Source organism: Massilia suwonensis, from assembly GCF_042655665.1.
Classification (GTDB): Bacteria; Pseudomonadota; Gammaproteobacteria; order Burkholderiales; family Burkholderiaceae_D; genus Telluria; species Telluria suwonensis.
The window spans coordinates 55917-113587 of sequence record NZ_JBHSMR010000008.1 but is presented as its reverse complement, the minus strand read 5'-3'; the positions used below and the strand labels follow the sequence as shown (position 1 = coordinate 113587).

The following is a 57671-nucleotide window of genomic DNA, read 5'->3' as shown; positions in this document are numbered from 1 at the left end:
ATGTCGTGGTTCTCGTCGTCGCGCGCGCGCTTTTTGCCGGGCGCGAGCCGTTCCAGGGCGCCGATGCCGAAGAAGACGTTCGCCTGCAGGTCGCGATGGCGGTCGCCGTAGACCTCGAGCCGCTTGAACATCACGCCGCTGTCGTACCACAGCGAAGGGCTGCCGAGGATGTAGTACTCGAAGCTGCGCGGCTTGTCGAACAGGATCTGCAGGCCGAGCAGGCTGCCGTACGAATGCCCGACGAAGAACTTGCGCTTCATGTCGGCGCGGTAGTGCTTCGCGACCAGCGGCAGCACCTGGTCGGTCAGGAAGCGCGCGTAGGCGGGCGCTTCGCCGAGTGCGAGCGGGCGGCCCGGCATGTCGGAGCGGTAGCTGTGCTGGCGCGGCACGGTCGGCGTGTAGTCGCGCCGGCGGCTGTACACGCCCGTGTCCCCTTTCGCATACGACAGGCCGACCACGATCGTCTCTTCCATGCCCGCGTGCTTGGTCAGCCGTTGGGTGATGCTGCGCACCAGCGGAAAGGCATAGTTCGCATCCGTCACGAACAGCACCGGATAGCTGCGCGTGCCCTCGCGGTAGGAATCGGGCAGGGCCACGAACACCTGGTAGTCGCGTTTCAGGGCGGCGGCGCGCAGCTCGCGTACTTCGGTGTTCTCGAGCGTGTAGGAAGGCGGGGTTTGCGCCATGGCGGCGCCCGTCAAGAAGACGAGGGCAAGGACGGTCGTTTTCAAATGGTCGCTCCGACGATAGGCAAGCATTGTAATCTGTTGATTTTACGGCAATTCACATCCGGCGCATGCACGAATCCGCCCTCCGGCCGCACGCTGTCCACCCATCTTTGTATCAGATTTGTTTCAGCCGCCGACGCGACAATAAGCCTGCTATGATCTCCGGCGCACCTGTCGGCGGCGATCCCGCGGGCAGCCTTTTCGAGTTCGTGAGAGAGACCATGACACGCCCACAAATGCTCATCATCGCAGCCAGCCTGGCTTTTGCCGGTACCGCCTTTGCAGCCCAGCCCGCACCAGGCGCCGTGCTGGACGCCTCTAACCCCTTCGCCAAGCCGAGCGCGCTGCCGTTCAATTACCCGGCCTTCGACAAGATCAAGGACGAGCACTTCCTACCGGCCTATGCCGCCGGCATGCGCGAACAGCTGCGCGAAGTGGCCGGCATCGCCAACAACCCGAAGGCGCCGACCTTCGACAACACGATCGTCGCGATGGAGCGCTCGGGCCAGCTGCTCTCGCGCGTGTCCGCCGTGTTCTCGAACCTGCAGACCGCGAATACGAACGACCGTCTGGACGCCGTCGACCGCGAGATGTCGCCGAAACTGGCCGCCCACAACGATGCGATCTACCTGAACCCGAAACTGTTCAAGCGCGTCGAAACCCTGCACGCCAAACGCGACAAACTGGGCCTGGATGCGGAAGCGACCTTCCTGCTCGAGCGCTACTACAAGGAATTCGTGCGCGCCGGCGCCAAGCTGTCGAACGCGGACAAGGAAAAGCTGAAAGCCTACAACGGCGAGATCGCCTCGCTGCAATCGGAATTCTCGCAGCGCGTGCTGAAGGAAGCGAACGCCTCGGCGCTGGTGCTGAACACCCGCGAAGAGCTGGCCGGCCTGTCGGACGCCGAAATCACGGCCGCTGCCGCCGAAGCGAAAAAGCGCGGCCTGGACGGCAAGTACGTGATCACGATCGCCAACACCACCATCCAGGCGCCGCTGGCCAGCCTGACGAACCGCTCGGTGCGCGAGCGCCTGCAGGCGGCCTCGATGAACCGCGGTTCGCGCGGCGGCGAATTCGACACGCGCGAGCTGGTGCTGAAACTGGCGAAGCTGCGCGCCGAACGCGCGACCCTGCTCGGCTACCCGAACTACGCGGCCTATTCGCAGGAACTGGAAACGGCCAAGAATCCGGCCGCCGTGAACAAGCTGCTGGCGGAACTGGCCAAGCCGGCCGTGAACAATGCTCGACGCGAAGCGGGCGAGATCCAGAAGATCATCGACGCCCAGAAGGGCGGCTTCCAGGTCGCGGCCCACGACTGGGCCTTCTACACGGATAAAGTGCGCGCCGCCCAGTACAACTTCGACGAGAACCAGCTGCGTCCTTACTTTGAGCTGAACAACGTGCTGGTCAACGGCGTGTTCTTCGCCGCCACCAAGGAATTCGGCATCACCTTCAAGGAACGCAAGGACCTGCCGGTGTACGACCCGGACGTGCGCACCTTCGACGTGATCGACGCCGACGGCAAGCAGCTGGCGATCTTCATCTTCGACCCGTATGCGCGCGCCAACAAGCAGGGCGGCGCCTGGATGAACGAATACGTGTCGCAGTCGCACCTGCTGGGCCGCCATCCGGTGGTCGGCAACCACCTGAACATCCCGAAGCCGCCCGCAGGCGAGCCGACCCTGATGACCTACGACGAAGTGCGCACCGCCTTCCACGAATTCGGCCACGCCCTGCATGGCATGTTCTCGAACGTGAAATACCCGCACTTCTCGGGCACGAATGTCCCGCGCGACTTCGTCGAGTATCCGTCGCAGGTCAACGAGATGTGGGCGATCTGGCCGGAAGTGCTGGCCAACTACGCCAAGCACTACAAGACCGGCGAAGCGATGCCGAAGGCGCTGCTGGACAAGGTCGTCGCCTCGAAAAAATTCAACATGGGCTTCGTCACCACCGAGTACCTGGCCGCTTCGCTGCTGGACCAGCGCTGGCACCAGCTGACCCCGGCGCAAATCCCGACCGACGTGCTGGCCTTCGAGGCCAAGTCGCTGAAGGATGCCGGCGTCGACTTCGCGCCTGTGCCGCCGCGCTACCGTTCGACCTATTTCTCGCACTCGATGAACGGCGGCTACTCGGCCGGCTACTACGCCTACCTGTGGAGCGAAAAGCTCGACGCCGACACGGTCGAGTGGTTCAAGGAAAACGGCGGTTTGTCGCGCAAGAACGGCGACCACTTCCGCAAGACCCTGCTCTCGCGCGGCGGGACCACCGAGGCGATGAACCTGTTCCGCGATTTCCGCGGCCGCGATCCGATCATCGAGCCGCTGCTCGAGCGCCGCGGCCTGACGGCGAATTGATTGACGGCGCGGGCTGCGGTCCGCGCCAACCATGATCGTCGTTCAGGCGGGCATGCCCGCCCTACGAATAGCGGTGTACCGTAGGGCGGGCATGCCCGCGCGGAAGCATGCACCCTGTTTGCCCATTCAATACCATTACATAGAGACACCATGAACCGTTCCCACATCCTGCTGGCTGCCGTCAGCCTCGCCGTCGCCAGCCTGGCCTCGGCCCAGACCGCGCCTGCCGCGCCAGCCATCCACGCCCAGTCGGCCACGGTCTTCGACGCATCGAACCCGTTCGCCAAGCCGAGCACGCTGCCGTTCAACTACCCGGCCTGGGACAAGATCAGGAACGAGCACTTCGCACCGGCCTTTGCCGAAGGCATGCGCCAGGAAGCGCGCGAAGTCGAGGCGATCGCCAACAACAAGGCCGCACCGACCTTCGACAACACCATCGTCGCCATGGAGCGCTCGGGCCAGCTGCTCAACCGCGTGCAGGCCGCGTTCGGCACCCTGACCGGTTCGTACACGAACGACACCCTGCAGGCGCTGCAGAAGGAACTGTCGCCTCAACTGGCTGCGCACAACGACGCGATCCGCCTGAACCCGAAGCTGTACGCACGCATCAAGGCCCTGTACGACAAGCGCAGCAAGCTGAAACTCGATGCCGAGTCGAGCTACTTGCTCGAGCGCTACCACACCGATTTCGTGCGGGCCGGCGCCAAGCTCTCGAACGCCGACAAGGAAAAACTGAAAGCGTATAACAGCCAGCTCGCGGCCCTGCAGACCCAGTTCGCGCAGAACGTGCTGAAGGAAGCGAATGCTTCGGCCCTGATCGTCGACAGCGCTGCTGAACTGGCCGGCATGTCCGACAAACAGATCGCCGTCGCCGCAGCGGAAGCGAAAAAGCGCGGCCTGGACGGCAAGTTCGTGGTCCCGGTCGTGAACACCACCCAGCAGGCGGGCCTGTCGGTGCTGACCAACCGCGCCACCCGCGAAAAGCTGCTGGCTGCCTCGCTGGCGCGCGGCTCGCGCGGCGGCGAGTTCGACAACCGCGACGTCGTCCTGAAAATCGCCAAGCTGCGCGCCGAACGCGCCGTGCTGCTGGGCTACCCGAACTATGCGGCCTACAACCTGGAAGAGCAGACCGCGAAGACGACCAAGGCAGTCAACAGCCTGCTGGCCGAATTCGCCAAGCCGGCCGTAAACAACGCGAAGAAGGAAGCGGCCGAGATCCAGGCGGTGATCGATGCCGAGAAGGGCGGCTTCCAGGCCGCCGCCTATGACTGGGCCTTCTATAGCGACAAGGTGCGCGCCCAGCGCTATGCCTTCGACGCATCGCAGCTGCGTCCCTACTTCGAGCTGAACCGCGTGCTGATCGACGGCGTGTTCTTCGCGGCCAACAAGGAATTCGGCATCAGCTTCAAGGAACGCACCGATCTGCCGACCTACGACGCCGACGTGCGTACCTTCGACGTGTTCGATGCCGACGGCACGCAGCTCGCGATCTTCACCCTCGACCCGTATGCGCGTTCGACCAAGCGTGGCGGCGCCTGGGCCAATGCCTGGGTCGCGCAGAGCAAGCTGCTGGGTACGAAACCGGTCATCGCCAACAACCTGAACATCGCCAAGCCGGCCGCGGGCGAGCCGACCCTGCTGACCTACGACGAAGTACGCACGACCTTCCACGAATTCGGCCACGCGCTGCACAGCATGTTCTCGGAAGTGAAATACCCACGCCTGGCCCGCGTTCCGCGCGACTACGTCGAGTTCCCGTCGCAGGTCAACGAGATGTGGATGGCCTGGCCGGAAGTGCTGGCGAATTATGCCAAGCACTACCAGACCGGCGCGCCGATGCCGAAAGAGCTGCTGGACAAGGTGCAGGCCTCGCAGCAGTTCAACGAAGGCTTCCGCACCACCGAGTTTCTGGCCGCGTCGCTGCTGGACCAGGCCTGGCACCAGCTGGCGCCGAACCAGATCCCGACCGACGTGCTGGCCTTCGAGGCTGACGCGCTCAAGAAGGCGGGCGTCGACTTCGCCCTGGTGCCGCCGCGCTACCGCACGACCTACTTCTCGCACACCTTCTCGGGCGGTTACTCGGCCGGCTACTACGGCTACCTGTGGGCCGAGAAGCTCGATGCGGACACCGTGAACTGGTTCAAGGAACACGGCGGCCTGACCCGCAAGAACGGCGACCACTTCCGCAAGACCCTGCTGTCGCGCGGCGGTACGCTGGATGCGATGCAGATGTACCGCAATTTCAGTGGGCGTGATGCGCAGGTGCAGCCGCTGCTGGAGCGTCGTGGGTTGACGGGGCAGTAATATTGTTCAGCGACGGTGGCGGATGATTGCCGCCGTCGCGGATGAATTGATGTTGTAACCGCGTGGAGTCGGGACTCCACCCTACGGTAGGGTGGAGTCCCGACTCCACGCGTTTTTCGTGCCCGCGCACACCCCCAACGTGGTGTATAAATCCACTGAATCCAACCACAGAAAAGCACCACCAGCGATGAGTGTTCAATCCCTCCACGGTATTACCTTAGAATCCCTGTTAACCCGCCTCGTCGAGCACTATGGCTGGGAGGGGCTCGGCCGCCGGATCGATATCAACTGTTTCCAGAAAGACCCGAGCATCAAGTCGAGCCTGAAGTTTTTACGCCGCACCCCGTGGGCGCGCGAGCAGGTCGAGGCCCTGTACCTCGAGACCCGCTTCACGAACTAAGAGAGAACCGACATGCTGAACGAGAACGATTCGAACCTGAAGGCGCACCTGAAAACCCTGCACCGCAGCCTGGCCGAAACGGGCGAGGTCGACGAAGAGCTGCAGATGCTGCTGCGCCAGCTCGACGGCGACATCAAGCAGGTACTGGAACGCCGCGCCGACGCCGACCTCGACGCCAACACCTATGGCCTCGGTTCGCGTACCCAGGAACTGAGCGCACGTTTCGATTCACGGCATCCGAACGTATCGGCGGCCTTGCGTCAGCTTGGAAATATTCTCTCAAGCATGGGCATTTAGCACCTCATAAAGTCCCCATGGCTGCGTTGCACCGTCTCGCCGTACTAGCGTACTGTCTTCGACGGCGCGCCTTGCCCTGGGAACTTTATGAGGCGCTAAAAGTCGCTACTCAGCCACAAGTCATTGAAATGTAAGCAATTTCTGGAAGGGGCAGCAGCCGGATAAGCCGTTTTCCGGTAAAATGCCGGCCAATGACCCCAACCAATCTCTTCGCGAGCGTCCCAAAGCGCTCCAGCCGCGCACCTGCCGCGCCTTTCCTCCCGATGACCCGCGCCGAAATGGACGCGCTGGGCTGGGATTCGTGCGATGTGATCCTCGTCACCGGCGACGCCTACATCGACCATCCGAGCTTCGGCATGGCGCTGGTCGGCCGTCTGCTGGAAGCGCAGGGTTACAAGGTCGGCATCATCAGCCAGCCGGACTGGCAGTCGGCGGAACCCTTCCGCGCGCTGGGCAAGCCGAATTTGTATTGGGGCATCACCGCCGGCAACATGGACTCGATGGTCAACCGCTACACGGCCGACCGCAAGATCCGCTCCGACGACGCCTATACGCCGAACGCCGAGCCAAATAAACGGCCGGACCGCGCGGTGACCGTCTACGCCCAGCGCGTGCGCGAAGCCTATCCGGGCGTGCCGGTGGTGATTGGTTCGATCGAAGCCTCGCTGCGCCGCATTGCCCACTACGATTACTGGTCCGATAAAGTGCGCCGCTCGGTGCTGTTCGAATCGAAAGCCGACCTGCTGATCTTCGGTAACGCCGAACGGGCGCTGGTCGACGTCACGCGCCGCATCGCCGCCGGCGAGAACATCAAGAGCATCCGGGATATTCGCGGCACCGCCTTCCTGGTGCCGCAGGGCTGGCTGCCGGACGAAGAGTGGTCGACCCACAATTCCACTCGCGTGGACGTGCCGGGCCGCATCGACGCGCATCCGAACCCGTACGCGATGGCGCAGGAAGACACCAAGGCCTGCGCCACCGAAAACGCGAAACCGGAGCCGGAAGTCAAACCGGTGGTCATCATGACGCGCGAAGAGCGGCAAGCCGCTGCCCGCGAAAAAGCGCGCAAGACGGTGGTGCGTCTGCCGAGCTTTGAAACCGTCAGCGAAGACCCGGTGATGTACGCGCACGCCTCGCGCGTGTTCCACCTCGAATCGAATCCGGGCAATGCGCGCGCGCTGGTGCAGGCGCATGGCGACCGCGACGTCTGGCTGAACGCGCCGCCGCTGCCGCTGGCCATGGACGAGATGGACAACGTGTATGACCTGCCGTACGCGCGCAATCCGCACCCGAGCTACGGCAAGGCCCATATTCCGGCCTGGGAAATGATCCGTTATTCGGTCAACATCATGCGCGGCTGCTTCGGCGGTTGCACCTTCTGCTCGATTACCGAGCACGAGGGACGGATCATCCAGAGCCGCTCGGAGCCCTCGATCCTGCGCGAGATCGAGCTGATCCGCGACACGACGAAGAATTTCGGCGGTACGATTACCGACCTCGGCGGCCCGACGGCCAACATGTACCGCCTCGCTTGCAAAGAGAAGAGCATCGAGGAATCCTGCCGCCGCCTGTCCTGCGTGTACCCGACCATCTGCAGCAACCTGGGCACCGACCACAGCAAGCTGATCCAGCTGTACCGCAAGGCGCGTGCGATCCCGGGTATCAAGAAGATCCTGATCGGTTCCGGCCTGCGCTACGACCTGGCCGTGCGCTCGCCCGAGTACGTCAAGGAACTAGTGACGCACCACGTGGGTGGCTTGCTGAAAATTGCGCCGGAACACACGGAGCAGGGCACCTTGTCGAAGATGATGAAGCCGGGCATCGGCGCCTACGACGAGTTCAAGCGCATGTTCGAGAAGTATTCGATCGAGGCCGGCAAGAAGCAGTACCTGATCCCGTACTTCATCGCCGCGCACCCGGGCTCGACCGACGAGGACATGCTGAACCTGGCCCTCTGGCTGAAGAAAAATAATTTTAAACTCGACCAGGTCCAGACCTTCACGCCGACCCCGATGGCGATGGCGACGACCATGTACCACACGCGCAAGAATCCGCTGAAAAAGGTGACGGAGGATTCGGAAGTCGTGGAAACGGCGCGTAGCGGCAAGATGCGTAAAGCTCATAAAGCCTTCCTGCGCTACCACCATCCGGAGAACTGGCCGATCCTGCGCGAGACGCTCACCAAAATGGGTCGTGGCGACCTGATCGGCAATGGCGAGCGCCACCTGGTGCCGGCCTGGCATCCGTCGGAAGAGAACGGCACCGCCATCGCAGGCGACCGCAAGCGCCAGGGCGGCATGCCGTCGCCGGCGCCGCACCAGATCGCGGCGCATGCCAAGCGCAAGCCGGAGCAGCGTACGCCGGTAGCTGCGGGCCGTGCACCGGCTGCCGCGCCGGAACGTTCACGTCCGTCGATCCTGTCGACCATCAAGACCAAGCCGAAGGGCGCACGCAAATAAGGCGTGAAGTCATCAAGTTCGGCAAAAAAGCCGGCTCTTGCAGCGATGCACGGGCCGGCTTTTTCATTTTATTGATGAATTGTTGTGCCTTGACCACGTAACATTATCCGCTATGCATCATCCCGTCACTTTGATGCCGAGTCCGCCTACTAAACATATCAAGCGTGCGAACACGGCCATAAAAAGCCGGTAGAATAATTCCTTTGGGAAATAGTTGTTAGCTGAAAAATAATACCCTGGCTGAGTCCACAATTGCGGATACGTGCCAGGCGGCAGCCACAGCTCCCACAAGGAATCCGCAGTGATCGATCATTACCTTTATATTTTAGGGATCGCCATCGGCAACGTCGCGTTCGGCGTGCTGATGTTGCCCTATGTGCGCAGCAACAGCGTCACGCCCGGCCTGACGGTCTGGATGTGGGCACGCATGGCCTTTGGCGCGACGCAGCTGCTGGCCTGGCTGCGCCCGGAGACGGGCTGGCCCCTGCTGGCGATCCTGGAGTCGGCAGGCTGGATCGCCGGCATGACGCTGGAGGCGGCCGCCTATTTCATGTTCTTCGGTTATGCCCGGCTGCGCCGCTACCTGGCGCCGGTCGCAGGGCTCAGCCTGGTCCTGGCCTGCGCGGCCTCGCTGAACGGTTTGCCGCACCGCGAGCTGGTCGTGTACGTGTCGCTGGTCATGGGCATGGGCGCGTTTACGACGGGGGCGATCCTGATGCGCCTGCGCCAGTCCGATACCACCGCGCTGCAGCGCCTGATCGGCGTGTCCGACATGGGTTCGGGCGCCGCCATGGTTTTCTGGGCGCTGGTCTTCCTCGCCGGCCTGCCTGTGCCGGGCTGGGGCGAAGCGATGGCTTATGTTGCCGGCTACCTGCTCCTGATCGTCAACGGTTTCGGCTTCATCCTGATGAGCAAGCAGCGCGACGACGCCCGCATGGCACGCCTGGCCACGACCGACGACCTGACGGGCCTGCTGAACCGGCGCGCCTTCTTCGAGCGTGCCGAGGCGGCGCGCCTGCTGGCCCTGCGCCAGCAGCAGCCGATCACGCTGCTGATGCTCGACATCGACCATTTCAAGCAGCTCAACGACCGCTTCGGCCATGCGACCGGCGACGAGGCGCTGGTGCAATTCGCCACGAGCTGCAACGCGGCGCTGCGCGAGCACGACATCCTGGGCCGCCTCGGCGGCGAGGAATTCGCGCTGGCGCTGCCGGGCACGGATCTCGAAGGCGCGCTGCACGCCGCCGAGCGCCTGCGCCAGGGCGTGCTCGACATCCGCCTCCTCACCTGCGGCAACAGCTACACGATGACGGTCAGCATTGGCGCTGTCCTGATCGACCCGCAAGAAGAGTTACCCGCGGCGCTCGCCCGCGCCGACCACGCGCTGTACGAAGCCAAGGGGAATGGGCGTAATCGGGTTGAAGCCGGCCTGCCCGGACGCCGCCGCGCCTGACCAAGCCCTTGAATCAGGCCAGGCTGGCCAGCAATTCCTGCACTGCCGCCAGCTGCGCCGGCTTCGTCAAATGATGATCGAAGCCCGCCTCGCTCGAGCGCAGGCGGTCGCTTTCCGTGCCCCATCCGGTCAGGGCGACCAGGGTGATCCCTTCCAGTCCCGGCATGCGGCGCATGGCGCTGGCCGTCTCGTAGCCGTTCAGCCCCGGCATGCCGATGTCCAGGAAGGCGACCTGCGGCGCGAATCCGGCGGCCGCTTCCAGGGCCGCGACGCCGTCGTGTGCCACCTGGGTAATGTGGCCGCCGGCTTCCAGGATCATCGACAGGGTGATGGCCGCATCGACATTGTCGTCGACCACCAGGATGCGCAGGCCCGGGCTGCCGGCCGCACCGTGCGCGGCAGGGGCGCCGGATGCGGACATGGCCGCATCCGCGGCCAGCGGCAGGCGGACCTCGAAGCGGCTGCCCTGGCCGGCGCCGCCGCTGGCCGCCGTGACCGTGCCGCCATGCATCTCGACCAGGCGCCGCACCAGCGACAGCCCGATGCCCAGTCCGCCCTGGGCGCGTTCCATGTGGCGCTCGACCTGCTTGAACATGTCGAACACGCTGCTCAAGGCATCGGCCGGGATGCCGACGCCCGTATCGGTCACGGCGATGACGGCCATGCCGGCGTCGGCGCGCAGCGACAGGCCGATGCGTCCGCCGGACGGGGTGTACTTGGCTGCGTTGTTGAGCAAGTTGGCCACGACCTGGGCGATCCGGGTAACGTCGCCGTCGACCACCAGGTCGGCAGCGGGCAGGTCGAGGTCGAGGCGATGGTGCGCGGCGTCGATCAGCGGCGCGCTCGTTTCCACCGCGCTGGCCAGGATCGCTTTCAGGCCCGCGCGCTCGCGCTTGAGTTCGAGCTTGCCGCCGCTGATGCGGGCCACGTCGAGCAGGTCGTCGATCAGGTGCACCATGTGGCCCACTTGCCGCTCCATCATCTCGCGTACCTTGAGCAGGGCGGCCGGGTTGTCGCCCGACAGGCGCATGACGCCCAGGCCGCTGCGGATCGGCGCCAGCGGATTGCGCAGCTCATGGGCCAGCGTGGCCAGGAATTCGGTCTTGCGGCGGTCGGCATTGGACAGGTCGGCCGCCAGCTGGCGCAGTTGCTCTTCGGAGTGCTTGCGCGCCGAGATGTCGGAAAACAGCAGCGCCACCTTGTGGCTGTGTTCGCCGCCGATGCGGGTGGCGTAGACGTCGAACCAGCGTCCCATGGCCGGCGCGCCGTTTTCGAAGCGCACCGCCTCGCCGCTCAGGGCGACCCGGCCATAGGTGTCGAACCAGAAGCGGTCGAGGCCAGGCACCAGGTCACGCGCGGTCTTGCCGGTGGCGTCCACCAGGCCGGTATGCTGCGCGAACATCGCGTTCATCTCGAGGAAGCGGTAATCGGCCGGCTCGCCGTCGGCGTCGAACAGCATGTCGATGATGGCGAAGCCCTGGTCCATCGACTCGAACAGGGTGCGGTAGCGTTCCTCGCTGGCGCGCAGTTTTTCCGCCGCCTGCCGGCTTTCCGTCGTGTCGAGCACGATCGCTACCAGGCCCAGCAATTCCCCGGCCGGACCGCGCAGCGCGTTCACGCTGCTGGTGGCGGGCAGCAGCGTGCCGTCCTTGCGCAGGTAGTGCTTGTCGATCACGAAGCCGCGCCCGCCCGCGGTCAGGCTGTTGACCTTGGCCAGGGTCTCGGGCAGCGAGTCGGGCGCCGTGACCTCGGCCACGCTCATGCCGACCAGCTCGTCTTCCGTGTAACCGAGCATGTCGCAGTACTTCTGGTTGACGAGGGTGATGCGGCCTTGCGCATCTATCTCGACCACGCCGGTAGCGGCCTGGCCGACGATCTTGGCGAAGCGTTCGCGGCTTTCGAACAGCTTCAGTTCGGCCAGCTTGCGCTCGGTCTGGTCGACGCCATGGGCGAGCAAGCCCGTGATCCGGCCATCGGCGTCGCGCAGCGCCATGTAGACCAGGTCGACGAAACGCTGTTCCAGCGCCGCACCGGGATGGCGCTGCAGCATGACCGGCATGTCGGTCCCGAAGAAAGGCTGGCCGGTCCGGTACACCCCGTCGAGCAGTTCGAAGAAGCCCTGGCCGGCGATTTCCGGCAGCGCCTGGCGCACCGGCTGGCCGACCAGGTCGCGGTTGCCGACCAGTTGCAAATAGCGTTCGTTGATCAGCTCGAAGACGTGGTCCGGACCGTTCAGGACGCACATGAAGGCCGGCGCCTGGCGGAAGATGTCGGCCATGCGCGCGTTGGCGGCCTGCAGTTCCTTGAGCAGGCGTTCGCGTTCGAGCTCGGCTTCGTGGGCCGCCGTCACGTCGCGCGAGACGGCCAGCAGGTTCTGCAAGTTCCCGCCTTCGCCGCGCACCGGCGTGACCAGCACTTCCCACCAGCGCGGCGTGCCGAGGGCGGTGGGGCAATATGCCTTGAACTGCCCGGTGCCGCCGGCGCGCGCCAGCGCCAGCGCCGCATCGACCTCGGCCTGGCTTTCCTGCGGCCAGAAGCTCTTCCACAGCGCACCGGCAAAGCGCTGGAAGTCGTCGATTTCCATGGCGCAGATGCCGTTCCGGTTCATCGCCAGGATATGGCCGTCGTTGCTGAGCAGTTTCAGGCAGTCGGGGCTGCTTTCGAACAGTTGCAGGCCGAGGGCGTTGGTGTCGATGAGGGAAGCTTGCTGCATGAGGCGAGGGTCCAGTGTTCGTTTGCCGGAAGGGCAGAAAGATGCTGCGAAGGCTTACCTATAGCATGAGCTGCAATAGGCTGCTGTTCGTTCGGTAACGTCGGGGAACAATGGACGCGAAAAAAGAAAAAGGTCCGACGAATCGGACCTTTTTCTCTGATGCTGGCGGAGCGGACGGGGCTCGAACCCGCGACCCCCGGCGTGACAGGCCGGTATTCTAACCAACTGAACTACCGCTCCGTTTTTACTGATCGGTTCTTCGTGTTGAACAGAGATCTGGTGGGCGCTGAGAGGCTCGAACTCCCGACCTAATCCTTGTAAGGGATCCGCTCTACCAACTGAGCTAAGCGCCCCGCTCACTGCTTTCTGTTCGTCTGACGTTTGTCATCACGTCTGAAGAGGCCCGAATCATAGCGTATGGCTTCGCGATTGCGCAAGAGCTTTTCGAAAAAACTTGAAAACGGCTTTTCGATACCTCTTCGGCCGAGCGCATGTTTTTGTGCCAATATCGTCGGCATACCAAAAAAAGGAGCCTCCATGCACGCCGCCGATTCGCGCCCATTCCTGTTGCACCTGTTCGACGCCGCACTTGGCGCCGTCGATGCCGGCACCCTGCTGGCGCAGCACCTGCCGCCACCGCCGCGCGGACGCACGGTCGTGATCGGCGCCGGCAAGGCGGCCGCGCGCATGGCCGAAGGGGTGGAGCGGCACTGGCAGGGCGCCTTGTCCGGCCTGGTCGTCACGCGCTATGCGCACGGCGCGCCGACCAGGCTCATCGAGGTGGTCGAGGCCGGCCACCCGGTGCCGGACGCGGCCGGCGTGGAAGCGGCCGAACGCATATTGAGACTGGTCGAGGGACTCACCGAAGACGATCTCGTGCTGTGCCTGATGTCGGGCGGCGGTTCGGCTTTATTGTCGCTGCCGGCGCCCGGCATCACGGCCCAGGAAAAGCGAGACATTAACCGCGCCCTGCTGCGCAGCGGCGCGCCGATCGGCGAGATGAATTGCGTGCGCCGCCACCTGTCGAGCATCAAGGGCGGACGGCTGGCGCTGGCGTGTTACCCGGCGCGCGTGGTCACGCTGGTAGTGTCGGACGTGCCGGGCGACGATCCGGCCGTGGTCGCATCCGGCCCGACCGTGCCCGACGGCAGCACGGCGCTCGACGCGCTGGCCATCCTCGAGCGCTATGCGATTCCCGTGTCCGACGCGGTGCGCGACTTGCTGCGCGATCCGGGGCGGGCCGCGCCGAAGCCCGACGATCCGCGCCTGGCGCGCAACGAGACGATCGTGATCGCCACCGCCCAGGGCGCGCTCGAGGCGGCGGCGCAGGCGGCGCGCGCGGCCGGGATCACGCCCTTGATCCTGTCGAACAGCATCGAAGGAGAAGCGCGCGACGTCGCCAGCGTGCACGCGGCGATCGCGCGCCAGGTGCTGGAACACGGCCAGCCCTGCGCCGCACCCTGCGTCATCCTGTCCGGCGGCGAGACTTCGGTCACCGTGCGCGGCCAGGGCAGGGGAGGACGCAATGCCGAATTCCTGCTGGCCCTTGCGCTGGCTCTGAATGGACAGGCCGGCGTGCACGCGCTCGCCAGCGATACCGACGGCATCGACGGCACCGAGGACAATGCCGGCGCCGTGCTCGCTCCCGATACCCTGGCGCGCGCCGCGGCCCAGGGCCTGGACGCCCGCGCCATGCTCGGCAATAACGACGGGTACAGCCTGTTCGCGGCGCTCGGCGACCTGGTCGTCACCGGTCCGACCCGCACCAACGTCAATGATTTTCGGGCGCTATTGATTACGCCTTGAAGTGTTGTTATTCGGTCTGTGCATATCCTCATGCGCTTGCCTTGCCAGCCTGCTATCGCCAACAATAGCGCCTTAAAACAACGGCAAGCTTAAGACATCGACAAGGTGCGCTGCCGTGGCGGGCAAACCGCTGGCCGCCTGGCGGCGCATGGAGGAAGTAGTGCATCAGGTTTTTTTCTCACTTCAAGGAACAACATGATCAAGATGTCCAAGATGCACAAGCGCGTCGTACTGGCGCTGAGCGCAGCGTTGCCGCTGGGTTCGGCCTTCGCCCAGGAAGCGCCTCAGGCTGCGCCCGCCGCCAACACGGGCGAGCTGCAGACCGTGACCGTCACGGCCCAGCGCCGCAGCGAAAACATCCGCGACGTGCCGGTGGCCGTGACTGCCCTGCGCGGCGAGAAGCTCGACGTGCTGGTTTCCGGTGGCGAGGACATCCGCCTGTTGGCCGGCAAGATGCCGAGCCTGAACGTGGAATCGTCGAACGGCCGTACCTTCCCGCGCTTCTACATCCGCGGCTACGGCAATACCGACTTCAACACGTTTGCTTCGCAGCCGGTCTCCCTGATCTATGACGACGTAGTGCAGGAAAACCCGATCCTGAAAGGCTTCCCGATCTTCGACCTGCAAAACGTCGAAGTGCTGCGCGGCCCGCAAGGCACCCTGTTCGGCCGCAACACCCCGGCCGGCGTCGTGAAGTTCGAATCCGAGAAGCCGAACCTGAAACGCGTCGAGGGCTACTACAACGCCTCGGTCGCGACCCACAACACGATCAACGTCGACGGCGCCGTCAACGTGCCGCTGTCGGACGAGTGGGCGATGCGCTTCTCGACCCTGCGTCAGCACCGCGACGACTACGTCGACAACTACGCCGATCTCGCGCAGACCCAGCTGCGCAACCAGCTCGACGGCTACAACGAACACGCCGAACGCATCCAGCTGCTGTACAAGCCGGCCAGCGGCCCGTTCAGCGCCCTGTTCAACGTGCACCAGCGCACCACCAGCGGCAGCGCCCGCCTGTTCCGCGCGAACCTGATCAAGAAGGGCACGAACGACATCGCCGACGGCCTTGACCTCGATCGCATCGTCACCAACGCCCAGAACTACCAGGACCTGAAAACCCGCGGCGGCAGCGTGCGCCTGTCCTGGGACCTGGGCGACTATAAACTGTATTCGGTCACCGGCTACGAGCAGATCGCCGACTACAACAGCCGCGGCGACATCGACGGCGGCATCCCGGCCGGCCCTGGCTTCATTCCCTTCCAGGTCGAGACTGCCAGCAAGATCGAAGACCTGAAGCAGTACAGCCAGGAAGTGCGCATCGAGTCCGAATACAACGCGCCGCTGAACTGGCAGGCCGGCGTGTACTGGTTCGACGAATCGGCCACCGGCGGCAGCGACAATTTCAACAGCACCAGCGGCGCCCGTACCTCGCGCCTGTTCAGCCGCCAGGACAACACGGCCTGGGCGCTGTTCGGTTCGGCTACCTATAAAGTCTCGAGCGTGTTCGACGTGCGCGGCGGCGTGCGCTACACGAAAGATAAAAAGGACTTCGCGACCGTCGTCAACGAGAACGTCGTGCAGATCGGCGACACCGCGGTCAGCACCAGCAAGGCGAAAGTCAGCTGGGACTTGTCCGGTACCTATAAACTGACCCCGGACGTGAACGTGTACGGCCGCATCGCGACCGGCTTCCGCGCGCCGAGTATCGCGGCGGCGTCGGCCTCGGTGCCGATCACGGTGGCCGATGCCGAGACCATCACCTCGGTCGAAGCCGGCGTGAAAGCCGACCTGTTCGACCGCCGCGGCCGCGTCGCCTTCTCGGTCTACGACTACACGGTCAAGGACCAGCAGCTGACGGTGGTGGGCGGTAATTCGAACGTCAACCGCCTGATCAACGCCGATAAAACCAAGGGCCGCGGCGTCGAGCTCGACATCGAAGCGGCGGTCAGCCCCTCGCTGCGCCTGACCGGCAGCACCAGCTACAACTTCACGGAAATTCGCGATCCTAGCCTGTCGGTGAACCGCTGCGGTTCCTGCACCATTACCGACCCGATCAACGCCGCCAACCGCGTCGTCATCGACGGCAACATGCTGCCGCAGGCGCCGCGCTGGATCGTCAACGCTACCGCGCGCTGGAGCATGCCGGTCGCCGATGGCGAAGTGTTCGTGTTCACCGACTGGTCGTACCGCAGCAAGATCAATTTCTTCCTGTACGAAGCGGCCGAGTTCATGGGCAAGCCGCTGACCGAAGGCGGCCTGCGCCTGGGCTACACCTGGGCCAATGGCAAGTATGAAGCAGCCGTGTTCGGCCGCAACATTCTCGACGAGCGCCGCATCACGGGCGCCATCGACTTCAACAACCTGACCGGTTTCACCAACGAGCCGCGTACCTGGGGCGTGCAATTCAAGGGTAACTTTTAATTACATGAAGCTGACAACGCACAGGTAAACGTTAAATCGGCCTGTGCAATGTTAAAAAGCCGCGCATTGCGCGGCTTTTTTTATGCCTGAGTCATAGAGAGATGTCTTGCCCTTTTTGCAAAGTAATGCTTGTTGTGGCGATGATAAGGAAATCGGGCCGTATGTTATTTGGCGTACATACAAAAGCTGCAAATAAACGATGTTTTTGTTAAATCAGCCGTTCAAAGTGTTGCGAATTGGCCTCACTCGATTCGAAATTCCCGACATGCATCTTTACTCCGCAGTACATTTCTTGAGCCGCCAGTTCGAGGGCACATCGGTTACTCGCCGATGACCATAAACCAAGGCAATCACGCCTTGACGGAAAACTACACATCGAAGGACTCAACATGAAGTCGACGCAATCGCTTTGCCCGAGTTTGCTGAAAGTCGCTGTAGCTGTCTCCATTGCCACCGGTTCGCTGGGCTCCGCCTCCGCAATCGCCGCCGGCGCCGCTCCTGAAGCCCAGGGTGCGGGTTCCTCGCACACCATCCTCGATACCGACCGCCTGATCGTCAAGTACAAGGACGCCAATGTCGCCGGTGCCCGCGTGGCGACCGCCATGACCACTGCGCGCCAGGCGATCGCCGAGCGTGCCGGCCAGCAGATCGGCGTGCGCCTGCAGGCGCTGCGCGCCACCGCCACCGGCGCCCACGTCTTCAAGATCGACCGCAAGGTCTCGGTCAAGGAAGCCGCCGCGCTGGCCAAGGACATGATGGAACGCGACGCGACGATCGAGTACGCCGAGCCTGACCTGATCATGCGCAAGATGGCGACGCCGACCGATCCGATGTACACCCAGCAGTGGCACTACTACGAGACCACCGGCGGCCTGCGCCTGCCGGCAGCCTGGGACAGCTCGACCGGCACCGGCGTCAAGGTGGCGGTCATCGACACGGGTATCCGTCCGCACGCCGATCTCTCCGGCCAGTACGTAGGCGGCTACGACTTCATTTCCGACGCAGCGATCGGCAACGACGGCAACGGCCGCGACGCCGACCCATCCGATCCGGGCGACTGGACCGCCGCCAACGAGTGCGCCGCCGGCGAACCGGCATCGAGCTCGAGCTGGCACGGCACCCACGTGGCCGGCACCATCGCCGCCAAGACGAATAACGGCGTCGGCGTGTCCGGCGTGGCCTACAACGCCCGCGTCGTGCCGGTGCGCGTGCTCGGCAAGTGCGGCGGCTACACCTCCGACATCGCCGACGCGATCATCTGGGCTTCGGGCGGCACCGTCAGCGGCGTGCCGGCGAATGCCAACGTTGCCAAGGTCATCAACATGTCGCTGGGCGGCGGCGGTGCTTGCGGCACCACCACCCAGAACGCGATCAACAGCGCCCGTTCGCGCGGCACCGTGGTCATCGTCGCAGCTGGTAACGAGAACATGAACGCCAGCAACTCGAATCCGGCCAATTGCGCCGGCGTCGTGACTGTCGCTGCGACCAACCGCAACGGCGCCCGTGCTCCGTACTCGAACTACGGCACCGTGGTCGACGTCGCGGCACCGGGCGGCGATGCCAACGGCTACATCCTGTCGACGCTGAACGCCGGCACCAGCTCGCCTGGCGCGGACAACTACGCCGGCTACCAGGGCACCTCGATGGCGACCCCGCACGTCGCCGGCGTGGCTGCGCTGATGCTCGCGAAGAACAGCGCGCTGACGCCTGACGACATCGAAGCCAAGCTGAAGTCGACCGCACGTGCCTTCCCGGGCACCTGCTCGCAGTGCGGCACCGGTATCGTCGATGCGGCAGCAGCCGTCGCCGCCGCCAGCGGCGTGACGCCGCCGCCAACGACGACGATGTCGGAAACCGAGTCGAACAACACGATCGCAACCGCGAACACGATCAGCACCTCGGGCACCACCGTCAACGGCACCATGAGCGCCTCGACCGACTCGGACTACTTCCGCGTCCAGCTGCCGGCAGGTAAGACGCTGACGGCGACGATGACCCCGGGCCTGTCGACCGCCGACTACGACCTGTACATCTACAACAGTGCAGGCACGCAGCTGACCTACAGCGAGAACGGCGCCGGCGCAGCCGACACCGGCTCGGTGGTGAATAACGGCACCACCACCGCATCGGTCTATGTGCGCGTCAAGTACTACAGCGGCGGCACCGGTTCGACCAACGGCAAGTACACGCTGAAGGCGACCTGGTAATTTCACTCGCTGAGTAGTTAGCACCGAAGACGCGCGGCTTGCCGCGCGTCTTTTTTTGCCTGGAGCGCCGCCGCCTGCGCCTCTTGCACGGAATCCCAATTGACGAGATACTGTACAGAATTACAGTAGTCGGCTCCGGCCGCCGCCAGAGTGAACGCCCCCGCACGTAAAATCATCCATTGCGATTGCGACTGCTTTTATGCCTCGGTCGAGATGCGCGACGATCCGTCCCTGCGCGGGCGGCCGCTCGCCGTCGGCGGCCGTCCGGACCAGCGCGGGGTGGTGGCGACCTGTAACTACGAGGCGCGCCGCTATGGCATCCACTCGGCCATGGCCACTGCGCAAGCCATGAAACTCTGTCCGGAGCTGCTGGTCATCCCGCCGGCGATGGAAAAATACCGGATTGCCTCGCGCCAGATCATGGAGATCTACAGCGACTACACGGACCTCGTCGAACCGCTGTCGCTCGACGAAGCCTACCTCGACGTTTCCAATTCTCCGCACTGCAAGGGCAGCGCCACCCTGATCGCCCAGGAAATCCGCCAGCGCATCTTCGAGACCGTCGGCATCACAGCTTCGGCCGGCGTGGCGCCAAACAAATTCGTGGCGAAAATCGCCAGCGACTGGAACAAGCCGGATGGCCTGTTCCTGGTGCGCCCGGAAGAGGTCGACGCCTTCGTGGCGGCGCTGCCCGTGAAAAAGCTGCATGGCGTCGGCAAGGTGACGGCGGCGAAATTGAACAAGCTGGGCGCGCAGACTTGCGCCGACCTGCGCAGCTGGACCTTGCAGGAGCTGCAGCACCACTTCGGCAGTTTCGGCGCGCGGCTGCACAACCTGTGCCGCGGCATCGATTTCCGCGAAGTCAGCCCGGAGCGCGAGCGCAAATCGGTCAGCACCGAGGAAACCTATACCAATGATGTGCCGGACCTGCCGGCCTGCCTGGAACTGCTGCCCGATTTATATGAACACCTGCTGGGACGCATCAAACGTGCCGGTGCGGAAAAATTCATCAACAAGCTGTTTGTAAAAATCAAATTCGCGGACTTCCAGCAGACCACCGTCGAGTGCGTCGCCTATGCGCCACACCTGCCCACCTTCGCCCGCCTGATGGAAACCGGCTGGCTGCGCGCCAGCCGCCCCGTACGCCTGCTGGGCGTGGGCGTGCGCCTGGGCGACACCGAACATGTCGAACAGCTGAGCCTGTTTGACGAACACGCAACACATTAAAACGTTGTTGTTGCCGCGTGAAAATGTGGCGACTCCAGCGTGTAGAATGTCGTTCCCCTGAAATACTGAGACAACAGAAAGCAACTATGTGGTTCAAGAATCTTCAGATTTACCGCCTGCCCGCACCCTGGGCCTTTACGCCTGAACAGATGGAACAGGCGCTGGCGTCGCAAGCCTTCACGCCGGCGAACAGCAACGAACTGCTGCGCCAGGGCTGGGATGCGCCGCGTCCGAACGGCGGCCTGGTCCACGTCGTCAACAAGCAGATGCTGATGATGCTGGGCACCGAAAAGAAGCTGCTGCCGAGCTCGGTCATCAACCAGGTCGCCAAGGCCAAGGCCGCCGAACTGGAAGAACAGCAGGGCTTCCCGCCAGGTAAGAAGGCGATGAAGGAACTGAAGGAACGCGTGGCCGACGAACTGCTGCCGCGCGCGTTCACGATCCGCAGCAATACCTGGACCTGGATCGACCCGGTCAACGGCTGGTTGGTCGTCGATGCCGCCAGCCCGGCCAAGGCCGACGACGTCGTGAAACTGCTGCTCAAAGCCGTGGACCGCATGCCGCTCGAATCGCTGCGCGTGCAGAAATCTCCAGTCGCCGTCATGACCGGCTGGCTGGAAGCCGACGAGGCGCCGTACAACTTCACGATCGACCAGGACACGGAACTGCGCGCCACCGGCGAAAGCCGCGCCGCCGTGCGTTACGTCAAACACTCGCTCGATCCGGACGACATCCGCCGCCACATCGCGGCAGGCAAACAGTGCACGCGCCTGGCGATGACCTGGAACAGCCGCATCAGTTTTGTCCTGACCGAATCGCTGGCGATCAAGGGCGTCAAGCCGCTGGACGTCATCAACGAGGGACAAGCCGTCACGCACAGCGACGACGAGCGTTTCGATAACGACATCATGCTGATGACCGGCGAGCTGGCGAAGATGCTGGCTGATGTGGTCGAAGCGCTGGGCGGCGAAGCGAAGGCGTAACCGCCCACAATGTTGGTAGGGTGGGCGCCCTGTGCCCACCGGAGCATGCGCCGCGTTAACGCATCGTAATGGTGGGCACGGGGCGCCCACCCTACGCCCTACGCTACAGAGTCGGAAAAAACGGACCCGCACGGGTCCGTTTTGCTTTGCGGCTTACTTCGCGCTCGCCACCTCGTCGCTGGTCGCCGGCTCCTCGCTCCTGCCATCGGTATAAGTCGCACCCTGGCGATTCTCGTGCGGCATCGGCTTACCGGGCAGCGGCGGCAGCGCCTTCGCTTTCTCGAGGTCGATGCCGGCCACTTCCGCCACGCGGCGCCCATAATCCTCGTCGCAATGCCACAGGTGCCACACCATGCGCAACTGTACGACTTCGGGGCATTGCTTCAGGTCGCCGCCGACATTGTTCACCAGTTCGTCGCGCTCCCAGTCCTCGAACGTACGGTAGCGGTCGCCTGCCTGCTTGTAGTCGCTGCGCGTATTCGTCGTCTGGTAGCGGCCCAGGTGGCCTTCCACATACTGGTGATAATCGCGCGCCGGCCTCAAGGCTTCCTGCGTGCCGCCCAGCAAGCTCGGCTCGTAGTTGATGTGCTTGTTTTCTCCGCTGTCGTCGACGACATAGGTCATCTGGCCATCGCGCTGGTTGGTGCGGGCGCGTGCCTTTTCTTGCGGCGCATTGATCGGCAGCTGCAGGTAGTTCGGACCGACGCGGTAGCGCTGGGTGTCGGAGTAGGACAGGGTACGGCCCTGCAGCATCTTGTCGTCCGAAAAGTCGATGCCGTCGACCAGCACGCCGGTACCGAAGGCGGATTGCTCCGTTTCGGCGAAGACATTGTCCGGGTTGCGGTCGAGCACCATGCGGCCGACCGGCAGCAGCGGGAACCGGTCTTCCGGCCAGCGCTTGGTGTCGTCCAGCGGATCGAAGTCGAGCTCGGGATGCTCGCCGTCGGCCATGATCTGCACGCAGAATTCCCACTCCGGATAATCGCCGCGTTCGATCGCATCATATAGGTCGCGGGTGGCGTGGCTGGTGTCGTGGGCCTGGATCTCGGCCGCCTGCGCCGCGGTGAGGTTGCGCACGCCCTGCCGCGGCTGCCAGTGGAATTTCACGAGGTGGGCCACGCCCTCGTCGTTCACCAGTTTATAGGTGTTGACGCCCGAGCCTTCCATCTCGCGGTAATTGGCCGGGATGCCCCACGGGCTCTTTACCCAGGTCACCATGTGCAGCGCTTCCGGAGAGTTGGCGACGAAATCGTAGAAGCGCCAGGCTTCCTGCTGGTTCGTTACCGGGTCCGGTTTAAACGCATGGATCATGTCCGGAAATTTAATCGCATCCCGAATGAAGAACACCTTCAGATTGTTGCCGACCAGGTCCCAGTTGCCCTCGACGGTTTTCAGTTTCACCGCAAAGCCGCGCGGATCGCGTGCCGTTTCTGGCGAGTCCTTGCCGCCGATAACGGTCGAGAAACGTACGAAGACGGGCGTCTGCACGCCGGTTTCATTTAATACGCGCGCACGCGTGTATTTGCTGGCCGGCTCGCCGCCGATCGTGCCATAGGCTTCGAAAAAGCCGTGGGCGCCGGTGCCGCGTGCATGGACGACGCGCTCGGGAATGCGCTCGCGGTCGAAATGGGTGATCTTCTCGATGAACTGGTAGTTTTCGAGCGTGGCCGGACCGCGCTCGCCGACGGATCGCAGCGACTGGTTGTCGCGCACGGGGTGGCCCTGGCGCGTGGTCAGGATGGGACGGTCAGACATAAAAACTCTCCTCTCGGTTCTTGGGAGAGAAAAGTATAGGAAGTTCACGGACAGGACAGCGCTCCGCTGCCCTGTAGTAACTTTATTTGATGCTATTGAGTATTTTTGCTGTTTAAAGCGGTTCGAACACGCCTGCAGCGCGGTTCTTGGTCACATTGTTCCACGCAAAAACTTGCCCATTCATGGCCACGTAGACCCCGGGCGCCAGGGTTTGCGCGACGCCGCAGGCGAAGCCGAGGTTGAACAGGGCGTCGGAGTTGGCGATCTCGTAGGGAATCATGGCGCCGGTGAGCACCACCGTCTTGCCGAGATTGGCAGCGCCCAATATGGCGGCGGTTTGCGGCATGGTATCGGTGCCGTGGACGATCACGATCGCCTTTTCGCCGGCCGCCTGGCAGGAGGCGAGCACGCGCTGGCGATCCGCATCCTGCATGTCGAGCGAATCGAGCAGGGGCAGCACTTCCAGCTCGACCGGAATCGTCAGGCGCGCGCGCTTGATTACCTCTGGCATGTGGCTTTCGGAAAAGCCGAGCACGCCGTTCAGTTCGTTGTAGTGTTTGTCGAAAGTGCCGCCGGTGGCGATGAGTCGCAAAGTCATATCGGTTTATACACGCAGTAAAAAAAGGTGGAACATCATAGCGCCAAACGGTGTGTATCCAGATGTGACTGCGCTAGAATCGTCTGGATCGGATGAGTAGACTGATCTTTTACCAAGGGCAAGTCCCAAGACTCATGAAAGCCGTTGCTCCAGGAACTGTTATTTTCCACCGTCATCGCGGGTATGGCGTGATCACCCACGTCAACCTGCTGACGGGCTGGATTTCCGCGCGCTTCGGCAACGAAGCGCGCACGCTCGACCTCAATTTGTCGAGCGACGAAGTCCAGCACGCCGATGGCGAACCGATCCTGTTCCGGCGCGCGCCGCCCGACCGCATGCCGCATGCGCGCCTGATGGCGGTCGTGCGCGAACTGCACCAGGCCGGTTACCAGAAACTGTATCTGTACTCGTGGCCCAAGCCTTCCGGCCTGCACTGGCGCTGGCACCTGTTCACCGGCCAGCGCAACTGGATGCAGCGTTCCTGGCGCGAAGGCTGGTACGGATCGGGCGCCGAGTACAACAACAACCCGGTCATGGGATGGGGCGACTCGCCCGGCGCCAGCACCGAGGAACTCATCCACGCGCTGGCGAAGTTCGACCCGCAGGGACTGGCGCAAGCCCTGGGCCGCGACGAAGACCACACGGCCTGGTTCGCCGCCACCTGCGATGCGCTGCTGCCGGGCTATATGTACAGCCTGAACATCGAGCGTCCGCCAGGCGGCGGCCTGATCGAAGCGCCGCCGGTGCCGATCGTCGCGGTGCGTGCCGGCTTGCCGGCGTACTCCGGTCCCGACATCGGCTGGCCGCCGGGCTGGGCCGGATTGTGGACGCGTTCGCACGTGATGCCGGCGCGGCGCACCAATCTCACCGGCGAACCTGAACTGCGCTGACGTGTTTCGTAGGGTGGGCGCCCCGTGCCCACCGGACACGGATTGAACCAACGCTGCTCATCGTTTTGGTGGGCACGGGGCGCCCACCCTACAACACCTCAGGATTCAGAATGTTCGTCGGCTTGCCGGCCGCGAAGTTGGCGATGTTCTCAAACGCCGCCCTGAAATACAGCTCATAACTATCCTGCTCGACATATCCCAGGTGCGGGGTCGCCAGCAGCGTCGGAATGCGCAGCAGCGGCGAATCGGGCGGCAGCGGTTCGTCCGTGAACACGTCGAGCGCCGCCATCCCCGGCCGGCCCGCGTGCAGCGCCTCTTCCAGCGCCCCCGCTTCGACCAGTTCCGCCCGGCTCGTGTTGACCAATAAAGCGTCCGGCTTCATGCGCGCCAGGTCGCTTGCCGTGACGATGCCGCGCGTGGCGTCGGCCAGGCGCAGGTGCAAACTCAGCACGTCGGCCTGTTCGAAGAAGGCTTCGCGCGACGCGGCCGCCTCGAAACCGTCGGCCATGGCCGCCTGCCGGCTCTGCTCGCCGCCCCAGACCAGTACTCGCATCCCGAAGGCTTTACCGTAGCCGGCCACCAGCTTGCCGATCTTGCCGTAACTCCAGATCGCCAGCGTACGCCCACGCAGCGTCCGCCCCAGGCCGTTCAGTTGCGGGTTGGTCGACACCGTCTGCCAGATTCCGTCTTTTAAATTGTTCGCATAGGGGACGATGCGGCGGCTGGCCGCCATGATCAGCGCCCAGGTCAGCTCGGCCGGCGCCACCGGCGAACCCACGCCTTCGGCAATCGCGATGCCGCGTGCCGTCGCGGCAGCCACGTCGACATGACCGCTTACCTTGCCGGTCTGCGAAATCAGTTTTAAATTCGGCAGCTTGTCCAGCAGGGTGGCGGACAGGCTCGTCCGTTCGCGGATCAGGACCAGCGCATCGTAGGGCGCGAGCCGGATCGCGAGCTGGCCCAGGCCGCGCGCGGAATTATTGAACACTTTGACCTCATGGCCGTCCAATATTTTGTAACAGTCGAGGGCCGGTACGGCGTTCTGGTAGTCGTCGAGAATGGCGATTTTCATCGGAGTTGAGCGAAGTTATTGATGAGCACGTAAAGGAATAACGGGTTCTCCGGGATTCGAAGTAGCCTACTATATTAGTCAACTATATTTCCTACATTTTTCGATTCGAAGAGCTTGAATCGTCGTTTGAGGGGTGTACAATCGGCCGAATATTAAGGGTTTGACAGCATCAAAGTGTATATCAGACCAGGCTTCACCGTTCCACGCTTCGCCCGCCGAGGCCTCGACACGACCGCCGTACCGCCGCTCTGCCAGAGCCAGGGATTCGCAGCAGTCCCAGCCACCTACGACGCTCCTGCCGTGCCGGGACCACACAGAATTCTTAATTGTTGGAGGTACCAATGAACCAGCCCGTGATGAGCGGTGTCGCCGCCCTGAACGTCCCAGACCACGTCAAACACCAGAAGCTCATCAATTGGGTGGCGGACATCGCCGCCCTGACGAAGCCCGACGCCATCTACTGGTGCGACGGCTCGGAAGAAGAGTACGACCGCCTGTGCGGCCTGATGGTCGATGCCGGCACGATGATTCGCCTGAATCCCGCAAAACGTCCGAATTCCTACCTGGCCCATTCCGATCCGTCGGACGTGGCGCGCGTCGAAGACCGCACCTTCATTTGCTCGGCAACGAAAGAGCAGGCCGGCCCGACGAATAACTGGACCGACCCGGCCGAGATGCGCACGACCCTGAACGGCCTGTTCGACGGCTGCATGGCCGGCCGCACGATGTACGTCGTGCCGTTCTCGATGGGCCCGCTGGGTTCGCCGATCGCCCACATCGGCGTCGAGCTGTCGGATTCGCCGTATGTGGCGGTCAACATGCGCATCATGACGCGCATGGGCAAGGCCGTGTACGACGTGCTGGGCGCCGATGGCGAATTCGTGCCTTGCGTGCACAGCGTCGGCATGCCGCTGCAGCCGGGCCAGCAGGACGTGCGCTGGCCGTGCAACAACACCAAGTACATCGTCCACTATCCGGAAACCCGCGAAATCTGGTCCTTCGGCTCGGGCTACGGCGGCAACGCGCTGCTCGGTAAAAAATGCTTCGCGCTGCGTATCGCCTCGAACATGGGCTACCAGGAAGCCCAGCAGGGCGGCACCGGCTGGCTGGCCGAACACATGCTGATCCTCGGCGTCGAATCGCCGCAGGGCGACAAGAAATACGTCGCCGCCGCTTTCCCTTCGGCCTGCGGCAAGACCAACTTCGCCATGCTGATCCCGCCGACCTCGTTCAATGGCTGGAAAGTCACCACCATCGGCGACGACATCGCCTGGATCAAGCCGGGTGCCGACGGCAAGCTGTACGCAATCAACCCGGAAGCCGGCTACTTCGGCGTGGCGCCGGGCACCAACGACAAGACCAACTCGAACTGCATGTCCTCGCTGCGCGAGAACGTCATCTTCACCAACGTCGCGCTGACCGACGACGGCGACGTCTGGTGGGAAGGCATGACGAAAGAGGCCCCGGCGCACCTGATCGACTGGCAGGGTAAGGACTGGACCCCGGCATCGGGCACCAAGGCCGCCCACCCGAACGCGCGCTTCACCGTGTCGGCCACCCAGAACCCGGTGATCGACCAGGCCTGGGACGATCCGGCCGGCGTGCCGATCTCGGCCTTCATTTTCGGCGGCCGCCGCTCGACCACCGTGCCGCTGGTCACCGAAGCGAAGAACTGGGTCGAAGGCGTCTACATGGCCGCGACCATGGGCTCGGAAACGACCGCCGCCGCCGCCGGCCAGATGGGCGTCGTGCGCCGCGATCCGTTCGCGATGCTGCCTTTCATCGGCTACAACATGAGCGACTACTTCCAGCATTGGCTCGATCTTGGAAAGAAAGTCGAAGCCAAGGGCAACGGCACGCTGCCGAAGATCTTCTGCGTCAACTGGTTCCGTACCGACGAGTCGGGCAACTTCGTGTGGCCGGGCTACGGCGACAACATGCGCGTGCTGAGCTGGATCCTCGACCGCACTGCCGGCAAGGCTGGCGGCAGCGAGCACATGTTCGGCACCTCGCCGAACTATGGCGACCTGAACTGGGACGGCGTCGAGTTCACCCAGGAACAGTTCACGCAGATCACCTCGATCGACAAGGACGCCTGGCGCGAAGAGCTGAAATTGCACACCGAGCTGTTCGAGAAGCTGTCCTACCACCTGCCGCAAGAGCTGGTGGCAACCAAGCAGCAACTGGAAAGCCGCCTGGCCGACTAAGTGCAGTACAAACCGGGCGAGCGCCTGGTGACGAGGTAGTGAGGAGACGACGGTTGCAACAAGCAGCCGCATAAACGGGAAAAGGGACAGGCCAGCGCCTGTCCCTTTTTCATTGACGGCGGGCGCCTGCGTTGCGCTCTCTGCCGCACATTCGGCGCGTTCCGCTGTCTAAGACATGTGGTCTGCCCCGGCATGGGCATCGATATCGCTTCCTGAACCGTCTGAACTGCCATGATGTACCAGAACTTCGACCTGGAAATCATCAGTCCGAAAGGGAGTGACCGGCTGTGCGCGCGGGTGCTGGAATCGCCCCAGGGCGATTGTCCCTTCATCGACGTAAAATGGCCGTTCGATGCGGAACAGGAAAACGTCCTGCTCTCGGAGATCTACGGCGGACTTCGCCAGCGCCATGGCCGCTCGAGCAAGGCGAACACGATCCAGGACTTCGGCGGCAAGCTGTTCGAAGCCGTGTTTGCAGGCGACATCGAACACCTGTTCCGGTCCTCGCTGGATTCGTCCTTCCGCTGCGGAAAAGGTTTGCGGGTGCGCCTGCGCTTGCCCGAGGACAGCGAACTCCATGAGCGGCCCTGGGAATTCCTGTTCGACACCGAAAGCAGGGAATTCCTGGCCGTGCGCGAGCATACGCCCCTGGTGCGCTACCTGCCGGTGGCGCAACCGATTCCGCCGATTACGGTCGAGGGACCCTTGCGCGTGCTGGTGGCCCTGTCCTCGCCGACGGATCACCCGCGGCTCGACATTGCACGCGAGTGGGACATCCTGCGCAGCGCGCTGGAGCCCTCGATCAGCGCCGGCCAGCTGGAATTGCGCCGCGTCCCGGGCCGCTGCACCTTCGACAACCTGCGCGATTCGCTGCGCCATTTCGGCGCGCACATCTTTCACTTCGTCGGACACGGCATCCCGGGGGCCCTGGTGCTCGAGCAGGAGTCGGGCAAGGGCCTGGAAATGGAAGCGACCCATTTACGGTCCGCCTTTCCCAGCGGGGCATTGCCGAGATTGATCGTCCTGAATGCCTGTTCCGGCGCGATCACCCAGGACGTGCCTTTCTCCGGCCTGGCCCAGGGATTCCTGCGTCAGGGCGTGCCGGCCGTGGTGGCGATGCAAGCCTCGATCACGGATGATGCCGCGCTGATCTTTACCCGCTATTTTTATCGCGACCTGGTCGAGATCGGCGCTGTCGATACCTCGCTCACCGAAGCCAGGTTGCGCATGCAGGGCAACGGCCATCCCATCGAATGGGGCACGCCGGTCCTCTACATGCGGGCACTCAGCGGCCAGCTGTTCCAGCCCGCTCCGAACCCGGCAGAACTGAAGAAACCAGGAGACACCCCGTGGCAGGCAGAGACGCCCCCGTCCGTTGTGGAGCAACGTGTCAACCGGCGCCGGAAAACCAGGGAAACGCAGGAAACGCCGCCGGCGCCCGCTGTCCCATACGGGGCGAGCCCGAAAAAACCGAGAGCGCCCCGGCCAAAGGAACATGGGCCGCAGCCCCCGATCCATTGCGCACCGCTGCACCCGGAAGCGGACGCGCCACCCATGATGACGTCGGCCGGGGCGTCGGCAGCGCCCTTGCCGCCCTACGCGGATGTGACCGAGCCGAACAGCGCGCCGCCAATTCCGGAGGCGCTGTTCACGGCGCCCGTGCCGAAGCCGGCATTGCCCGAGCGGGAAACTGCGCCGCAGTCGACGCCGCCCGAGCCGGCGCCGGAACGGATGCCCGAAGCGGACCCGGCGCCGGCCATGCCGCCTGCTGCGCCGACCGTCCAGGTATGGGAATTCAAGGCGCCGCCCGCCGTGCAAGACCAGGCGCCGCCGGCCGAGACGGAGGATCTCACGATGCCGCTCGCACCTGCGCCGCCGGAACCGGCCGGGAAAGGCCGGCGCAAGCCGCCAATCAAAAAGATCAAGCCGGTGCCTGTGGCGGAACCGAAAGCGGCCGCGCCAGCGCCACCGGTGCGGGAGCCGGTGCTCGACACGCAAGCCATCCCGGCGGCCAGCCCGGCAAGCGCAGGTGGCCCGCGATTCATCCTGGAACCCGAGCCCAACCTGCTGCCCGGCACGGAGACCGGCGCGATGCCACCGGACGCGCCCGCGCCGCCGTCACCGGCACGTGGCCCGCACGCCAGGCGCCTGCTGCTGGGTGGCGTGGCCGCCGGTTTGCTGGTGACCGTGCTGGCCGTGACGGTCGGCAGCGGCGATAAAAACCGTACGCCTGCCGGCACCACGGCGCCGGCGCCGGCGTCGACGGGCGTCACGGGGCCGCCAAGCGAATCGGTGCCGGCCGCCGGGACCGACAGCTTTCCTGCATCCGCGCCCATCATCACGCCGTCCGCCCCGCCGCAGGATGTGGCGCCACCCGCAGTCGACAGCCGGGCCAGTCAAACCACCGGTCTTGCCGCCACGACGCCCGCGCCCAAGCCCAAGGCGCGCCCGTCCGCGTCACGCAAGCCCCAGGCCAAAACCAAGTCCGACAATTGCAAGAACGTCGATGCGAATGAGCGGGATGCGAGCTGTGTGTTCAGGTGACCAATAACAATCCGGAGGTGGCCGATGAAATCCCGCATGAAGCGAGGTGTACTGGCGTGGGCACTGGCAGGCGCGGTGTCCGGCGCCGTGGCACAGGAAGATTGCAGCGCGAAGATCGACTCCCTCAAGACAGTGGCCGATATCCAGGGGGCGCTGGGCTGCGTGCAAGGGATGGTCGCCGCCGAAGCGCGCGCCAGGCAGCAAGCCGAAAAAAGTTTAAAACAATTGCCCCAGCAGGTAGCCGAGCAGCTCGAAATGGTGGCGACCAAGGTGCGCCATGTCTCGCTCAAGGAGGCGACCAACGGCGCCTGGAAGCAGATTCCGGAGTCCGCCGAGGCCGACGCCTGCTTCCTTTCCTCGGTACGCCTGCCCCCGCAGGGCCTGTGCCAGGTCACCTACCAGGGCCCGCAGGCACTGTGGACCTATAACATCAGCGACCGCGCGGGTGCCGGCTTCCTCTGCACGGCGACCTGCGTCTGGATGGACGTGCGCCGCAAGCCGGAAGCTGCCCAGTAAGCCCGATGCGGCGGGCTCATGTCTGCAACGTGACCTCGGTCTTGCGTCCTTCGAAACCATCGAAAACGCGGCGGTGGCACGCGTACGACATCGCATCCTCGCGTTCGTAATACCCCGCCACCCAGTCCAGCAGAAAGTCCAGCTTGCTTTGCTGCGCCTCCATCGACGCGTACTTGTGCGGCTCCCACGGGCGTCGGCGGTTGTTCTCCAGGCACACATCCCGTCCTGGATTCATGAAGACCAGCTCCGAACAGTAGGGCAGCGCCGCCTCCACCAGGTCGCCGTAGCAGCCTTCCGCTACCCAGTGCTGGTGTCCCGTCACGAAGACCAGCAAGTCTGCGTGAACCTGTTCCGGCGCGCGCGGCACGGCGATCTGCCCCGGTTCCCAGACGATCGTGTCCAGGTCCAGGTGCGCCAATCCATGCTGCTCGGCCAAGGCGCGTGCCCGCCAGGACTTGCCGGAACCCGAGTTGCCCATGATGAGTAATCGCATCTTGATTCGTCCTGTGATTTCCTTGAAGTATTAATATTAACGCTTCAAGTAGTGCTTGACCCTCACGCAGCGTCAGGCCCGAGGATGGGTGCACGCATGAAGAAAGAGAGGACACGATGCTGTTGAAAATTGGCGAGCTGGCAAAACGCACCGGGCTGACCGTGCGCACGCTGCACCATTACGACGACATCGGGCTCCTGTCTCCTTCGGCGCGTTCCGACGCCGGCTACCGGCTCTATGACGAATCCGACCTCGCCCGGCTGCACCGCATCCTGGCGCTGCGCCGCTTCGGCATGGCGCTGGCCGACATCGGAACCACTCTATCCGGACCGGACCTGCCCCTGGCGAGCATCGTCGAGCGCCAGATCGGCATGCTCGATCAGCAGATCGCGCAGGCCAGCGCCCTGCGCAGCCGCCTGGCGCGCCTGCGTGGGCAGCTCGACGCAGGGCGGCAGCCCGATCCGGCCGACTGGCTGACTACTTTGGAGCAGATGACGATGTACGACAAATATTTTACGCAGGAAGAACTGCAGGAACTGCCGCTGTACACCCGGGCCGAGCAGATCGAAGGCGAGTGGCAGGCGCTGGTAACCGAGGTGCATGGCCTGATCGACGCCGGCACCAGCCCGGCCGACGACAGGGCGCGCTCCCTGGCCAGGCGCTGGATGGCGACGCTTGCGCGCGATACCAATTCGAATCCGATCCTGTTCGCGAAACTCAACGCCATGCACGAGCAGGAACCCGCGGTGCAGGAACGCACCGGCGTCACCCAACAAGTCATGGACTTCATCCTGGCGGCCACGAAAGAGAATCAGCTGGCGGTCTACGAACGCTATCTCGACGCCGACGAGATGGCCTTCGTGCGCGCCAATCTCGGCAAGCGCAATGCCGAATGGCCGCCGCTGCTCGCCCGCGTGCGCACGGCAATCGACGAGGGACGCGCTTCGGATTCACCCGAAGCGCAGGCGCTGGCACGCGACTGGTTCGACCTGTTCCGCTCCTATGCCGGCGACAATCCCGCGACCCAGCAAAAGATCCGCCAGGCCCTCCAGAACGAGCCGGAGCTGAAGCAGCCGGGCATGGTGGACGAGCGCATGATCGGCTTCATCCGGGAGGCGATGCAGTCGCTGCAGCGTCCTCAGCCGACTCCGTAGCCGACGCCGCGCGCCATCATCGCCGCGAAGATCGGGATCAGCGCGAACACGTGGATCTCGATCAGCAGCAGCCGGCGCAGGGTGCCTACCTCATCGAGTGCAGGCATGAAGGCGGCGTCGGCCTTCAGTCGCTTTTTCCAGGCGGCGATACGGATCGTCGGCTTGATCGAGATGAGGCCGACCACGGCGAAGGCGGCGATCTTGCCCCAGAACGCGTGGTTGTGCAGGTAGAAATCCGGGCCCTTGGCGCCGTACCAGACGCGGATGAAACCCACGGCCAGGATGGCCAGCGCCAGCAAGCCGTAGGCGGCGTCGAAGCGGCCCAGCAACCTGACCGTTTGCGAGGACATGGCGGCAGGGCGCATCAGCGCCAGTTCGGCGGCCAGTACGGCGGCGATGCCGAAGACGATCAGGTGGTGGACGATGGCGAGGGCAAGGTCGGTCATGATGGCGGCTGGGCGGTGGAAGTGAGCCTAAATGTACCACTGGCCGTAGGGTGGAGTCGGGACTCCACCCTACAAAAAAAGGCAGAGCCGCAGCTCTGCCTTTTCCTTAACCAACTAAACCGTTTACTGTTTCAGCAGCGGCTTCAGGTACTTGCCCGTCACACTGGCCTTGTTGTTCGCCACCTCTTCCGGCGAGCCCGTGGCAACGATCTTGCCTCCGCCGGCACCACCTTCCGGACCGAGGTCGACGATCCAGTCCGCCGTCTTGATGACGTCCAGGTTGTGCTCGATGATCGCAAGCGTATTGCCCTGATCGCGCAGACGGTGGATCACCTTCAGCAGCAAATCGATGTCGGCGAAGTGCAAACCGGTGGTCGGCTCGTCCAGGATATACAGGGTACGCCCCGTATCGCGCTTCGACAGTTCCAGCGACAACTTCACGCGCTGCGCCTCGCCGCCCGACAGCGTGGTCGCGCTCTGGCCCAGCTTGATGTAGCCAAGGCCGACGTCGAGCAGGGTCTGCAGCTTGCGTGCAATGACCGGCACCGGCTTGAAGAACTCGTGCGCGTCTTCGACCGTCATCTCCAGCACTTCGGTGATGTTTTTACCCTTGTAGTGCACCTCGAGCGTCTCGCGGTTGTAGCGCTTGCCGTGGCAGACGTCGCAAGGCACGTACACGTCCGGCAGGAAGTGCATCTCGACCTTGATCACGCCATCGCCCTGGCAAGCTTCGCAGCGGCCGCCCTTTACGTTGAACGAGAAGCGGCCGGCCGAGTAGCCCCGTTCCTTGGCCGTCGGCACCGTCGCGAACAGGTCGCGGATCGGGGTGAACAGGCCGGTATAAGTCGCCGGGTTCGAACGCGGGGTGCGGCCGATCGGCGCCTGGTCGACGGAAATGACCTTGTCGAAGTGTTCCAGGCCGAAGATCGCGTCGTGCGGCGCCGGTTCCGTCTGCGAGCCGTACAGGTGGCGCGACAGGGCCGGATACAGGGTGTCGTTGATCAGAGTCGATTTACCGGAGCCGGACACACCCGTGATGCAGGTCATCAGGCCCACCGGCAGCGTCAGGGTCTCGCCTTTCAGATTGTTGCCGGTGGCGTTGGTGATCACCAGCTGGCGCTCGGGGTTGGCCTTGGTACGCTTCTTCGGCACCACGATCTTGCGGCGGCCGTCGAGGTACTGGGCGGTCACCGAGTGCTCGTTTTGCATGATCTCCTCGAGCGTACCCTCGGCGATCACGACGCCGCCATGCACGCCCGCGCCCGGACCCATGTCGACGATGTAGTCGGCGGTACGGATCGCATCCTCGTCGTGCTCGACCACCAGCACGCTGTTGCCGATGTCGCGCAAATGCTTCAGGGTCGCGATCAGGCGGTCGTTATCGCGCTGGTGCAGGCCGATCGAGGGTTCGTCCAGCACGTACATCACGCCGGTCAGGCCCGAACCGATCTGCGACGCCAGGCGGATACGCTGCGCCTCGCCGCCCGACAGGGTATCGGCGCTGCGATCGAGCGACAGGTAATCCAGGCCGACGTTGTTCAGGAATTTCAGGCGTGCCGTGATTTCCTTGATGACGCGCTCGGCAATGTCCTTCTTGGCGCCCGTCAGTTCCAGCGTCTCGAAGAACTCCAGCGTGTCGCGCAGCGGCTTGTCCGACACCTCGTAGATGGCGCGCTGCTGGGCGCCCTGGCCGATCTTCACGAAACGCGCTTCGGTACGCAGGCGCGCGCCTTCGCAGGCAGGACATTTCTTCTCGTTGATGAACTTTGCCAGCTCCTCCTTGACCGCCATCGAATCGGTTTCGCGATAACGGCGCTGCAGGTTGTTCACCACGCCTTCGAAAGTGTGCTCGCGGATCACAGTGCGGCCGCGCTCGTTCACATAGGTGAACGGGATTGCGGTCTTGCCGGAACCGAACAGCACCGCATCCTGCGCGCTCTTCGGCAGCTGCTCGAACGGCTTGTCCAGGTCGAACTCGTAGTGGTCCGCCAGGTTCGACAGCATCTGGAAATAGAACTGGTTGCGGCGATCCCAGCCCTTCACGGCGCCGGACGCCAGCGACAGGTTCGGGAAGGCGACAATCCGCTTCGGATCGAAGAATTCGATGTGGCCCAGGCCGTCGCACTGCGAGCAGGCGCCCATCGGGTTGTTGAACGAGAACAGGCGCGGCTCGAGTTCCTGCAGCGAGTAGCCGCAGACGTTACAGGCGAACTTGTTCGAGAACACGGTTTCTTTTTCCGTATCCATCTCGTAGGCAACGGCGCGGCCGTCGGCCAGGCGCAGCGCGGTCTCGAAACTCTCGGCCAGGCGCTGCTTGATGTCCGCATTGACTTTGACACGGTCGATCACGACGTCGATCGAATGCTTTTCGGTCTTCTTCAGCTTCGGCAGCTCGTCGATTTCGTAGATCTTGGCGGCGTTCACGCCGCTCTGGATGCGGAAGCGCACGAAGCCTTGCGCCTGCATGGCCGCGAACAGATCGCTGTGCTCGCCCTTGCGGCCGGCCACGACCGGCGCCAGGATCATCAGCTTGGTTCCCTCCGGCATGGCCAGCACGGAATCGACCATCTGCGAAACGGTCTGGGCCGCGAGCGGCTCGTGCGGGTGGTCCGGGCAGTAGGGCGTGCCGACGCGCGCGTACAGCAGGCGCAGGTAGTCGTGGATTTCGGTGACGGTGCCGACGGTCGAACGCGGATTGTGCGAGGTTGCCTTCTGCTCGATGGAAATGGCCGGCGACAGGCCTTCGATCAGGTCCACGTCCGGCTTTTCCATCAGCTGCAGGAACTGGCGCGCGTAAGCCGACAGCGACTCGACGTAGCGGCGCTGGCCTTCGGCATACAGGGTGTCGAAGGCGAGCGAGGATTTACCGGAGCCCGACAGGCCGGTAATCACGATCAGCTTGTTACGCGGCAGGTCGAGATTGATGTTTTTCAGGTTGTGCGTACGGGCACCACGAATACGAATTTCTTCCATTAACTTTGGCAGGCTTTCAATAAGTTTTGCGGGGCCGCGCACGATACTGTCGCGTTGGGCGGGCCAATCGGGGGGAATCTGCTAGTGTAGCGCGTTTTTGTTGCGGCTGTACATTCATCCAGTACTCTGGTGTACCAGCGATGGCAAGTTGTCACGCCATCCGGACCGCGCGCGCGAAATCGACAATACCCCAGTCCGGTGTAGGTGGGCCGTTTGCGCCGGGCTTCAATGGCAAACAGTTCAGAATCCGAAAAAAAATTTTGGCGACCCTGGGGACGGTTTCTGCGACAGCGATTTACCCTGTTTTGCGCCGCTCGAAAGGCTGAGTAAGGCCAACAAAATGTTCTTTATAAGCCGGCTTTTCGGCCCCATAATATCGTGCTGCAGTACCCAGTTCCCTGGCGCTTAGACAGAGTGCAGAGCCAGGGCTCACAAATCCTGAAGGAGTAACAACATGGCATCAGTTAACAAGGTCATCATCGTCGGCAACCTCGGCCGCGACCCGGAAATCCGCTACATGCCGAGCGGCGACGCCATCGCGAACATCGCGGTCGCCACCTCGTACAAGTCGAAGGACCGCAACACCGGCGAGCAGAAAGAGCTGACCGAATGGCACCGCATCTCGTTCTTCGGCCGCCTGGCCGAGATCGTCGGCCAGTACCTGAAAAAGGGCTCGTCGGTCTACGTCGAAGGCCGCCTGCAGACCCGCAAGTATACCGACAAGGACGGCATCGAACGCTACGCCACCGACATCATCGCTGAAAACATGCAGATGCTGGGCGGCCGCCAGGGCATGGGCGGCGGCAACGACATGGGCATGGACGACGGCGGCTACGACGCCCCGCCACAGCGCCAGCAGGCCCCGCGCCAGGCGCCACCGGCCCCGGCAGCCCGTCCGCAGCCGCAGCGTCCGGCACCGAACTTCTCGGATATGGACGACGACATCCCGTTCTAACTCCTACGCAGCGACGCGCCTTTGCACACCTCTAACCTCAGTTCGTTTTAGAGGTGTGTTCTAAATCCAAGGCTGTTGCACGATCCTTTGCAGCTTTTGTCTGCTTGAGCCGATCTAACGCAGCTAATGGGGTTCGCTGTTTGACAACAGCTGCTGGGTCAGGGAATACGAGATCTAGAGCGATAGTTCGTTGCGTAAAAATTAGGATTCGAAGAAAAATCTCTAACGAGTCACTGTCACCGAGTTCAAAGCGTTTGTAGGTTCGCAGTGGAACTCCAAGCATTGCGGCAAATGCTGTTTGACTAAATCCACGTTGTTTTCGCTCCAGCCTTACACGGTCTGATAGCAAGGATCGGTGTTGGGTGAGTGTTGTCCCAACAATGTCAGCGAACCTAGGCGTGTTCATAGAAGTTGGGCCAGATTTGGCACTAGAGTTAGCGTTGTTCCATCATACTGTGGATAACTTCGTAAAAGCTGGTTAAAATAGCTAAAACGTCGAGAAGACACAACAAAATCCGTTCTAGAAAGTCAAAAGCCACCCGGAGGTGGCTTTTAGACTCTTCTACCAACATGGCATCACCGGCTTAGGTCCCTAAGATAGGGGCGGGAGTGGGATCACATTGGGCTACAACGGAAGTATAACCCGAGAACCTTCGATGAGCAATGAGAACTCAATTGAACTTGATCCAAAGCGAATTCCCACCGCTCGGGATGTTTTGTCTACTCTAGGGCAGCCACGCATAGCACCTTATGTCGATTTTTTCAAGTGCGCTACTGATGAGGCAGCCTTAGGTGCTTACTTTTGGGGCCAAGCTATTGCTTCTGCGTTTCAGCCTTGTTTAGGGATGTATGAGGTTGCTCTTCGGAACGCAATCCATGTCGCTGCATCACGTTTCAGCTCTAAGCAAAGTAGTCACTCTCATCCATGGTATGACTACACTCGGCAAGACAGCTTGCCTCTTCGTGGCAAGACCCGAGAAAAAGTTACAGCATTACTTTTCTCAGGTTCGCCCCCAGTACGGCTCGCTTCACAACCTTCTCCAGATTCAGTGGTTGCAGCATTATCGTTTGGATTCTGGCCAAGTTTTCTTGCTGGTCTAACAAGGCCGCAACAGTCAAGAATTTTTACAGATACCTTCCACGGGAACCCAAACTCCAAGCCCGCTCATTGGAGTAATACTGACAATGTTGCATCACTGCTCAGTACGCTCAAAGAAATTCAAGATCTACGTAACGCGGTTGCTCATCTAGAGCCAATCTGGAAACCTCATCGTTTGAAGATTAAAGCTACGCACTGGTCGCATTCAGTTGCTAGTCTGCGGCAAAAGCATGCTGCAATGATTCAAGTGATGGCTTGGTGCTGCCCTGCAAGCGCAGCAGCTGTCGAGCACAGTTATGCAAACCGTATTTTTAAGAGCATTTGCTCAACCGACGCTGTTCAAGCATTTATGCATAATCCGTTTGACGCTGGAGAAATGAGTTTGTTCGCGTTAGGTCCAGGAGGCGCTCGGCGCGTCGCAGCAGTACAGCAGCCTGCAGCGAACGAAGCTGCATAAGGCACGAACTCATTCACAACGTCTAAGGGGCGTGGCCAACTTAGTTAGACTTCCTATGTTGGCCTGCTAGCGTAGAGCCGGCTAAGCATCCACCACCATCTCAAACCCGCCAAAAGATCATGCGCTTGCCGTCGAACACCATGTTCTCCGGCTTCATGAATTCGGCCATGCGCGGGTCGTTCATGACCTTGTCGTTGACCTCGTCCCGCTTGGCGCGCGACGGGTAGATGATCCAGGAAAAGATCACGACTTCTCCCTCCTGCAGGTCCACGCTCTGCGGGAAGGAGGTCAGCTTGCCCGGCTTGACGTCGTCGGCGACGCATTCGCGGAATTCGGTGGCGCCGAAATCGCGCCAGATGCCGGCGCATTTGCGGGACATGTCGAGGTAGGCCTCGAGTTTATCTTTGGGAACTGGGATGACAAAACCATCGACGTAGGCCATGACCGCTCTCCTCAGGAATGGAAGACAGGTGAGACTGCGACGGAAAACGAAAAATCCCGGTGCGGCGCGCTGCCGTGAGCCGGCTCAATGCGTGGAGCGTGCGCCCACCGTGCCGATCAGCGTATCACGGCGCAGGCGCAGCGGGGTATTGGGCGTGCGGATGCCGCCGGCCATGCCCCAGGCGGCGGCCCAGCGCAGGGCCTTGTCGGTAGCCGGACCGAAGGGCCGGGCGCCCGAGGCGCGTGCCAGCGCGACCGACATTCGTTTCATCGCGTACAGCTTGCGAGGTGAGACATGCTTGACCATGAGCTCAGGGTAGACCCCAGCGGCGGCGGCCACCGTGCCCTATCTAACGCATGGACCAGATCCGGCGCCGCGCGTCTATTCCTTCTCTGGCGCCGGGCTGGCGGGCGTTTCCGCCTCGACAATCGTGTAGACGCCGCCCGCGGTGGCGCCGGCATGCAGCTTCCTGGCGCGTAAATCGCGGTAGACGGCGGCGCGCATGATCAGCATCGACACCACCGGCGCCGTCATCAGGAGGAAGGCGGCGATGATCACCTCATGGATGACCAGGCGTGCCTGTGACACCGTGAAATACAGCATCGAGGCGATCAGCACGCAGCCGGCGCCGAGCGTGATGGTGATCGCCGGTCCGTGGATGCGTTGATAAAACGTGCGCAGGCGCAGCAGGCCGAGGGCGCCGATCAGGATGATCGAGGCGCCGACGAACAGCAGCAGGGCGACAGGTAAAGCGGCCCAGGCGGGCAGGTCGGCGATGCCGGTCATTCGATGATCTCCCCGCGCATCAGGAATTTCGCCAGCGCGACCGTCGAAACGAAGCCGACCAGCGCGATCAGCACCGCCACCTCGAAATACACCTGCGTGCCGAAGCGGATGCCCAGCACCAGCGCCAGCAGCATGCCGGCCATCCACAGGGTGTCGAGGGCGAGCACGCGGTCGTGGGCCGAGGGGCCAATTAACAGGCGCAGGGCGCACAGCACCATCGCCACCAGCACGCACACGAGTGCGTAGCCTATCGAGAGTTCAAGCAAGGTCGCCACGGGCGCTCCTGGGTTCAAAGATGTCGATCAAGGGGCGCTCGTAGCGCGTTTTGATGGTGTCGATCCACCATCCGGCATCGTGCAGGTCGAACACGTGCAGGGACAGTTCGTGCCCCTCGGGCAGGATCTCGACCCAGACCGTGCCGGGCGTCATGTTGATCAGGCAGGACAGCATGGCCAGGCCGTAAGGGTCGCGCATCGTCAGGGGCACGCGGATGAATTGCGAATTCACGTCCGCGTGCTTGGCGAACAGGATGATGCGGCTGACGTTGAAGCAGGAACGGACGATCTCGACGCCGGCCATGCCCAGCAGGCGCAGCAGGGTCGCGGGCGCGTGCAGGCGCGGATAGCCGAGCGGCTGCAGGCGGCGCAGCAACAGCGGCAGGGCGATGCCGAGCGCGGCGCCGAGCAGGATGCTGGCCGCATCGAAGGCCTGGTTCAGCAGCAGCCACAATGCGCACAGCGCCAGCGACACCAGGGGATAAGGGAGCCAGCGCGTCATGGCGCCTCCGCCGGCTTGGGGACCACCGGACCCGGTAATACCTGGCGCGCGTAGCGGCCCGGGTCGTGCAGGTCGGCGCTGGCGCGTCCGAGATAGTCGAACAGCGGGCGCGCCTGCACCGTCATCGCCAGCGACAGTAGCAGTAACGCCGTCACCGGCGCCACTTCCGACAGGTGCAGGCGCGGCGGCGTCACCATCTCGGCGGCCCAGAAGGTGCGCACGCCGAAGCGCATCATCGAGATGATGGCGATCAGGCCGGAGGCGACGACCAGGGCCATCAGGGTCCAGCCGGTGGCGTCGATGGCGCCGGCGCCGGGTTCCGGATTGAGCAGCGCATGGAACATGCTGAATTTCGCTATAAAACCCGACAGCGGCGGCAGGCCGGCGATCATCAAGGCGCAGGCGGTAAAGGCCAGCGACAGGAAGGCCATCGCCGCCGGCACGCCTTTGCCGCGCGGCTCGTCGGGCGTGTCCTCCACGGCCCAGGCTTCCATGGTCAGCGCCAGCATGGCCGCGCCCGGCGTGCGGATGCGGTCGATCAGTTCGATCAGCAGCAAAAACGCCGCCACCGCCAGCGTCGAGCCGATCAGGTAGTACAGGCCGGCCGTTACGAGCGAGGGCTGGCCGTAGCCGATCACGGCCAGCAGCGTGCCCGAGGAGACCACGGCACTGTAGCCGGCCATGCGTCCGGCGCTGTCGGTCGAGAGCATGCCGGCCGCGCCGAAGACGATGGTAGCCATGCCGCCCCAGACCAGGGCGTCGTAGCCGAAGCCGGCCGCGGCTCCGGCCTCGTCGCCGAAGAGCAGCAGCCACAGGCGCAGGATGACGTAGGCGCCGACCTTGGTCATCAGGACCAGCATCGCCGCCACTGGGGGAGACGCGGCCGCATAGGTGGTCGGCAGCCAGAAGCCGAGCGGCCACATCGCGCTTTTCACGAGGAAGGCCAGCGCCAGCACGGCGACGCCGACTTTCAGCAGGCCGATGTTTTCGGGGGCGATGGCGCTGATGCGCACAGCGAGATCGGCCATGTTCAGGGTGCCGGTGGCGGCGTAGATCAGGGCGGTCCCGATCAGGAACAGCAGGGCAGCCGCCAGGTTGACGGCGATGTACTGCATGCTGGCGCGCAGGCGCTCGGCGTTGTAGCCGTGCAGGACCAGGCCGTAGGAGGCGGCCAGCATCACCTCGAAAAACACGAACAGATTGAATAAATCGTGCGTCAGGAAGGCGCCGTTAATCCCCATCAGCAGGAACTGGAACAGCGAGTGAAAGTGCACGCCGATGCGGCTCCAGCGCTTCATGGCGAAGTGCAGCGAAGCCAGCGCCAGCACGGCGGTCAGCAGCAGCATCAGTGCCGCCAGGCGGTCGGCCACCAGGGCGATGCCGAAGGGCGCGGCCCAGTTGGCGGCGAGGTAGACGCCGATCCCCTCGGGCCAGGCGCCGCCGTCGGCATTCACCATCAGCGCGCAGGCCGTGACCAGCAAACCGAGTACCGAGGCATAGCTCAGTGCGAATTTCAGTTCGTGCCGGCCCTGCGTAAACGGCACCAGCACCGCGCCGCACAGCAGCGGCAAGAGGATCGGCAGGATGACCAGGTGATGCGGCGTCATAACTCGGGCTCCTCGCCGTCGACATGGTCGGTGCCGGTCAGGCCGCGCGCGCCGATCATCACCACCAGGTACAGGGCCGTGGTCGCAAAACCGATCACGATGGCGGTGAGCACCAGGGCCTGGGGCAGCGGGTCGGCCAGCACGCGCGGGTCGGGCGTGTTGCCGGCGGGCGTCAGCGGCGGCTGGTCGAGCCAGACGCGGCCCATGACGAAGATGAACAGGTTGACGGCATAGGACATCAGCATCAGGCCCGTGAGCACCTGGAAGCTGCGCGGGCGCAGCAGCAGCCAGATGCCGGCCCCAAAAATGATGCCGATGGCCAGCGACAGGGCGAGTTCCATCAGGCGATCTCCTTGGCCGGCGGGATGGTGGCGCGCGTGGCGCCGGGCGGGGCGCGGTGGCTGCGCAGCGACTGGTGCGCCAGCGCGACCAGGATCAGCATGGTGGTGCCGACCACGACCAGGAACACGCCGAGGTCGAACACAAAAGCGCTCGGCACGTGGATCTCGCCGAAGAGCGGCAGCTGCAGGTGCGCCGTATGGCTGGTGAGGAAGGGATAGCCGAACAGCCAGGCGCCCAGGCCCGTGCCGCAGGCCGTGGCCAGGCCCCAGGCGATCCAGCGGTGCGGGCGCAGGCGCAGCTGCGACTCGACCCAGTCGGTGCCGGCCACCATGTACTGGACGATGATCGCCGTGGCGAAGATCAGGCCGGCGACGAAGCCGCCGCCCGGCAGGTTGTGGCCGCGCATGAAGAAGTAGACCGCGATGATGCCCATGAAGGGCAGCAGGAAGCGCAGGTAGACGGCCGGGATCATCAGGTAGCCGGTCGTGGCCTGCTGCGCCGGCGTCTGGCTCACGGCCGGATCGACGTCGCTGGCCTGCTGTACCGGAATCGCGATGCTCTCGGGCGCGGGGCGGAAGCGCCGCAGCAGCGCATACACGGTCAGTGCCACGATCGACAGCACCGTGATCTCTCCCATCGTGTCGAAGCCGCGGAAGTCGACCAGCAGCACGTTGACGACGTTCGCGCCGCCGCCCTCGGGCAGGGCGCGTTCGACGAAGAAGTCGGCGATGGTGGACGGCGCCTCGGTCGACAGCAGGGCATAGGTGGTGGCGGCCAGTCCCAGGCCGCCGGCGACGGCGATCGCGCCGTCGCGTCCCCGGCGCAGCCAGCTGCTGATCGGGATACGCGGCGCCAGGCCGGGCGGGGCGAAGCGCGGCGGCAGCCAGCGCAGGCCGAGCAGGATCAGCACCGTGGTCACGGTTTCCACCATCAGCTGGGTCAGCGCCAGGTCGGGCGCCGACATCCATAAAAAGGTCAGGCTGGTCACGACGCCGGTGCCGCCGGCCAGGATCAGGGCCACCAGGCGGTGGTATTTGGCCTGGTAGGCCGCGCCCAGCGCGCAGGCGGCGCCGATCACCCACAGCAGGGCGAACAGCGGATCGAGGTCGGTCATGCGCAGCGGCGGCAGCGCGGGCAAGGGCCGCACCAGCAGCAGGGGCACGGCGACCATGGCCGCCATCAGCACCAGCAGCTGCAATTGCAGGCGCCGGGTGCCGGTCCAGCGTACGAGCCAGGCGGCCGCCTGCGACAGCGCCAATAGACTGTTCTCGTAGGCCTGGGCGCCGTTCAGGCGGTACAGCACCGGCACCCGCTCGCGTTCGGCCAGGTCGAAATAACGCCGCAACAGCACGTAGAACAGCAGGCCGCCCGCCAGCGCGGCCACGCTCATCAGCAGCGGCAGGTTCACGCCGTGCCAGATCGCGAGGTTGTATTCGGGGAGAGATGCACCCAGCACCGCGCGCGCGCCTACCGCCAGCACCTCGCCCACGGCCCGCTCCGGCATCACGCCGACGGCGATGCACAGCACCACCAGGCATTCGACGGGGAAGCGCATCCAGCGTGGCGGCTCGTGGGGTTTGTGGGGAAGGTCCTCGGCCAGCGGCCCGAAGAAGACGCTAATAAAACGCAGCGAATAGGCCACGCTGAACACGCCCATGGCCACGGCCGCATACGACATCGACCAGTCTTCGGTGCCGCCCACCTGCATGGTCTCGGCAAAGAACATCTCTTTCGACAGGAAACCGTTCAGCAGCGGCACCCCGGCCATGGACGCGCTGGCGACGATGGCCAGCGCGGCGGTGTAGGGCATGGCCTTGCCCAGTCCGCGCAGCAGGCGCATGTCGCGCGTGCCCGTCTCGTGGTCGATGATCCCGACCGCCATGAACAGCGAGGCTTTGAAAATCGCGTGGTTCATCGTATGGAACACGGCCGCCACCACGGACAGGGGCGAGCCGATGCTGAGCAGGGTGACGATCAGGCCCAGGTGGCTGATGGTCGAGTAGGCGAGTAAACCCTTCATGTCGTTCTGGAAGATCGCGAAGAAGGAACCGATCAGCAAGGTGCAGACGCCGGCCGCGCCCAGGATCCAGGTCCATTCCTCGGTGCCGGAAAGGGCAGGCCAGAGGCGGATCAGCAGGAACACGCCGGCCTTGACCATGGTGGCCGAGTGCAGGAAGGCGGAGACCGGCGTCGGCGCCGCCATCGCATGCGGCAGCCAGAAGTGGAAGGGGAATTGCGCGCTTTTGGTGAGCGCTCCGAGCGCGACCAGCACCAGGGTCGGCAGATACCAGGGGTGGGCACGTACCCGGTCGCCGGCGGCCAGCACGGTGTCGAGCTCGTAGCTGCCGGCGATGTGGCCCAGCATCAGCACGCCTACCAGCAGGCACAGGCCGCCCATGGTCGTCACCGTAAACGCCATGCGCGCGCCGCGGCGGGCGTCGTTGCGGTGCTGCCAGTAGCCGATCAGGAGGAAAGAGGTGACGCTGGTGAGTTCCCAGAACACGACCAGCTGGATCAAATTGCCCGACAGGACCACGCCCAGCATCGCGCCCATGAACGCGAGCATGTAGGCGAAGAAGCGCGCGACCGGATCGCGTTTCGACATGTAGTAGCGCGCATACAGCAGCACCAGCAGGCCAATGCCGAGCACCATGACGGTGAAGACCCAGGCCAGGCCGTCCATGCGCAGCATCAGGTCGAGGCCCATGTCGGGCAGCCAGGCGTAGCGTTCGCGCAGGACCTCGCCGTCGCTGACCCGGCCGAAGGAGCCGATGGCCAGCACCAGCGCGGCCAGGGTGACGGCGCCGGCCACCGCCGCCGGGCGGTTGCGCGACCCGGTCGGCATGCAGGCGGCGATCAGCGCGCCCACAAAAGGGAGAAGGATGAGCAGGGACAGCATCGGCATCACCCGCCGCGTGGCGGCGGGCGGCCGCAATGGGTGCTTAGGTCGGAAGCCGGCAGCAATCCGTGTGGCTCTGCCGCATCAAAGCTGGTGGTCACGCGTGCCTCCCCATCGGTCAGGACTCAAACCCGGCCTACTTTACCGGTTTTGTGGCAAGGACGGCAACGCGTTAGCCGAGCAGGAGGGGGCAAGCCCCTCTGCCCGGTGTCGATCAAGCCAGCGCTGCTTCGATCGCGGCCACCAGCGCCGGGTCGTCCGGCTTCACGTCCGGTGCGAAGCGGGCGATGACTTGGCCGTCGCGGCCGACCAGGAATTTCTCGAAATTCCACATCACGTCGGACGGGTTCTTCGGGCTCAGGCCGTGCTGGGCCAGCTTGTCGCCGAAAGTGCTGCCTTCGGCCTGGCGTGCCTGGGGCTGGGCCTGGATGAGTTCGCGGTACAGCGGATGGCGCGCCTCGCGGTTGACTTCCACTTTCTCGAACATCGGGAAGCGCACGCCGTAGTTGCGCTGGCAGAAATCGGCGATGTCCGCTTCGCTGCCCGGTTCCTGGGCGCCGAAGTCGTTGCAGGGGAAGCCCAGCACCACCAGGCCGCGGTCCTCGTATTGCTCGAACAGTTTTTCCAGGCCTGCGTATTGCGGCGTCAGGCCGCACTGGGAGGCGACGTTCACGATCAGCATCACCTTGCCGCGGTACTCGGCAAGCGTGGCGTCCTGGCCTTCGAGGCGGTGCAGCGGGATATCGAACAGCGTGCTCATGGGGTCGGCCCTCCGGTTGCGAAAACAACTATCCTACCCTGCATGACGCGGACGTGCTGGCGAGGCCTCGACATGGCGCTTGACGGCGGCGCGGGCGCCAGCATATAAGCCCTCTGTGAAACGACGCGCCTCTCTCTTCTTGACCCCATGATCCCTGACCCGACCAAGCCCAGCGCCGGCGCCGAACGCGCGCGCAGGCAGGCGCGCCTGCTCGAGGGCTTGCGCAGCTTCGTCGCGCGCGAACGCGAGGCGGCCCAGCAGAACCTGCTCGACGTCTGGCGCCAGCCCCTACCGGACCGCCTGGCCAAGGGCCTGAGCCAGCGCTTCCTGCGCATCGAGGCCGGCCCGGAGCAGGGCACGGCCTGGGCATATATCGACGGCGGCGAATCGCGCTTTCGCGAGGGAGATTTGGTCTGCCTGCACGGCGGCTCGCCGCTGCGGTCGATGCTGTCGCGCGAAGCTGCCTTCGAGGCTGAAGAGGAGGGCCGCTGGCTGCTGCGTCTGAAGCATGCGCAGGCCGTGATCAAGGCCGCCGCCGGCGAGCCCTGCTACGCCGATCCGGACGATTTCGACCTCAGCAAGTATTACGACGCCGTGCTGGACGACATCGGCGAGACGATCCCGCCCTCGCGCGCGAACCGCTGCCTGATGCCGCTGCTGGAGGGGCGCATCAATCACGATTTCGATCCGCGCGACTTCGAGGAAGCGGAAGCCATCGCTCTCAATGAAGGCTTGAACCCGTCGCAAGCAGAAGCAGTCGGCAAGATCCTGGCGGCCGAGCAGGTCGCCTGCATCCAGGGACCGCCCGGTACGGGCAAGACGCGGGTGCTGGCACTCAGCGTGCGCCTGCTGGTCGCACGCGGCGAGCGGGTGCTGGTGACCTCGCACACCCACATGGCGATCAACAATGCGCTGAACAAGATCGCGGCCCAGGGCGTCCGCGTGGCGAAGATCGGGCGCCCGGCGCAGGCCGACGGCCTCGATCCGCGCGTGATCCTGGCCGACAGTTTCGGGCTGTGGCATGGCCGCCCGCAGAACGGCGGCTATGCGCTCGGCGCCACGCCTTTCGCCACCTGCACCTACCGCCTGGAGAACTGCGAGTTCGACACCGTCGTGTTCGACGAAGCGAGCCAGGTGACGCTGCCGCTGGCCCTGATGGCGATGCGGCGCGGCGCGCGCTTCGTCTTCATCGGCGACCAGAAGCAGCTGCCGCCGGTGCTGCTGGCGCGCTCGATCCTGGAAGACGTACCGGGCTCGATCTTCGCCAAGCTGACCCTGCACAACGTCGACAGCGTGATGCTGACCGAGACCTATCGCCTGAACCGGGAACTGGCCGCCTGGCCCAGCGCCGCCTTTTATGAGGGGCGCCTGCGTCCGGCAGGGCCGAACCGCGATCGCAAACTGGTGCTGCGGCCGCGCGAGGATGGCGATCCGTACGACGCCGTGCTGCGCGATCCGGCCAGCCTGGTGTTCATCCCGACGCTGGACGAGACGGCGCGTACCCGCAATCCGGAGGATGCGCAGTTGGTGGCCGGCCTGTGCGCGGTGGCCCTCGAGGGCGGGCTGACACCAGGCGACATTGGCATCGTCACGCCTTTCCGCGCCCACGGCCGCGCGGTGAGGAATAGCCTGGTCGAGCAGTTCGGCTGGCACACGGCGCGCGCCATCGTCGCCGACACGGTCGAACGCATGCAGGGCCAGGAGCGCGAACTGATCGTCCTGTCGCTGGCGACGGGAGATCTGCGCTTCCTCGCCATGGTCGCCGGCTTCTTCTTCCAGCCCGAGCGCCTGAACGTCTCGGTGACGCGCGCGATGACCAAGCTCGTGATCATCGGGCCCGAACTGCCGCCCGAGTTCCAGGCGAACGACGCCGCCATGGCGCACAAGCTGGCGCTGTACCGCAGCCTGCTTGCCGCGGCGCGCCGCATCGAATTCTGACCATGGCCCTGTTCATCCCCGAATGGACGCGCGCCAGCGGACGTCAGCTTCAACTCAAGCGTGTGCTGAATGGCTTGGACGAGGCGACGGTCGTGCGCAAACCGCTGCGCGAGGAGGATGCGGCGCCCGAGCTCTTCATCGAGCATGCTCAACGCGGCTGGCTGGCGCTGGCCGTGGTCGACACGCCCTTCGATGGCCTCGACGCGCGTCAGCTGTTCGCCGTCGAAACCCGCACCGCCTTCGATGCGCGTCTGGCCGCCTGGCGCGCCGCCTTGCCGGATGCGCTGCCCTTGCTGCTGGTGCTGTGGGCCTGCAGCGAGGACGAAGTGAGCGTGCTGGCCGCCCAGATCGACGCGCAGAACGTACGCCTGCTCTCGCGCGAGCGCTACCTGGAGCGCGGCGCGGCGGGACTGGCGGCGCTGCAGCGGCCGCTGGCGGCGGACGAGCAGGACGCGCTGCGCACGCGCTTCTTTCCCGAGTCGAGCATTCCGCTGCCCTCGGTCGCGCGTCGTCGCTTCCAGCGAAACAATCAGGCTGTTTTAAGCGGATTGTTCCTCGATTCGCAACAAGAGTGGGCGAGTAAGCTTGACCTCGATCTGCCCGACGAGCAAGCGCACACCGTCACCGACCTCTCGGTGCGCCTGGTGAACGGCGTCGCCGGCAGCGGCAAGACTTTGATCGCGTTGAGCCGCGCCCTGCTGCTGGCCGAGATGCATCCGCGCGAGCGCGTGCTGATCCTGATCCACAACACGCCGATCGTGGCCGACATCCGCGAACGCCTGCACCGCGCGCGCGGCAGCTTACCAAGCAATCTCGAGATCACGACCTATTCCGCCTGGATCCACCGCCAGTGGCGCAGGCTGTTCGGCCCATTTCTTGCGATGCCGGCCGATCCGGCGTATCTGCCGAACCTGGTGCGGAGCCTGCGCACGCGCTGGCCGGATCTGAAACTGGCGGAGAGCCAGCTGATCGAGGAATTCGACTTCCTGAACGAGATGCTGGTCACCAGCGAAGCGGAATACATGGACACCAGCCGCGCCGGCCGCGGCTTCTCCTTGCGGGCCAAGGAGCGGCGCGAGGTCTGGCGCCTGTTCGAAGCGGTCACCGAAGCGCTGCAGCTCGCGGGCCTGCGCATGTGGAGCGCGGTCGCCTGTGAGGTCTGCCGCGCGCCAAGCCACTGCGCGCTCGAGCGCTACGAACACATCCTGATCGACGAAGCCCAGTTCTTCGCGCCGTCCTGGTTCCACACCGTCAAACTGGCTTTGAAACCGCAGGGGCGCCTGTTCCTGTGCGCCGATCCGAACCAGGGCTTCATGAAGAGCCGCCTGAGCTGGCGCAATGCGGGGCTCGACGTGGCCGGGCGCACCAAGAAGCTGCTGCGTTCCTACCGCACCACGCAAGCCATCCTGCACAGCGCCGGCACTTTACTGGCGCGCGCGGTGCAGGCCGATCCCGAGCATTACCTGGAGCCGGATTTCACCGGCATGGAGGAGGGCGCGGCGCCGATCCTGATCCGGGTCGATTCACCGCAGGACGCGGTCGACCGCGCCGTCAACGAAATCGTGGAACTGGTGACAACGCGCGGCCTGCCTTTATCGACCTTCCTCGTCATCTACGGCGGCGACACGCCCAAGCAGCTGCTGTACCGCCGGCTGTGCGCGGCGCTGGGCGCCAAACGCGTCTGGTGGCTGAACAAGGATAAAAAACAGCCGCCGGAGGGCTACGGTCCCGATTACCTGCGCCTGGCGAACCTGGAAACGGCGACCGGCCTGGAAGGCGGCGCCGTGTTCCTGCTGGGGGTAGAGGGCCTGCTGAACGTGGAGGAGGGCGACGCGCGCGAAGCCGATGCCCGCAAACTGTATATGGCGATGACGCGCGCCAGCCACCGCCTGGTGATGCTGACGACGGAACCGGTGCCGCCGGACGCGCAGCCCCTGTTCCGCGCCGGATGATCAGCGCCCCGCCGCCGCGTTGTCGAGCTCCGTCAGCTGTTTTAAACGGCGCGCCGTGAGCTGGGCGCGCCAGGCCGAGCCGGGCACCTGCGGGTGGCGGATCGAGCCAAACAGTTCCATCGCATCGCGGTAGGCCAGCCAGGCGCGCTGGGTCTTCTCCACGCCGGTCTTGCGGATCGTGCCGAGGTAAGAGGTGCTGGCCGGGCGGTTCAGCATGAACTGGCGGTAGACCGCGTTCATCTTCTCGTCGAGGCTGGCGAATTCGTTTTCGGTAAAACGCGGCGCCTTGCCCGCTTCGGCATCCATCACGTCGAAGGCGAACTGGTCGAGCTCGAACGCCTGGACGTCGAGCTGCAGGGAACGGGCGGCGCTGCTGCCGGCATCGGTCTCGTAGTCGACCCGGTGCTGGGCAAAGTAATGCACGGCTTTGCTGGCCATCTCCAGGCCGAGCTGCTCCTTGCCGTTCCAGCCACGGGTAAGCGCCGCCAGCTGGCCGCTCCTCGACTTGTCGCGCTGGCGCTCGCGCATGGCCGCGCACTGACCGCGCATATCGGTGCTGGCGTCGTCGCAGACGTCGATCGCTTCGCGGTCCTCGCCGCTGGCGCGGCGGCGCAGGTGCTGGACCCGGCTCCGCATTTCGTCGACCGGGCTCTGGATGCTGCAGGCGTGTTTCAAGGCCAGGTCGAACTGCGGCGTCATCCCGGCGCCGTTCGCATACAGCATCATCAGCACGCCATGCGCATCGGTGCGCGCCGCGCAGGCATGGACGCGCTGCCAGTCGGCCTTGCTCGCGTCCGGCTGGTTCAGGGTGTCGTAGTAGAGGCCGGCGGCATCGCAGCGGCCCTTACCGGCGTCGAGCCACGGGCGCTGGGGCTTGTGCTGTTTGACGCGCAGGCATTGGCGATACCAGTCGGTATTGCGCAGGACTTCTGGTGGCGCGCCATACACGTTGGGATAGGGCGCTGCCTGGACGATGCCGGCGAACAGGCTCGCCAGCAAGAAGGGCCAATACGCACGGGACATCGGATTCTCCTCAAAAAGTTTCCTGTAGGAAGCTTTAACGCTACCCCGGGTAAGTGAAATCGATGGTGAGATGGCGCAATTTTTACGATCTGCCGTAGCGTCGAATTGCTCGCCGGATGAGCGCATTACCAAGACGATTTACATTCGGTAACCGAAATTTCATTAATGTGATGCAACACCGTAAACAGCCTGTGCAGCTCTGCCAATTACTTGAAATTTCGACTGTGAACACGACGCAACGAGCATAAATTTTTTCCGCGTGGAAAAGGAAAAAGCCGTTTCAAGTGCGTAGAATTGCCTCCCATCACTTCTTGACGCCAGCCAATACGGTTGGCGTTTGGTTTTTTAGACCTGTAATTAGCAGTCAGTTACGAACGGCACAGCAGTCAATAAAGAGAGCCGGACGACAGCTGAAATCGACGAGTGGAGCCTCTTCGACCAGCGCGCTGCAACAGATTCAACGCACATTTTTGATTCAGAAATAATGCAAACCTCCGCTTCCGCTGTATCCCCGGTTTCTTCGTCGCGCAGCTCGGTTTTCGCTCAAGCGCAACAATATGCCCTGCCTGTCATCTTCGCCCTGTTCGGCGTGATCATGGGTTCGTGGGCCGGCCGTATCCCGGCCCTGGCCGAACGTGTGCAGGTGTCGCACTCGGCCCTGTCGATGGTGCTGCTGTGCGGCGGCGTCGGCGCCTTGCTGTCCTTCCCGGTCTCGTCCTTCCTGATGGGCCGCTTCGGCGCCCGCAAATCGCTGCTGATCGGCGGCATGGCGCTGCTGTGCGTGCTGGTCTCGATCGGCATGGCGCCGACCGTGCCGCGCCTGATGCTGGCCGTGCTGATGCTCGGCATCACCGCCTCGACCTATGACGTCGCCATGAACGCCGCTGCCGCCAAGCGCGAAAAGCAGACCGGCAAGTCGGAAATGTCGATGCTGCACGGCCTGGCCTGCGGCGGCGGCCTGGCCGGCGCCACCCTCGGCAGCCTGATGGCCAGCCTCAAAATCGCTCCGGCCACCCACTTCATGATGGTCGCGCTTCCGCTGGCTGCCGCCCTGTACTTCGCGTACCAGATGCTGGACATCGAAGACAGCGCCGAAGTCGTCGAAAAGAAGAAGTTCGCGCTGCCGCGCGGTCCGATGGTGCTGCTGGGCCTGCTGGGCTTCCTGGGTTCGATGTCGGAAGGCAGCATCGCCGACTGGAGCGGCGTGTTCCTGAAGGAGCACTTCAATGTCGGCGACGGCATGGCGCCCCTGGCCCTGACCTGCTTCTCGGCCATGATGCTGATGTCGCGCCTGATCGGCGACAAGCTGAAGGCAAAGTATGGCGCCCAGCGCCTGATCACCAGCGGCGCGATGTTGTCCGCGGCCGGCCTGTTCTTCGCCGTCCTGTCGCCGAACGCCTACTTTGCACTCGGCGGTTTCGCGATCGCCGGCCTCGGCCTGTCGCTGCTGTTCCCGTTCGTGTTCAGCGCCGCCGGCGCCCAGGGTCCGGTGGCCCTGGCTGGTGTCGCCAGCATGGCCTACAGCGGCACCCTGATGGGCCCGCCGGTGATCGGCGCCATCGCCCACCACGTCGGCATGCAAGTGGCGATCGGGTATGTCGGCGGCCTGTCGCTGGTCATCGCCTTCGTTGCCAGCCGCACGCGCCTGCTGAAATAAATTTGCCTGTTTTCCTGACGCCGGTTTCGACCGGCGTTTTTTTTGCGCGGCTCACATGGCCGGCGCAACTTCCTTCAGCCACTGCCGTGGCGACACCCCGACCAGTGAGGTAAACGCCCGTGTGAACGCGGGTGCGCTGGTGTAGCCGGCCTGGCTGCTGACCACCTTCACCGGCATCCCTTTCCTCAACAAATCCTGCGCCACGCCGATGCGCCAGCGCGTCAGGTATTCGCCCGGCGGCATGCCGACCACGTTGCGGAAGTGCTCCGTAAAACGTGCGCGCGACATGCAGGCTTCGCGCGCCAGCGTTTCCAGTTGCCAGGGCTCGTGCGGACGCGCGTGGATCGCCCTCAGTGCCGGCGCCAGCTGGCGGTCGGCCAGGCCGGCCAGCAGGCCGATCGACAGGGTGCCGGCTTCGAATTCGTGACGCAGCACCTGGATCATCAGCACGTCGCACAGGCGGTCGAGGATCACGTCGCGTCCTTGCGCCTTGGCGGCCGCTTCCGCGAACAGCAGCTCGAGCGTATGCGCGAGCGCCGGCATCCCGGCCAGCGGCTGGTACAGGCAGGCGGGCAGGGCCTGCGCCAGCGGATTGGCGCCGCCGTCTTCGAAGCAGATGTCGGCGCACAGCAGGTTGGCGCAGGCGCCTTCGGGAATTTCCAGCGTGTGCGCCGTGCCGCGCGGGTAGAACACCATGGCCGGCTCGTTCACGTGCAAGGGCGCTTCGCCCTCATGGCGGAAGATCACCGGACCGCTGCGCACCAGATGCAATTGTCCGGCCGTCTTGTTCTCGACAAAGGTGTTCGAATCGCAGAACACCCCGTTGAAGAACACGCGCGCACGAAACGAATAGCGGCCGACCAGCGACGAAATCTTATCCATAAGCTCCATCTTTGAGGATTGGCTGCTTATTCTGGACGATTTGCTAAGTTTGTGGAAGATAATTGATGAAATTGTCGGGTCAAGGGCGAGACAGGCGGCGCGACAGGCGTGGCCTCTCCCACCGCGTGACCCGTTATTGTTCAGGCGTTCGGCCAGAGCGTGCGGTGCAGGTCGGCCACCTGTTCCGGCGGCAGGCGCGGCACCCGGTCAGCCGTCAATAAACCGTTCTGCTCGTGCTCGACGTCGGTCAGCTGGGTGTAGCACAGCCCGGCGAGGAAGGGCAGCGACGCGAGACCTTCCATCAGGGTGCGGTAGCGCTGCGCCAGTTCGTCCTCGTTGCGCACATTGCCGTAGTGGTCGTACAGGCGGTCGCGCCGGCGCTCGGGGTTCTCGGGCACCAGCAGGTAGCCGCCGACTTCGGAAAACACAATCGGCTGGCCGCGGTACTGCGCCCCCTGCAGGAACAGTTCCTTGCCCTTGTGCCAGCCGGTGTCCGGCGGCAGGCCGGACAGGCGCGTGGCGGCGTAGCGTTCCAGCAGCGCCTCGACCGGATGCGAATAGTCGTGGATGGTGCAGACGTCGGTCACGTCCGTGTGCTGCCAGCCGTCGTTATCGATGACGGGACGGGTGGAATCGACCAGCCGCGTGCGCGCCACCATCCGTTCCAGGAAATCGTGCTGGTGCGGATGGCGCACCAGCTCCGGAAAACCGAAGCTTTCGACCACCGGCACCCAGGCCACGATCGAGGGGTGGTTCGCGTCGCGCATCACGGCGCGCAGCCACTCGATTTCGAGCCGCTCTTCCGACTCCTCGGACCAGGAGCGCGCATTCGGCATCTCTTCCCACACCATCAGGCCGAGCCGGTCGCACCAGTACAGCCAGCGCTCGTGCTCGATCTTCTGGTGCTTGCGCACGCCGTTGAAGCCGAAGCGCTTGGCCCACAGGACATCCTCGCGCAGGGCCTCGTCGTTCGGCGCGGCCAGCAGGGTGTCGGGCCAGTAGCCCTGGTCGAGCGCCATCAGCAGGAAGATGCGCTCGCCGTTCAGGTGGAACCAGCCCTCCTTCAGTTCGATCGAGCGCAGGCCGACATAGGATTCGACGGTGTCGACGCATTCGCCACGGCGCAGCAGGCGCACCCTTAATCCGTACAGGTGCGGGTCCTTCGGCGACCAGGGGCGCGGAGAAGGCACCTGGGTGCGCAGCTCCAGGCAGGCGCTGCTGCTGGAGGTGCGCGCGCGTGCGCAGACCTGGCCGGACTCCAGGTCGTCGAGCACGTCGAGCTCGGCTTCCCACTCGCCCGAGGGGCCGTGCAGGTACACGTTCAGCGCCAGGCTGCCGTCCGGGCGGCATTCGGTCACGCGCAGGTGGTCGATGCGCAGGGCCGGCACGGGTTCGAGCCAGACGTTCTGCCAGATCCCGCTGGTGCAGTAGTAGTAGATGCGCACCGGGGTGCCGGACGAGGACTGCTTGCCGCGCGGCTGATACGGGTCCTGGCGGTCCTCGACGCGCACCGTGATGCGGTTCGGGCCTGGCCGCAGGTAGGGCGCGATGTCGAAGGAGAAGGGCACGTGGCCGCCGCGGTTGCGGCCGGCCACGCGGCCGTTGACCCAGACGTCGGCCCGGTAGTCGACGGCGCCGAAATGCAGCAGCAGGGCGCCGCTGTCCCAGCCTTCGGGTACGTCGAAGCTGCGGCCGTACCACATGACTTCGTGGATCTCGCGGCTGCCGATGCCGGACGTGGTGGATTGGTAGGGGAAGGGGACCAGGATCCGCTGGGGCAGTTCGCGTCCGTCGAACCAGCGCTCGGACAGGCCGGCGTTGGCGTCGTCGAAAGCGAACTCCCACCAGCCGTCGAGGCTGGCCCATGCCTGGCGCACCATCTGCGGACGCGGATAGGGCGCGCTCGGGGTGTCGAAGCTACGCATGATTGTGGTGGAGAGAGGTGGGGGGAGGGACTGCGATATGTGTGCGCTTTGCATAAAAGTGTACACCCGATACCGGACGGACTTTCAAGCTTGCGAAGGGACCTATGCATCATATTTGCACGCTGTGGCGCGAAGAAGACAAGGCCGCCGCGCCACTGCTGGGTCGCGCGTTTCCCTACCAGTACGGCCACATCCCGGCGCGCCGTTGCCGGTTCGGGTCGGTGCCGGCCAGCAGGGCGCGGGCGTGCTGGAGCACGGCGGCCGAGCGCTGGGCGTCGGGGTCCCAGATGCAGCGGTGGCGGTCGCGGTCGAGCGGGGCCCAGCGGGCGATGTCGGCCTTGTTGAAGATGACGACGCTTTTCAGGCGCAGGCCGGCCGCGATGTGCGACACACCGGTATCGTTACAGACCAGCAGGCGCGCGTTCTTCATCAGCGCAGCCATCGCGCCGATCGAAATCGGCGCGGCGGCGTTGATGGCGCGCGCCTGCATGTGGCGCGCGACTTCGCCGGCCAGCTCCGCCTCCTCGGCCGAGCCGGTGAGCACGACGCCGACGCCGAATTCGGCAGCCAGGCGGTCGGCCACTTCGGCGAAGCGCTGCGGCGGCCAGCATTTGTCGCGCTTGCGCGCGCCCGGATGCACGCAGATGTAATTGCCGGGAACCAGATTGCTGGCGATGCCGCTGGCCTCGAGTTCCTGGCGGTCTTCCTGCGCGACCGGGAATTCGAGGTGGTCGCCGGCCGCGCTGGCGCCAAGCCGTTCGACCAGGCGCAGCAAACGGTCCGGCTCGGCGCCCACTTCCGGATACGGGAACAGCACCGTGTGCTCGGTCGCGACCGCTTCGCCATCGCAGTAGCCGGCCATCGCCCGGGCGCCGAAGCCGGCCACGATCTCGTTGGTGACGCTGCCGTTGCCGTGCAATTGCAGGGCCAGCGTGAAGCGGCGTTCGCACATGCCGGCATAGAAGGGCGTCAGTTCTTCGTGGCGCGGCGTCTGTTCCGGCAGCAGCGGGTGGCCGGGGAAGGCCACGAAGTCGTCGATATAGTGGGGAAAGCGGCGTGCGAACTGGCGCGCCCAGGGCAGGCCGACCAGCGTGATGTGCGCTTTCGGCAGGGAAGCGCGCAGGGCGCGCAGGGCCGGCACGGCGCACAGCATGTCGCCCAGGTGCAGCGCGCGGAAGACGACGACGGATGCGATATCGAGCCGATGAAAAAGCGGACGCCGGGACACTGTTTCCTCCGTTGGTGAAAGCGATGCGGTGGCGGCAGGCCGAAAAGGCGGGTTCAGTGCAGCAGCAGCCGGTCGAGCACATTGCGGGTGATGCGTTCGACCTTGCGGTCGCGCCCGTCGGCCAGCACTTGCGCCCAGTCGGTGGTACCGGCCGAGAACACGGTGCCGCCGCGTTCGAACAGGCCGAGGGTGGCCGCATGGATCCCTTCGCCGGCGGCGTGGCGCGCACGCGGCGGCAGGTCCTGCCAGCGGTGGTCGAGCGGGCAGGCGGCCAGCAGCTGGTAGCCGTCGGGCGTGCCGCCCTCGTCCGCCCAGGCGGACAGGGTGGCCTTGCCGCTGGCGCGGTCGAAAGTGTCGAGCGGCGCGCCGTCGCATTCGTAACCGGGCAGCGGCGGCCAGGTGTCCTTACCGAAGGCTTCGCCCCGCTGCAGGCCGGTACCGGCGAAGACCCAGTGCTCCGGCTTCTGGACGATGAAGCCGCTGGTGGCGCGCGCGCCGTCCCGCCAGCCGCCGCCGTGGCGATGGCTGACGCCGGTCAGCCGGTCTTCGGGCCGCCCGGCGCCGCTGGCGGGCCACCAGTGGTCGAAGGCGCCGCGCGCACCGCCCTGGTGGCAGACCAGGGCGCGCCCGCCGTCGACCAGGTGCACGCGCCACCAGCACAGGCTGGCGCCGAACCAGGCCACGTTGCCGCCCGAGGCGATGAAATCCTCGACCGCGTCGCGCGTGGCTTCGGTCCAGTATTCGTCTTGTCCCGCCGCGACCAGCAGCCGGTAGCGCAGCGCCAGTTCCGGGTCGGCATGGAGGTCGAGGTCGGTGCAGAACTCGGGCGCATACCCCTGGCGCGCCAGCCAGCGTATGAAACGCGCGTCCCAGTGGGCGAAGGTCTGGCGCCGCGAGGCGCAATCGTAGTGGTCGGGCGCGCCCCAGGTCGGGCCGCCG

The 57671-nt window shown here is 64.5% G+C and carries 44 protein-coding genes and 2 tRNA genes (2 of these 46 cut by a window edge); 21 read left to right on the top strand and 25 right to left on the bottom strand.

Features of this window, described 5'->3' with window-relative positions:
• Positions 1-731, bottom strand: partial view of an alpha/beta hydrolase gene (locus ACFPQ5_RS03990; RefSeq protein ID WP_379751973.1) — the 5' portion only. It extends 157 nt beyond the left edge of the window; only the first 731 of its 888 coding nucleotides appear in the window; it begins with the start codon at positions 729-731; the stop codon falls past the left edge of the window.
• A 218-nt stretch (positions 732-949) separates the two neighbouring features.
• On the opposite strand from ACFPQ5_RS03990, the gene ACFPQ5_RS03985 reads away from it, so the two are divergent.
• The 6 genes from ACFPQ5_RS03985 to ACFPQ5_RS03960 all read left to right on the top strand — a co-directional run bounded on the left by ACFPQ5_RS03985 (position 950) and on the right by ACFPQ5_RS03960 (position 9998).
• On the top strand, positions 950-3085 hold the full coding sequence (locus ACFPQ5_RS03985; protein WP_379751972.1) for a M3 family metallopeptidase: 2136 nt from the start codon (positions 950-952) through the stop codon (positions 3083-3085).
• A 150-nt stretch (positions 3086-3235) separates the two neighbouring features.
• Complete coding sequence (locus tag ACFPQ5_RS03980; RefSeq protein ID WP_379751971.1) at positions 3236-5389, top strand: M3 family metallopeptidase; 2154 nt, start codon at positions 3236-3238, stop codon at positions 5387-5389.
• A gap of 118 nt (positions 5390-5507) precedes the next feature.
• Positions 5508-5789, top strand: coding sequence for a VF530 family protein (locus ACFPQ5_RS03975; RefSeq protein WP_379751970.1), 282 nt, complete (start codon positions 5508-5510; stop codon positions 5787-5789).
• 12 nt (positions 5790-5801) lie between these two features.
• Entirely contained in the window at positions 5802-6086 is a 285-nt protein-coding gene (locus tag ACFPQ5_RS03970; RefSeq protein ID WP_136220482.1) for a DUF4404 family protein, read from the top strand.
• Positions 6087-6349: 263 nt separating this feature from the next.
• The gene (locus ACFPQ5_RS03965; RefSeq protein ID WP_379752390.1) at positions 6350-8545 is read left to right on the top strand and encodes a YgiQ family radical SAM protein; all 2196 of its coding nucleotides are present in this window, start codon (positions 6350-6352) and stop codon (positions 8543-8545) included.
• Positions 8546-8846: 301 nt separating this feature from the next.
• Positions 8847-9998: a GGDEF domain-containing protein gene (locus ACFPQ5_RS03960; RefSeq protein ID WP_379751969.1), complete on the top strand. Its 1152-nt coding sequence runs from the start codon at positions 8847-8849 to the stop codon at positions 9996-9998.
• A 13-nt stretch (positions 9999-10011) separates the two neighbouring features.
• Here the strand turns inward: ACFPQ5_RS03960 and ACFPQ5_RS03955 are convergent, their stop codons facing one another.
• From ACFPQ5_RS03955 to ACFPQ5_RS03945, 3 genes are all read right to left on the bottom strand, one after another.
• Positions 10012-12711 (bottom strand): PAS domain-containing hybrid sensor histidine kinase/response regulator, encoded by a 2700-nt coding sequence (locus ACFPQ5_RS03955; protein WP_379751968.1) that lies wholly within the window; start codon positions 12709-12711, stop codon positions 10012-10014.
• Between the two features lie 163 nt (positions 12712-12874).
• Positions 12875-12951 (bottom strand) — tRNA-Asp (locus ACFPQ5_RS03950).
• Between the two features lie 37 nt (positions 12952-12988).
• A tRNA-Val gene (locus ACFPQ5_RS03945) sits at positions 12989-13064 on the bottom strand.
• A gap of 184 nt (positions 13065-13248) precedes the next feature.
• Here ACFPQ5_RS03945 and ACFPQ5_RS03940 point away from each other — a divergent pair.
• The 5 genes from ACFPQ5_RS03940 to ACFPQ5_RS03920 all read left to right on the top strand — a co-directional run bounded on the left by ACFPQ5_RS03940 (position 13249) and on the right by ACFPQ5_RS03920 (position 21355).
• On the top strand, positions 13249-14517 hold the full coding sequence (locus tag ACFPQ5_RS03940; protein WP_379751967.1) for a glycerate kinase type-2 family protein: 1269 nt from the start codon (positions 13249-13251) through the stop codon (positions 14515-14517).
• A 195-nt stretch (positions 14518-14712) separates the two neighbouring features.
• On the top strand, positions 14713-16938 hold the full coding sequence (locus ACFPQ5_RS03935) for a TonB-dependent receptor (RefSeq protein ID WP_379751966.1): 2226 nt from the start codon (positions 14713-14715) through the stop codon (positions 16936-16938).
• 389 nt (positions 16939-17327) lie between these two features.
• Complete coding sequence (locus ACFPQ5_RS03930; protein WP_379751965.1) at positions 17328-19145, top strand: S8 family serine peptidase; 1818 nt, start codon at positions 17328-17330, stop codon at positions 19143-19145.
• Positions 19146-19295: 150 nt separating this feature from the next.
• On the top strand, positions 19296-20372 hold the full coding sequence (gene dinB / locus ACFPQ5_RS03925) for a DNA polymerase IV (protein WP_379751964.1): 1077 nt from the start codon (positions 19296-19298) through the stop codon (positions 20370-20372).
• Between the two features lie 86 nt (positions 20373-20458).
• The gene (locus ACFPQ5_RS03920) at positions 20459-21355 is read left to right on the top strand and encodes a recombination-associated protein RdgC (protein WP_379751963.1); all 897 of its coding nucleotides are present in this window, start codon (positions 20459-20461) and stop codon (positions 21353-21355) included.
• Between the two features lie 153 nt (positions 21356-21508).
• Here ACFPQ5_RS03920 and ACFPQ5_RS03915 read toward each other — a convergent pair whose 3' ends face one another.
• Positions 21509-23110, bottom strand: coding sequence for a catalase (locus ACFPQ5_RS03915; RefSeq protein WP_379751962.1), 1602 nt, complete (start codon positions 23108-23110; stop codon positions 21509-21511).
• 112 nt (positions 23111-23222) lie between these two features.
• Positions 23223-23708, bottom strand: a complete 486-nt coding sequence (locus ACFPQ5_RS03910; RefSeq protein WP_379751960.1) for an asparaginase domain-containing protein — start codon at positions 23706-23708, stop codon at positions 23223-23225.
• A gap of 134 nt (positions 23709-23842) precedes the next feature.
• On the opposite strand from ACFPQ5_RS03910, the gene ACFPQ5_RS03905 reads away from it, so the two are divergent.
• Positions 23843-24598, top strand: a complete 756-nt coding sequence (locus ACFPQ5_RS03905; protein WP_379751959.1) for an L-asparaginase — start codon at positions 23843-23845, stop codon at positions 24596-24598.
• An 88-nt stretch (positions 24599-24686) separates the two neighbouring features.
• Here ACFPQ5_RS03905 and ACFPQ5_RS03900 read toward each other — a convergent pair whose 3' ends face one another.
• Positions 24687-25670, bottom strand: coding sequence for a D-2-hydroxyacid dehydrogenase family protein (locus ACFPQ5_RS03900; RefSeq protein WP_379751958.1), 984 nt, complete (start codon positions 25668-25670; stop codon positions 24687-24689).
• Between the two features lie 341 nt (positions 25671-26011).
• Between ACFPQ5_RS03900 and ACFPQ5_RS03895 the strand changes: the two genes are divergently transcribed.
• The 3 genes from ACFPQ5_RS03895 (at position 26012) to ACFPQ5_RS03885 (ending at position 30937) form a co-directional block, all read left to right on the top strand.
• Positions 26012-27877, top strand: a complete 1866-nt coding sequence (locus ACFPQ5_RS03895; protein ID WP_379751957.1) for a phosphoenolpyruvate carboxykinase (GTP) — start codon at positions 26012-26014, stop codon at positions 27875-27877.
• A gap of 231 nt (positions 27878-28108) precedes the next feature.
• Positions 28109-30421: a CHAT domain-containing protein gene (locus tag ACFPQ5_RS03890; RefSeq protein ID WP_379751956.1), complete on the top strand. Its 2313-nt coding sequence runs from the start codon at positions 28109-28111 to the stop codon at positions 30419-30421.
• Positions 30422-30457: 36 nt separating this feature from the next.
• Complete coding sequence (locus tag ACFPQ5_RS03885; RefSeq protein WP_379751955.1) at positions 30458-30937, top strand: hypothetical protein; 480 nt, start codon at positions 30458-30460, stop codon at positions 30935-30937.
• A gap of 16 nt (positions 30938-30953) precedes the next feature.
• Here ACFPQ5_RS03885 and ACFPQ5_RS03880 read toward each other — a convergent pair whose 3' ends face one another.
• Complete coding sequence (locus tag ACFPQ5_RS03880) at positions 30954-31430, bottom strand: P-loop NTPase family protein (protein ID WP_379751953.1); 477 nt, start codon at positions 31428-31430, stop codon at positions 30954-30956.
• Between the two features lie 116 nt (positions 31431-31546).
• On the opposite strand from ACFPQ5_RS03880, the gene ACFPQ5_RS03875 reads away from it, so the two are divergent.
• On the top strand, positions 31547-32584 hold the full coding sequence (locus ACFPQ5_RS03875) for a MerR family transcriptional regulator (RefSeq protein ID WP_379751951.1): 1038 nt from the start codon (positions 31547-31549) through the stop codon (positions 32582-32584).
• Here ACFPQ5_RS03875 and ACFPQ5_RS03870 read toward each other — a convergent pair.
• Together ACFPQ5_RS03870 and uvrA are read right to left on the bottom strand one after the other, a co-directional pair.
• Positions 32569-33030, bottom strand: a complete 462-nt coding sequence (locus ACFPQ5_RS03870) for a DUF2214 family protein (RefSeq protein ID WP_379751950.1) — start codon at positions 33028-33030, stop codon at positions 32569-32571. The two genes, ACFPQ5_RS03875 and ACFPQ5_RS03870, sit on opposite strands and share 16 nt — an antisense overlap.
• Before the next feature lie 123 nt (positions 33031-33153).
• A complete protein-coding gene (uvrA, locus tag ACFPQ5_RS03865) occupies positions 33154-36003 on the bottom strand; it encodes an excinuclease ABC subunit UvrA (protein WP_379751949.1) in 2850 nt (949 codons plus the stop codon).
• A gap of 454 nt (positions 36004-36457) precedes the next feature.
• Here uvrA and ssb point away from each other — a divergent pair, with 454 nt between their 5' ends.
• Positions 36458-36958 carry a single-stranded DNA-binding protein gene (ssb, locus tag ACFPQ5_RS03860; RefSeq protein ID WP_136220499.1) on the top strand — a complete coding sequence of 167 codons (501 nt, stop codon included), beginning with the start codon at positions 36458-36460 and terminating at the stop codon, positions 36956-36958.
• Between the two features lie 37 nt (positions 36959-36995).
• Here the strand turns inward: ssb and ACFPQ5_RS03855 are convergent, their stop codons facing one another.
• Positions 36996-37364: a helix-turn-helix transcriptional regulator gene (locus ACFPQ5_RS03855; protein ID WP_379751948.1), complete on the bottom strand. Its 369-nt coding sequence runs from the start codon at positions 37362-37364 to the stop codon at positions 36996-36998.
• Between the two features lie 250 nt (positions 37365-37614).
• Between ACFPQ5_RS03855 and ACFPQ5_RS03850 the strand changes: the two genes are divergently transcribed.
• Positions 37615-38514: a hypothetical protein gene (locus tag ACFPQ5_RS03850; RefSeq protein ID WP_379751946.1), complete on the top strand. Its 900-nt coding sequence runs from the start codon at positions 37615-37617 to the stop codon at positions 38512-38514.
• A gap of 100 nt (positions 38515-38614) precedes the next feature.
• Here ACFPQ5_RS03850 and ACFPQ5_RS03845 read toward each other — a convergent pair whose 3' ends face one another.
• The 9 genes from ACFPQ5_RS03845 to ACFPQ5_RS03805 all read right to left on the bottom strand — a co-directional run bounded on the left by ACFPQ5_RS03845 (position 38615) and on the right by ACFPQ5_RS03805 (position 46127).
• Positions 38615-38956, bottom strand: a complete 342-nt coding sequence (locus ACFPQ5_RS03845) for a DUF1428 domain-containing protein (protein ID WP_379751945.1) — start codon at positions 38954-38956, stop codon at positions 38615-38617.
• Positions 38957-39040: 84 nt separating this feature from the next.
• Positions 39041-39226, bottom strand: a complete 186-nt coding sequence (locus ACFPQ5_RS03840; protein ID WP_379751943.1) for a hypothetical protein — start codon at positions 39224-39226, stop codon at positions 39041-39043.
• Positions 39227-39337: 111 nt separating this feature from the next.
• On the bottom strand, positions 39338-39742 hold the full coding sequence (gene mnhG, locus ACFPQ5_RS03835; RefSeq protein ID WP_379751942.1) for a monovalent cation/H(+) antiporter subunit G: 405 nt from the start codon (positions 39740-39742) through the stop codon (positions 39338-39340).
• Positions 39739-40017 carry a K+/H+ antiporter subunit F gene (locus ACFPQ5_RS03830; protein ID WP_136220507.1) on the bottom strand — a complete coding sequence of 93 codons (279 nt, stop codon included), beginning with the start codon at positions 40015-40017 and terminating at the stop codon, positions 39739-39741. The genes mnhG and ACFPQ5_RS03830 overlap by 4 nt, the downstream gene beginning before the upstream one ends.
• Positions 40001-40519, bottom strand: coding sequence for a Na+/H+ antiporter subunit E (locus ACFPQ5_RS03825; RefSeq protein WP_379751940.1), 519 nt, complete (start codon positions 40517-40519; stop codon positions 40001-40003). Before ACFPQ5_RS03825 ends, ACFPQ5_RS03830 begins: the two co-directional genes overlap by 17 nt.
• Entirely contained in the window at positions 40516-42126 is a 1611-nt protein-coding gene (locus ACFPQ5_RS03820) for a monovalent cation/H+ antiporter subunit D (RefSeq protein ID WP_379751939.1), read from the bottom strand. Before ACFPQ5_RS03820 ends, ACFPQ5_RS03825 begins: the two co-directional genes overlap by 4 nt.
• Positions 42123-42467: a Na+/H+ antiporter subunit C gene (locus tag ACFPQ5_RS03815; protein WP_379751938.1), complete on the bottom strand. Its 345-nt coding sequence runs from the start codon at positions 42465-42467 to the stop codon at positions 42123-42125. The genes ACFPQ5_RS03820 and ACFPQ5_RS03815 overlap by 4 nt, the downstream gene beginning before the upstream one ends.
• Complete coding sequence (locus ACFPQ5_RS03810; RefSeq protein WP_379751937.1) at positions 42467-45373, bottom strand: monovalent cation/H+ antiporter subunit A; 2907 nt, start codon at positions 45371-45373, stop codon at positions 42467-42469. The genes ACFPQ5_RS03815 and ACFPQ5_RS03810 overlap by 1 nt, the downstream gene beginning before the upstream one ends.
• Before the next feature lie 208 nt (positions 45374-45581).
• Complete coding sequence (locus ACFPQ5_RS03805) at positions 45582-46127, bottom strand: glutathione peroxidase (RefSeq protein WP_379751936.1); 546 nt, start codon at positions 46125-46127, stop codon at positions 45582-45584.
• Between the two features lie 147 nt (positions 46128-46274).
• On the opposite strand from ACFPQ5_RS03805, the gene ACFPQ5_RS03800 reads away from it, so the two are divergent.
• Positions 46275-48065, top strand: coding sequence for a DEAD/DEAH box helicase (locus tag ACFPQ5_RS03800; RefSeq protein WP_379751934.1), 1791 nt, complete (start codon positions 46275-46277; stop codon positions 48063-48065).
• Positions 48066-48067: 2 nt separating this feature from the next.
• Positions 48068-50017 (top strand): UvrD-helicase domain-containing protein, encoded by a 1950-nt coding sequence (locus ACFPQ5_RS03795; protein WP_379751933.1) that lies wholly within the window; start codon positions 48068-48070, stop codon positions 50015-50017.
• On the opposite strand, the gene ACFPQ5_RS03790 is transcribed toward ACFPQ5_RS03795, so the two are convergent.
• Positions 50018-51040 carry a lysozyme inhibitor LprI family protein gene (locus ACFPQ5_RS03790; RefSeq protein ID WP_379751931.1) on the bottom strand — a complete coding sequence of 341 codons (1023 nt, stop codon included), beginning with the start codon at positions 51038-51040 and terminating at the stop codon, positions 50018-50020. It lies immediately after the preceding gene.
• Between the two features lie 484 nt (positions 51041-51524).
• Between ACFPQ5_RS03790 and ACFPQ5_RS03785 the strand changes: the two genes are divergently transcribed.
• Entirely contained in the window at positions 51525-52697 is a 1173-nt protein-coding gene (locus ACFPQ5_RS03785) for an MFS transporter (RefSeq protein ID WP_379751930.1), read from the top strand.
• Positions 52698-52748: 51 nt separating this feature from the next.
• Here the strand turns inward: ACFPQ5_RS03785 and ACFPQ5_RS03780 are convergent, their stop codons facing one another.
• The 4 genes from ACFPQ5_RS03780 to ACFPQ5_RS03765 form a co-directional block, all read right to left on the bottom strand.
• Positions 52749-53579, bottom strand: coding sequence for an AraC family transcriptional regulator (locus tag ACFPQ5_RS03780; RefSeq protein ID WP_379751929.1), 831 nt, complete (start codon positions 53577-53579; stop codon positions 52749-52751).
• Positions 53580-53719: 140 nt separating this feature from the next.
• Positions 53720-55504, bottom strand: a complete 1785-nt coding sequence (locus tag ACFPQ5_RS03775) for a glycoside hydrolase family 2 protein (protein ID WP_379751928.1) — start codon at positions 55502-55504, stop codon at positions 53720-53722.
• A 175-nt stretch (positions 55505-55679) separates the two neighbouring features.
• Positions 55680-56732 carry a glycosyltransferase family 9 protein gene (locus ACFPQ5_RS03770; protein WP_379751926.1) on the bottom strand — a complete coding sequence of 351 codons (1053 nt, stop codon included), beginning with the start codon at positions 56730-56732 and terminating at the stop codon, positions 55680-55682.
• Positions 56733-56785: 53 nt separating this feature from the next.
• Positions 56786-57671 carry the 3' portion of a N,N-dimethylformamidase beta subunit family domain-containing protein gene (locus ACFPQ5_RS03765; RefSeq protein WP_379751925.1) on the bottom strand. The gene runs 473 nt beyond the window's last position, so the window shows 886 of its 1359 coding nt (coding positions 474-1359); its start codon lies off the right edge, out of view; the stop codon is at positions 56786-56788.

What these genes read in the sequence shown, in the direction of transcription:
- ACFPQ5_RS03985 (WP_379751972.1), top strand. Translation starts at nt 950, where the DNA reads ATGACACGCCCACAAATGCTCATCATCGCAGCCAGCCTGGCTTTTGCC.
- ACFPQ5_RS03980 (WP_379751971.1), top strand. Translation starts at nt 3,236, where the DNA reads ATGAACCGTTCCCACATCCTGCTGGCTGCCGTCAGCCTCGCCGTCGCC.
- ACFPQ5_RS03970 (WP_136220482.1), top strand. Translation starts at nt 5,802, where the DNA reads ATGCTGAACGAGAACGATTCGAACCTGAAGGCGCACCTGAAAACCCTG.
- ACFPQ5_RS03965 (WP_379752390.1), top strand. Translation starts at nt 6,350, where the DNA reads ATGACCCGCGCCGAAATGGACGCGCTGGGCTGGGATTCGTGCGATGTG.
- ACFPQ5_RS03955 (WP_379751968.1), bottom strand. Translation starts at nt 12,711, where the DNA reads ATGCAGCAAGCTTCCCTCATCGACACCAACGCCCTCGGCCTGCAACTG.
- ACFPQ5_RS03940 (WP_379751967.1), top strand. Translation starts at nt 13,249, where the DNA reads ATGCACGCCGCCGATTCGCGCCCATTCCTGTTGCACCTGTTCGACGCC.
- ACFPQ5_RS03935 (WP_379751966.1), top strand. Translation starts at nt 14,713, where the DNA reads ATGATCAAGATGTCCAAGATGCACAAGCGCGTCGTACTGGCGCTGAGC.
- ACFPQ5_RS03930 (WP_379751965.1), top strand. Translation starts at nt 17,328, where the DNA reads ATGAAGTCGACGCAATCGCTTTGCCCGAGTTTGCTGAAAGTCGCTGTA.
- ACFPQ5_RS03920 (WP_379751963.1), top strand. Translation starts at nt 20,459, where the DNA reads ATGTGGTTCAAGAATCTTCAGATTTACCGCCTGCCCGCACCCTGGGCC.
- ACFPQ5_RS03915 (WP_379751962.1), bottom strand. Translation starts at nt 23,110, where the DNA reads ATGTCTGACCGTCCCATCCTGACCACGCGCCAGGGCCACCCCGTGCGC.
- ACFPQ5_RS03910 (WP_379751960.1), bottom strand. Translation starts at nt 23,708, where the DNA reads ATGACTTTGCGACTCATCGCCACCGGCGGCACTTTCGACAAACACTAC.
- ACFPQ5_RS03905 (WP_379751959.1), top strand. Translation starts at nt 23,843, where the DNA reads ATGAAAGCCGTTGCTCCAGGAACTGTTATTTTCCACCGTCATCGCGGG.
- ACFPQ5_RS03900 (WP_379751958.1), bottom strand. Translation starts at nt 25,670, where the DNA reads ATGAAAATCGCCATTCTCGACGACTACCAGAACGCCGTACCGGCCCTC.
- ACFPQ5_RS03895 (WP_379751957.1), top strand. Translation starts at nt 26,012, where the DNA reads ATGAACCAGCCCGTGATGAGCGGTGTCGCCGCCCTGAACGTCCCAGAC.
- ACFPQ5_RS03890 (WP_379751956.1), top strand. Translation starts at nt 28,109, where the DNA reads ATGATGTACCAGAACTTCGACCTGGAAATCATCAGTCCGAAAGGGAGT.
- ACFPQ5_RS03885 (WP_379751955.1), top strand. Translation starts at nt 30,458, where the DNA reads ATGAAGCGAGGTGTACTGGCGTGGGCACTGGCAGGCGCGGTGTCCGGC.
- ACFPQ5_RS03880 (WP_379751953.1), bottom strand. Translation starts at nt 31,430, where the DNA reads ATGCGATTACTCATCATGGGCAACTCGGGTTCCGGCAAGTCCTGGCGG.
- ACFPQ5_RS03875 (WP_379751951.1), top strand. Translation starts at nt 31,547, where the DNA reads ATGCTGTTGAAAATTGGCGAGCTGGCAAAACGCACCGGGCTGACCGTG.
- ACFPQ5_RS03870 (WP_379751950.1), bottom strand. Translation starts at nt 33,030, where the DNA reads ATGACCGACCTTGCCCTCGCCATCGTCCACCACCTGATCGTCTTCGGC.
- uvrA (WP_379751949.1), bottom strand. Translation starts at nt 36,003, where the DNA reads ATGGAAGAAATTCGTATTCGTGGTGCCCGTACGCACAACCTGAAAAAC.
- ssb (WP_136220499.1), top strand. Translation starts at nt 36,458, where the DNA reads ATGGCATCAGTTAACAAGGTCATCATCGTCGGCAACCTCGGCCGCGAC.
- ACFPQ5_RS03855 (WP_379751948.1), bottom strand. Translation starts at nt 37,364, where the DNA reads ATGAACACGCCTAGGTTCGCTGACATTGTTGGGACAACACTCACCCAA.
- ACFPQ5_RS03850 (WP_379751946.1), top strand. Translation starts at nt 37,615, where the DNA reads ATGAGCAATGAGAACTCAATTGAACTTGATCCAAAGCGAATTCCCACC.
- ACFPQ5_RS03845 (WP_379751945.1), bottom strand. Translation starts at nt 38,956, where the DNA reads ATGGCCTACGTCGATGGTTTTGTCATCCCAGTTCCCAAAGATAAACTC.
- ACFPQ5_RS03840 (WP_379751943.1), bottom strand. Translation starts at nt 39,226, where the DNA reads ATGAAACGAATGTCGGTCGCGCTGGCACGCGCCTCGGGCGCCCGGCCC.
- mnhG (WP_379751942.1), bottom strand. Translation starts at nt 39,742, where the DNA reads ATGACCGGCATCGCCGACCTGCCCGCCTGGGCCGCTTTACCTGTCGCC.
- ACFPQ5_RS03825 (WP_379751940.1), bottom strand. Translation starts at nt 40,519, where the DNA reads ATGACGCGCTGGCTCCCTTATCCCCTGGTGTCGCTGGCGCTGTGCGCA.
- ACFPQ5_RS03820 (WP_379751939.1), bottom strand. Translation starts at nt 42,126, where the DNA reads ATGACGCCGCATCACCTGGTCATCCTGCCGATCCTCTTGCCGCTGCTG.
- ACFPQ5_RS03815 (WP_379751938.1), bottom strand. Translation starts at nt 42,467, where the DNA reads ATGGAACTCGCCCTGTCGCTGGCCATCGGCATCATTTTTGGGGCCGGC.
- ACFPQ5_RS03810 (WP_379751937.1), bottom strand. Translation starts at nt 45,373, where the DNA reads ATGCCGATGCTGTCCCTGCTCATCCTTCTCCCTTTTGTGGGCGCGCTG.
- ACFPQ5_RS03805 (WP_379751936.1), bottom strand. Translation starts at nt 46,127, where the DNA reads ATGAGCACGCTGTTCGATATCCCGCTGCACCGCCTCGAAGGCCAGGAC.
- ACFPQ5_RS03800 (WP_379751934.1), top strand. Translation starts at nt 46,275, where the DNA reads ATGATCCCTGACCCGACCAAGCCCAGCGCCGGCGCCGAACGCGCGCGC.
- ACFPQ5_RS03795 (WP_379751933.1), top strand. Translation starts at nt 48,068, where the DNA reads ATGGCCCTGTTCATCCCCGAATGGACGCGCGCCAGCGGACGTCAGCTT.
- ACFPQ5_RS03790 (WP_379751931.1), bottom strand. Translation starts at nt 51,040, where the DNA reads ATGTCCCGTGCGTATTGGCCCTTCTTGCTGGCGAGCCTGTTCGCCGGC.
- ACFPQ5_RS03785 (WP_379751930.1), top strand. Translation starts at nt 51,525, where the DNA reads ATGCAAACCTCCGCTTCCGCTGTATCCCCGGTTTCTTCGTCGCGCAGC.
- ACFPQ5_RS03780 (WP_379751929.1), bottom strand. Translation starts at nt 53,579, where the DNA reads ATGGATAAGATTTCGTCGCTGGTCGGCCGCTATTCGTTTCGTGCGCGC.
- ACFPQ5_RS03775 (WP_379751928.1), bottom strand. Translation starts at nt 55,504, where the DNA reads ATGCGTAGCTTCGACACCCCGAGCGCGCCCTATCCGCGTCCGCAGATG.